At 68.4% G+C, this 42,298-nt stretch carries 30 protein-coding genes and 3 tRNA genes; 19 read left to right on the top strand and 14 right to left on the bottom strand.

Annotated elements, in window-relative coordinates:
- Window positions 1–21 precede the first annotated feature (21 nt).
- The 5 genes from TSH20_RS20520 (at window position 22) to TSH20_RS20500 (ending at window position 1,745) form a co-directional block, all read left to right on the top strand.
- Window positions 22–97: transfer RNA gene (locus TSH20_RS20520), tRNA-Glu, on the top strand.
- Window positions 98–166: 69 nt separating this feature from the next.
- Window positions 167–242, top strand: a tRNA-Glu gene (locus TSH20_RS20515).
- Between the two features lie 45 nt (window positions 243–287).
- A tRNA-Glu gene (locus TSH20_RS20510) sits at window positions 288–363 on the top strand.
- Between the two features lie 138 nt (window positions 364–501).
- Window positions 502–945 (top strand): hypothetical protein, encoded by a 444-nt coding sequence (locus tag TSH20_RS20505; protein WP_109076441.1) that lies wholly within the window; start codon window positions 502–504, stop codon window positions 943–945.
- Between the two features lie 14 nt (window positions 946–959).
- A complete protein-coding gene (locus tag TSH20_RS20500) occupies window positions 960–1,745 on the top strand; it encodes a DUF1828 domain-containing protein (protein WP_109076440.1) in 786 nt (261 codons plus the stop codon).
- A 36-nt stretch (window positions 1,746–1,781) separates the two neighbouring features.
- On the opposite strand, the gene TSH20_RS20495 is transcribed toward TSH20_RS20500, so the two are convergent.
- Entirely contained in the window at window positions 1,782–2,999 is a 1,218-nt protein-coding gene (locus TSH20_RS20495; protein WP_109076439.1) for an RNA methyltransferase, read from the bottom strand.
- A 184-nt stretch (window positions 3,000–3,183) separates the two neighbouring features.
- On the opposite strand from TSH20_RS20495, the gene TSH20_RS20490 reads away from it, so the two are divergent.
- Together TSH20_RS20490 and TSH20_RS20485 are read left to right on the top strand one after the other, a co-directional pair.
- The gene (locus TSH20_RS20490; RefSeq protein WP_109076438.1) at window positions 3,184–4,008 is read left to right on the top strand and encodes an SDR family oxidoreductase; all 825 of its coding nucleotides are present in this window, start codon (window positions 3,184–3,186) and stop codon (window positions 4,006–4,008) included.
- A 245-nt stretch (window positions 4,009–4,253) separates the two neighbouring features.
- Entirely contained in the window at window positions 4,254–6,317 is a 2,064-nt protein-coding gene (locus TSH20_RS20485; RefSeq protein WP_109076437.1) for a methyl-accepting chemotaxis protein, read from the top strand.
- Between the two features lie 183 nt (window positions 6,318–6,500).
- On the opposite strand, the gene trxC is transcribed toward TSH20_RS20485, so the two are convergent.
- The 8 genes from trxC to TSH20_RS20440 all read right to left on the bottom strand — a co-directional run bounded on the left by trxC (window position 6,501) and on the right by TSH20_RS20440 (window position 16,892).
- Window positions 6,501–7,016: a thioredoxin TrxC gene (gene trxC / locus TSH20_RS20480; RefSeq protein WP_109076436.1), complete on the bottom strand. Its 516-nt coding sequence runs from the start codon at window positions 7,014–7,016 to the stop codon at window positions 6,501–6,503.
- 87 nt (window positions 7,017–7,103) lie between these two features.
- The gene (locus TSH20_RS20475) at window positions 7,104–7,358 is read right to left on the bottom strand and encodes a hypothetical protein (RefSeq protein WP_246457282.1); all 255 of its coding nucleotides are present in this window, start codon (window positions 7,356–7,358) and stop codon (window positions 7,104–7,106) included.
- Between the two features lie 244 nt (window positions 7,359–7,602).
- On the bottom strand, window positions 7,603–8,100 hold the full coding sequence (locus tag TSH20_RS20470) for a periplasmic heavy metal sensor (RefSeq protein ID WP_109076434.1): 498 nt from the start codon (window positions 8,098–8,100) through the stop codon (window positions 7,603–7,605).
- A complete protein-coding gene (locus tag TSH20_RS20465; RefSeq protein WP_247871194.1) occupies window positions 8,097–8,525 on the bottom strand; it encodes a hypothetical protein in 429 nt (142 codons plus the stop codon). The genes TSH20_RS20470 and TSH20_RS20465 overlap by 4 nt, the downstream gene beginning before the upstream one ends.
- A gap of 14 nt (window positions 8,526–8,539) precedes the next feature.
- Window positions 8,540–9,091, bottom strand: a complete 552-nt coding sequence (locus TSH20_RS20460) for an RNA polymerase sigma factor (protein ID WP_109076432.1) — start codon at window positions 9,089–9,091, stop codon at window positions 8,540–8,542.
- A gap of 305 nt (window positions 9,092–9,396) precedes the next feature.
- The gene (locus tag TSH20_RS20450) at window positions 9,397–12,522 is read right to left on the bottom strand and encodes an efflux RND transporter permease subunit (protein ID WP_109076430.1); all 3,126 of its coding nucleotides are present in this window, start codon (window positions 12,520–12,522) and stop codon (window positions 9,397–9,399) included.
- 6 nt (window positions 12,523–12,528) lie between these two features.
- The gene (locus tag TSH20_RS20445; RefSeq protein WP_109076429.1) at window positions 12,529–15,672 is read right to left on the bottom strand and encodes a multidrug efflux RND transporter permease subunit; all 3,144 of its coding nucleotides are present in this window, start codon (window positions 15,670–15,672) and stop codon (window positions 12,529–12,531) included.
- Window positions 15,669–16,892, bottom strand: coding sequence for an efflux RND transporter periplasmic adaptor subunit (locus TSH20_RS20440; protein WP_109076428.1), 1,224 nt, complete (start codon window positions 16,890–16,892; stop codon window positions 15,669–15,671). The genes TSH20_RS20445 and TSH20_RS20440 overlap by 4 nt, the downstream gene beginning before the upstream one ends.
- Window positions 16,893–17,744: 852 nt before the next feature.
- On the opposite strand from TSH20_RS20440, the gene TSH20_RS20435 reads away from it, so the two are divergent.
- The 4 genes from TSH20_RS20435 to TSH20_RS35330 all read left to right on the top strand — a co-directional run bounded on the left by TSH20_RS20435 (window position 17,745) and on the right by TSH20_RS35330 (window position 22,081).
- A complete protein-coding gene (locus tag TSH20_RS20435) occupies window positions 17,745–18,209 on the top strand; it encodes a hypothetical protein (RefSeq protein ID WP_146205339.1) in 465 nt (154 codons plus the stop codon).
- 355 nt (window positions 18,210–18,564) lie between these two features.
- Window positions 18,565–20,739, top strand: coding sequence for a TonB-dependent siderophore receptor (locus TSH20_RS20430; protein WP_247871195.1), 2,175 nt, complete (start codon window positions 18,565–18,567; stop codon window positions 20,737–20,739).
- A gap of 47 nt (window positions 20,740–20,786) precedes the next feature.
- On the top strand, window positions 20,787–21,920 hold the full coding sequence (locus tag TSH20_RS20425) for a PepSY-associated TM helix domain-containing protein (protein WP_109076425.1): 1,134 nt from the start codon (window positions 20,787–20,789) through the stop codon (window positions 21,918–21,920).
- Window positions 21,917–22,081 carry a hypothetical protein gene (locus TSH20_RS35330; protein ID WP_199231901.1) on the top strand — a complete coding sequence of 55 codons (165 nt, stop codon included), beginning with the start codon at window positions 21,917–21,919 and terminating at the stop codon, window positions 22,079–22,081. The genes TSH20_RS20425 and TSH20_RS35330 overlap by 4 nt, the downstream gene beginning before the upstream one ends.
- 19 nt (window positions 22,082–22,100) lie before the next feature.
- Here TSH20_RS35330 and TSH20_RS20420 read toward each other — a convergent pair whose 3' ends face one another.
- Window positions 22,101–23,642: an FAD-binding oxidoreductase gene (locus TSH20_RS20420; RefSeq protein WP_158282033.1), complete on the bottom strand. Its 1,542-nt coding sequence runs from the start codon at window positions 23,640–23,642 to the stop codon at window positions 22,101–22,103.
- 169 nt (window positions 23,643–23,811) lie between these two features.
- Here TSH20_RS20420 and TSH20_RS20415 point away from each other — a divergent pair, with 169 nt between their 5' ends.
- The 6 genes from TSH20_RS20415 to TSH20_RS20390 all read left to right on the top strand — a co-directional run bounded on the left by TSH20_RS20415 (window position 23,812) and on the right by TSH20_RS20390 (window position 34,250).
- Window positions 23,812–24,498, top strand: coding sequence for a response regulator transcription factor (locus TSH20_RS20415; protein WP_109076423.1), 687 nt, complete (start codon window positions 23,812–23,814; stop codon window positions 24,496–24,498).
- A gap of 5 nt (window positions 24,499–24,503) precedes the next feature.
- The gene (locus tag TSH20_RS20410) at window positions 24,504–26,510 is read left to right on the top strand and encodes an ATP-binding protein (protein WP_109076422.1); all 2,007 of its coding nucleotides are present in this window, start codon (window positions 24,504–24,506) and stop codon (window positions 26,508–26,510) included.
- A gap of 202 nt (window positions 26,511–26,712) precedes the next feature.
- Complete coding sequence (locus TSH20_RS20405) at window positions 26,713–27,810, top strand: hypothetical protein (RefSeq protein WP_109076421.1); 1,098 nt, start codon at window positions 26,713–26,715, stop codon at window positions 27,808–27,810.
- 19 nt (window positions 27,811–27,829) lie between these two features.
- Window positions 27,830–29,239 (top strand): NHLP bacteriocin system secretion protein, encoded by a 1,410-nt coding sequence (locus TSH20_RS20400; RefSeq protein ID WP_109076420.1) that lies wholly within the window; start codon window positions 27,830–27,832, stop codon window positions 29,237–29,239.
- A gap of 1 nt (window position 29,240) precedes the next feature.
- Window positions 29,241–31,382, top strand: coding sequence for an NHLP family bacteriocin export ABC transporter peptidase/permease/ATPase subunit (locus tag TSH20_RS20395; protein WP_109076419.1), 2,142 nt, complete (start codon window positions 29,241–29,243; stop codon window positions 31,380–31,382).
- A gap of 15 nt (window positions 31,383–31,397) precedes the next feature.
- Window positions 31,398–34,250: an ATP-binding cassette domain-containing protein gene (locus tag TSH20_RS20390; RefSeq protein WP_109076418.1), complete on the top strand. Its 2,853-nt coding sequence runs from the start codon at window positions 31,398–31,400 to the stop codon at window positions 34,248–34,250.
- Window positions 34,251–34,274: 24 nt separating this feature from the next.
- Here TSH20_RS20390 and TSH20_RS20385 read toward each other — a convergent pair whose 3' ends face one another.
- Complete coding sequence (locus tag TSH20_RS20385; protein ID WP_109076417.1) at window positions 34,275–35,228, bottom strand: exonuclease domain-containing protein; 954 nt, start codon at window positions 35,226–35,228, stop codon at window positions 34,275–34,277.
- Window positions 35,229–35,582: 354 nt separating this feature from the next.
- Between TSH20_RS20385 and TSH20_RS20380 the strand changes: the two genes are divergently transcribed.
- Window positions 35,583–36,482, top strand: coding sequence for a DMT family transporter (locus TSH20_RS20380; RefSeq protein ID WP_109076416.1), 900 nt, complete (start codon window positions 35,583–35,585; stop codon window positions 36,480–36,482).
- A gap of 36 nt (window positions 36,483–36,518) precedes the next feature.
- On the opposite strand, the gene TSH20_RS20375 is transcribed toward TSH20_RS20380, so the two are convergent.
- Window positions 36,519–38,162 (bottom strand): VTT domain-containing protein, encoded by a 1,644-nt coding sequence (locus TSH20_RS20375; protein ID WP_247874494.1) that lies wholly within the window; start codon window positions 38,160–38,162, stop codon window positions 36,519–36,521.
- Between the two features lie 351 nt (window positions 38,163–38,513).
- Here TSH20_RS20375 and TSH20_RS20365 point away from each other — a divergent pair, with 351 nt between their 5' ends.
- Complete coding sequence (locus TSH20_RS20365; protein WP_109076414.1) at window positions 38,514–39,692, top strand: acyl-CoA dehydrogenase; 1,179 nt, start codon at window positions 38,514–38,516, stop codon at window positions 39,690–39,692.
- Between the two features lie 185 nt (window positions 39,693–39,877).
- Here TSH20_RS20365 and TSH20_RS20360 read toward each other — a convergent pair whose 3' ends face one another.
- Window positions 39,878–41,563 carry a HAMP domain-containing methyl-accepting chemotaxis protein gene (locus tag TSH20_RS20360; protein ID WP_109076413.1) on the bottom strand — a complete coding sequence of 562 codons (1,686 nt, stop codon included), beginning with the start codon at window positions 41,561–41,563 and terminating at the stop codon, window positions 39,878–39,880.
- A 394-nt stretch (window positions 41,564–41,957) separates the two neighbouring features.
- A partial coding sequence (locus TSH20_RS20355) for a DUF6867 family protein (RefSeq protein ID WP_109076412.1) occupies window positions 41,958–42,298 on the bottom strand: 341 nt, incomplete at its 5' end.

The raw sequence follows: 42,298 nt of genomic DNA, 5'->3' as shown, positions 1-42,298 counted from the left end.
AACCCCGCCCACGCCGATGACGTCCCCATCGTCTAGAGGCCTAGGACACCGCCCTCTCACGGCGGTAACAGGGGTTCGACTCCCCTTGGGGACGCCAACCTTCCAAGGTTGGGTCGCGCGGCCGGTGGCAGCCTCCACCGCCGCGAGTTGCGCATCGGGACCAGACGTCCCCTTCGTCTAGAGGCCTAGGACACCGCCCTCTCACGGCGGTAACAGGGGTTCGACTCCCCTAGGGGACGCCATCCACGCGCTGGATGCGTTATTGAGCGCGGGCTTGAAGGTACAACGTCCCCGTCGTCTAGAGGCCTAGGACACCGCCCTTTCACGGCGGCGACACGGGTTCGACTCCCGTCGGGGACGCCACTTCCATTAAATCCCTGCAGGCTCTCAGACGGTATTTTGCGCATAAATGCGCGATAAAACCGTCGCCCAAACATCATTTCTGATGTACCCCTTTCGGCATGCTCCGCTTCTGAACCGGTCTGCCGAAGCAGGTTTCCTATGGATCGCAGCGAATTCGAACGTCTTCGGGATATGCCTGGAAAGCGGATCATTGGGGATATTCACCTTGAACAACGGAGTGAGATTTCCGTTGCGTGGGAGGCGCGGGACATTCCGATTACCAATGCAGAAGGTGTGGAAGCGTTATTGAACGTGCAGCTGGTCGCTGAAACGGGGGCCAAAACGTTGAACGTGAAAATTCCCGGCATCGGCCCGATTTGCAGGTTGGAGGTCGATAGCCGCCCCCACAAACCGGCCGGCAGAAGCCACAAGCACTCTCTGCATCACCCGGACTGCCCGCGTCATAATTTGAAAAAGGACGTTGTGGACCGCAGCGACCTCGATGGTCGGTCTCTCAAAGAGGTGTTTGACGCCTTTTGCCGGATGGCCCACATAGTTCATGATGGCTCGTTGATCCTGCCACCCGACTTGGCTGGAATGTGAGGAGGGTCGGGACTATGCTGGAGTTGATCGAAGTAAAAGACCGCTTTAAATCCTGCCCGCTTGTCGAAGAAGTCGACCTGATTCCAAAGGGTCATGTCCGGATTTCGACAGCCTTCCGCTATCCGGACGGGTCGTCGGTGGATGTTTTCATCGCGAATCGGCAGGACATGCTGTCCAAAGAAATGCCGATGACACTGACTGACTTCGGCAACACTTTCCTATGGCTCGATCAGGTGGATATTCGGCCACTGCGTTCAGCTCGGCGTAGGCGCTTGACGTTTGATATTCTGGAAACCTACGGAATAGAGCATTCGAAGGGAGTGCTTTCCTGCAACGTCACACCGCAGGAGTTGGCGATGGGTGTGATCCGGTTGGGTCAAGCCTGCATTCGCGTGGCTGATCTGATCTTTACCCATAGAGTTGCGGTTCAGGGAAGCTTCCAGGAGGAAGTGGAGAGCATAATTGAAGATATTTCTTTGGATTATGAGCAGAATGCAAAAATAATTGGTCGCGGAAACACGCTTGTTCCTGTCGACTTTCTTGTTCGTTCCTCCGGATTGGAGACGGCGATCTTTACTCTTCCGGCGGAAAGCAGTCATGCAAGCGTCGCCAAGGCGCGTGCCGAGAATGTGTTTGCCCGCTGTTATGATCTGAGAGATTGGCAGGGGCAACGTGTTGCGGCGCTCGATGACCGGCGCCTGCTTTACCGTGACGAAGATATCGGGCGCATTCGCGAAGTCGCCACGATCGTTCCGATTTCCCAACCGGAAGCGATGCGTGATTTGCTGCTGGCTGCTTGAACGATCGACAAGGCGGGTTGCGCCACCGAGGCGCGTTTAGGACAAACCTATTCCCCCCAACACACCCGTCCGATACAGCGTCACCCTGATCCCCCCGTTCGACACCGACACGCCCCCCTCCTCGAACGGCAGTTCCGTCGCCTTCGCCAGGGCGGCTTCGTTGGTGATGATGCCCACGCGCCAGCCTGCAAAGCGCGCTTTCAGGGTCTGGCCCATGGCGTGGTAGAGCGGGATCAGGGACTTGCCCTCGCCGATGCGGGCGCCGTAGGGCGGGTTGACGATCACGAGGCCGGGCGGACCCTCGGGCGGGGTCAGGTCGCTGATGGCGTGGTGGGTGAACTCGGTCCAGGCGGAGACGCCGGCACGCTCGGCGTTGGCGCGGCTCATGGCGATGGCGCCGGCGTCGCGGTCGCTGCCGTGGAAACGGACGGTGGGCGTCGTGGGCGTGCCGCCGGTGCGCAGGCTCTGCCAGAGGGCGGGGTCGAAGTTGGCGAGCTGTTCGAAGGCGAAATGACGGGAGCGGCCGGGCTTTAGGCCGGCGGCGATCTCGGCGGCCTCGATGACGAAGGTGCCGGAGCCGCACATCGGGTCCACCACCGGCTCGCGGCCGTCATAGCCGCACTGGCGCAGGAACAGCGCGGCCAGGGTCTCGCGCATCGGCGCCTTGTTGACCGCTTCCTTGTGGCCGCGCTTGTGCAGCGACTCGCCGGAGCTGTCGACGCTGATGGTGCAGAGGTCGTCGTCGATGCGCGCCTTGATCTGGACGGCGCGGGTGTCCTCCGCCTCCGTATCCCCGGCGGCGTCCTTGCGGGCGGTCTTGCCGGTCGGTTTGGGGGCGGCCTTGACGATGGGGGCGCCGAGTTCCTCGGCGATGGCGCGCTCGATGCGCTGGGCGGCGGCGCCGGCATGGTAGATGCGCGAGGCCTTGCAGGACGCCTCGACCCGCACCGGAACGTCGGCGCGCAGGATCTCGGCCCAGGGAACCCGGCGGGCGCGCTTGTCCAGCTGCGCCAGATGCAGGGCGCGGAAGCTGGCGATGCGCGCCAGCACGCGGGTGGCGCCGCGCAGCTCCAGATTGGCCCGCCAGACCTCCGGCCATCCGCCGGTGACCGTCACCCCGCCCTTCACGGCTGTGGGGTTGGCGAAGCCGCGCTCGCGCGCCTCGGCACACAGCACGGATTCCAGGCCTGGGGCGGCCACCAGGAAAATCTCGAAGGGCTGCGCGGTGCCGGTCTTGTCTTGGTCGGTGTTCATCCCGCCTACATAGCCCGAAGGCCGGCCGTCTACGACAGGATTCTCGCAAATCCGGGAGGGGCGCGGCCGACCCGGCAATTGACGGCGGGCCGTCGCCCCTTATGATCGGATTGGAACACGAACAATCAAGCCGGCTTTCGATTCCGAACACAGGATTGGCCGGCCAGCAGGGAGAGCGCACGTCATGACCGCAACCGACACCGCAACCAACACCGCTACCGACATCGGCAACTGGCCCGCCGACCTGCTTGCCCGGGAGTTCCGGGACAAGCGGGTGCTGGTCACCGGCAGCAGCCGCGGCATCGGCGCCGCGGTGGCGGCGGCCTTCGCCCAGCTCGGCGCCCGCGTCGCCATCCATGGCCGCGACCGGGCGGCGGTGGACGCCGTGGCGGCCTCAATGGGGGCGGGCATGGGCAACGGCGTGGTCGGGCTGGCCGGCGACTTCGCCGACAAGGGGCAGACCCGTGCGGTGGTGGAGCAGGCGGTGGATCGGCTGGGCGGGCTGGACGTGCTGATCAACAATGCCGGCACCATGCTGGGCCGGGTGGCGTTGGCCGACATCGACGATGATTTCCTGCAGCAGCAGTTCGACCTGAACGCCGCCTCGGCGGTCGTCGCCAGCCGCGCCGCCCTGCCGGCGCTGATCGAGTCGAGGGGGGCCATCGTCAACACCGGCTCCATCTCCGGCCGCACCGGCGGCAGCGCCGGCTCGTCGCTCTACAGCGCCGCGAAGGCGTTCCAAGCCAGCCTCGCCCGCTCGCTGGCGACCGAGCTGGCGCCGCACGGCATCCGCGTCAACGCGGTGTCGCCCGGCACCATCGACACCGATTTCCACCAGCGCTACTCGACCGCGGACAAACTGTCGCAGACCGCGGCGCGCATCCCGCTGAAACGGCTGGGGACGGCGGAGGATTGCGTCGGCGCGTACCTGTTCCTCTCTTCCAACCGGCTGGCAGGCTATATCACCGGCCAGACGATCGAGGTGAATGGCGGTCAGTTCTATAACTAAAGGCCAGGCTTTCGCGAATGCGAAGGTCAAGCTTTGGCAAAATGCAAAGCGATCTCAATGATCTTGGCAGAATGCGAAGGGTAGGTGGCGCAGTCTATTGGAAAGGGGTCATTTCACAGGGCAGAAAAACACCGCGGCGTTAATGGTCCTTTGGCATTGTTCTTGTAGGCTACCTCGTTGATAACCGATCGCACGAAAGATCGGAGAGTTGCCAGCAGCCGGGTCAGAAGACGAGGTCCCCAATCATGAACGCCGCCCACCCAAGCCGGCAGACCGCCGCCCAACCGACCAAAGCCGGTCCCTTCGCCAATCTGCGCACGGCGACCAAGATCTACACCGGCTTCGGCGTGACGCTCGCGCTGCTGGTCGGCTTGGGGGCGGTGTCCTGGACGGGCTTGCGATCGAGCGACGACGCGCTCCGCCGCTATGCCGGGCAGTCGCATGTCGCCATGGCGGTGGCGGAGGCGGACACCAACATGGCCGACGCCCTGGGGGCGGCGGAGGAGTTCGTGTCCAGCGGCTCCGCCGCGGTGGCCGACCGCTTCCGCGTCGACGTGGACAAGTTCGCCAGGAAGCTGGACGCCGCCACCACGCGCATGACCAGCGCGACCGACCGCCAGGCGGCGCAGGAGATCGCCAGCCTGCAGAAGACGCTGACCGGCGGCTTCGACCAGCTGGTCGCCGCGCGGACGGAGCGCGACTCGATCGTCGCGTCGGTGGTGAACAAGCTGGGCGCCGACATCCGCCGCACGCTGAGCGAGACCGTCAAGGCGGAGAAGGATCTGGGCGATCTCGACCGCACGGTGCAGGCCGCCGATGTCAGCGAGCAGTACCTGCTGGTCCGCGTGCTGGTCGCCCGCTTCGTGGCGGAGACGCAGGCCGAGGATCTGGCGCGCATCCGCAAGGATCTGGCCGACGTGACCGCCAAGGCCACGGCGCTGCGCGACGGCATGGCGGACGGGCCGGTGAAGGCCAAGCTGTCCGATGCGGTCGCCAAGCTTCCGGCCTATGGCACCGGCATCGACCGCATCGCCAGCTTGAGCGACCAGCTGAAGTCGCTGAACAATGAGACGCTGGGCAAGGCCGGCAAGGAGATCGGCGACAAGATCGGCCTGATCCGCGACCATTCCGCCGATTTCCTGTCGCAGCTGGAGACCACCGCCGCCGCCGAGGTGAAGGCGGCCGAAGGGCGCGGCACAATGGTGACGGTCGCCGCCCTGCTGATCGGCCTGCTGCTGGCCTGGGCGATTTCGCGGGCGATCACCAAGCCGCTCGGCAACATCACGCGGGCGATGGGCCGTCTGGCCGAAGGCGACCTGAGCGTCGCCGTCACCGACGACGCGCGCCGGGACGAGATCGGCGCGCTGGCCCGTGCGCTCCAGGTCTTCAAGACCAACGCCTATGAGATGGAGCGGATGCGCAAGGCGCAGGAGGAGAGCGAGCGGCAGGCCGCCGCCCAGCGCCGCCAGACCATGATGCAGATGGCCGACACCTTCGAGAACGCGGTGAAGGGCATCGTCGACACGGTCGCCAACGCCGCCACCGGCATGCGCGACGCCGCGACCGAGCTGACCGCCACCGCGCAGGAGGCGACCGAGCGGTCGCTGCTGGTCGCCTCGGCCTCCGAACAGGCCTCGGCCAATGTGCAGACCGTCGCCACCGCGACGGAGGAACTGTCGGCTTCCATCTCCGAGATCGGCCAGCAGGTGGAGAACTCCACCCGCATCGCCACCCAGGCGGTGGCCGATGCCGACGGCGCCGACCGCACCATGCGCGATCTGGTCTCCGCCGCCGAGCAGATCGGCGCGGTGGTCGAACTGATCAGCGGCATCGCCGCCCAGACCAACCTGCTGGCGCTGAACGCCACCATCGAGGCGGCGCGGGCCGGTGAGGCCGGCAAGGGCTTCGCCGTGGTGGCGAGCGAGGTGAAGGCGCTGGCCAGCCAGACCGCGCGCGCGACCGACGAGATCCAGGCCAAGGTGCAGGAGATTCAGCAGACCACCGGCGGCGCCCAGAAGGCCATCGGCAGCATCGGCAAGACCATCGGCCACATGAGCGAGATCACCACCGCCATCGCCGCCGCCATTGAGGAACAGGCCGCCGCCACCCGCGAGATCGCCTCCAGCGTCACCCAGGCGGCGCAGGGCACCGAGGAGGTGTCGAGCAACATCGCCGGCGTCAGCACCGCCGTGCATGAGACCGGCGACGCCGCCGGCCGCGTCCGCGGCACCTCGCAGGAACTGGCGGTCGAGGCCGAACGCCTGCGCCGGGAGGTGGGGACCTTCATCGCGACGGTGCGGGCGGCGTAGGGGTGTTGCTATCCCCCTCTCCCCCCCGGGGAGAGGGTCGGGGTGAGGGGGATGCACCGCGTGGATTTGATAAAGGAGCCGGGGGTGCGCGATGCTTGAAGATCCTCGCCGCGCGCCCCCCTCACCCTAACCCTCTCCCCGCTTTCGGCGGACCAGAGGTCCGCCTGTCGCGTCAGCGCAAACTTAGTTTGCGCGTGAGCGGGGGGGAGAGGGGATTGTCTGCCGCACCCACGTCACCAGGGCCGGAAGCGGCATTGCGCCGGCGGTGCGGGCGATTTCGCGGCCGTGATGGACCAGGACCAGCGACGGGATGCTGCGGATGGCGAAGCGGGCGGCGAGGTCAGGTGAGGCCTCGGTGTCGATCTTGGCGAGGCGGACGTGGGGTTCCAGCTGGGCCGCGGCCTGGGCGAAGACGGGGGCCATCATGCGGCAGGGGCCGCACCACTCGGCCCAGAAGTCGATCAGCAGCGGCAGGTCGCTCTTCTCGGCATGCGCGGCGAAGCGGCGGGCGTCGAGCGCCACCGGCTTTCCTTCGAACAGGGCGTTGCCGCAGCGACCGCACTTGCCGCCGCCCAGACGGGCCGGAGGCACGCGGTTCAGCGTGTCGCAATGCGGACAGGCGATGTGCAGGCTGTCGGCGGCTGTGGAAGAACCGGGGCCTGTGGAAGACTGACCGGAAGCTTGGGCGGTGGGCGGCATGGCGGGGCTCCTTCCCCTGGCAGCTTGTCCACCGTCGATGTATGGGGCCGGAGCCGCCCGCTCAAGATCCCCTCAAGGCAGGCGGGCCTACTCCTGACGGCCCATTAGGCCTTCCAGCTTTGCGAAATCCACATATTGCGCCGGCCGGTCCTTCAACAGGTCCGGGGTCGCCTGGGCATTCTCCCGCGCGCATTCGGCGACGTAGCGGGCCAAGAGGTCGCGCATGACCTCGGCCAGAGGCGTCTGCCGCTGACGTGCGTAATTCTTGGCGACATCTTTGATTCGGCGGTCAACGCGCAAAGAGATCGTCGCCTTCTTTGGATGAAACGGATCTCCGATCATGACGATCCCCCACCAATCTTGCTGATCCACGTTATTTGGATATGCCGGATCGGTGGTGGATACAAGGATCCATGGGAAGGCGGGCGATAAAACTTGGGGATGATAACTTGTGAATTTGTGTGGATAAAATTTCCGCTGGTTTTCTTCTCCACAGAATCTGTGGATAGATGTGTGCGCAATCTCCGAACAGAATCATCCACACCCTTCCGGCTGGCCCATCCGGCCTGTGGATGAGTGGGTTTGCCTATTTTTTAGGCGAATGGGACAGCTTCTCCGGCCCTGGCCCGCCGACCAGCCGCAGCCTGCCGGCCGGCGACAGGTCGGGCAGGATGGACAGCACGGTTTCCTCGGTCAGTTCGCCGATCTGGCGGCGCTTGGCGCGGGCGGCGGAGGTCGCGGCGCGCAGGGAGTCGAAATCCACAGGCTCGGCCTGGAGCAGGGCGCGCACCCGCTGCCCGGCCTCGCGGTACTCCTGGGACAGCGCGTCGTAGCGCGGGCGCAACGGCTCGAAGGCGGCGCGCAGGACAACGGCGTCGGCGTCGGACAGGTCGGCCGCCACATGCTCGACGAAGCGGTCGGGCATCGGCCGGTAGGGCGGGGGCGGCGGGTTGCGGATCGTCGCCACCAGCATGGCGCCGAGAAACAGGTTCAGCGCCAGCGACGCCAGGGCCAGCGTGCGCAGGCTGATCCGCTGGCGCAGTCGGGTCAGGACGGACGGCTGGGGGGCGGCGAAACCGCTCATCGGGAGTCTCCGTCGAACAGGGTGACGACCTCGTCGCTCAGCAGGGCCAGTTCCTGGCTGCGCGGCGCGGTGGGGGCGGGGCTGGCAAGCTGTCCGGTCAGCCAGCCGAGCGCGAGCAGGGCGACGCAGAAGCCGGCCACCGTCCGCCGCGGCATCCGGCCGAGCAGAAGCATCACGATGCTGTCCTGCGGCATGCCGCGCGCCGCCTTGCCGACGGCGGCCAGCAGCCGGTCGACGCGGTCGTCCTCCACCGGCGGGGCGGGGGTGGCGAGCAGGCGGTCGAAGGACTGCGCGTCCTCCAGCGCCGTGCGCAGGGCGGGGAAGCGGGCGAGCGCGGCGTCGGCCGCGGCACGCAGCTCCGGCGGCCAGCGCTCCGGCGAGGCGCCGTAGTCGTCCAGGTGGCGGAGGAAGTCTTCGTCGGTCATGGCATCCTCCCTCCTCATGGGGCGTCGGCGGCGGTGAGCGCGGTCTTCAGCGCGGCGCGGGCGCGGGCCAGCAGCGAGGCGAAGGCGCTTTCGCTCATGGTCAGGACCTCGGCGGCCTGCCGCAGGCTGAGCCCCTCCTGGTGGAACAGCACGACGGCGGCGCGCTGGCGGTCGGGCAAGGCGGCCAGCGCCCGGTTGACCCGCTCGGCGGTCTGGCGCTCGGCGATGCGGGTCAGCGCGTCGGGGGACTCGTCGGGCGGATCGCCGGCGTCCTCCAGCGGCGACCAACCGGGACGGCGGCCGCGGTCGATGGCGAGGTTCATGACGATGCGGTAGAGCCATGTGGTGAAAGCGGCGCGCGCCCCATCCCAGCGGCCGGCATGCTGCCAGACCCGCAGGAAGGCCTCCTGCGCGATCTCGTCGGCGTCGGACGGGTTGCCGGTCATCCGCTGGGCCAGCGCCACGGCGCGGCGCATGTGGCGGGCGGCCAGCCGGTCGAAGGCGGCGGCGTCGCCACCGGCCACGCGCCCCATCAACCCGTCGTCGCTGTCGGTGTCGTCGGCCACCGGGGCTCCGCTCATGCCGTGGGCGAGAACTATGCCCAACAGTGCAAGTGGGTTCCAGCGTGGCGATTTCTCCCTCTCCCCCCCGGGGAGAGGGTCGGGGTGAGGGGGATGCACATGCCGGATTTTCGGGAAAGGGCCGCCGTGCGCCCCCCTCACCCTAACCCTCTCCCCGCTTTCGGCGGATCTTCGATCCGCCTGTCGCGTCAGCGCAAACGAAGTTTGCGCGTGAGCGGGGGGGAGAGGGGATCTCGCGGGGGTGATGGAAATCCTGAGGATTACGGAAAGCCTGCCCATCCGCCGCCCTCCTATTCCGCCGGAGCGGCGATGGCGTGCCGGCTGCTGCGCCGCAGGGCCAGACGCTCCAGGGTCAGATAGACCACCGGCGTGGTGTAGAGCGTCAGCATCTGGCTGACCAGCAGGCCGCCGATGATGGCGATGCCGAGCGGGCGGCGGATCTCGCCGCCGGTGCCGAAGTCGAAGGCGAGCGGAACCGCGCCGAGCAGCGCCGCCATCGTCGTCATCATGATCGGGCGGAAGCGGACCAGCCCGGCCTCGCGGATCGCCTCCAAGGGCGACAGGCCGCGTTCCCGCTCCGCCTCCAGGGCGAAGTCGATCATCATGATGGCGTTCTTCTTGACGATGCCGATCAGCAGGATGATGCCGATCAAGGCCACGATCGACAGGTCGTAACCGGTCAGGATCAGCGCGATCAGCGCCCCCAGCCCGGCCGACGGCAGGGTCGACAGGATGGTCAGCGGGTGGATCAGGCTTTCGTAGAGCACCCCCAGCACGATGTAGATGGTGATCAGCGCCGCCAGGATCAGCAGCGGCTGGCTGGAGGAGGATTGCTGGAAGGCGCGCGCGTCGCCCTGGAAGCCGGCGCGGATGCTGGCGGGCATGCCGATGTCCTCCGCCGCGCGCTGGATCAGCTCGGTCGCCTGGGACAGCGAGACGCCGGGGGCGAGGTCGAAGGTCAGGTTGGCGACCGGGAATCCGCTCTGGTGCTGGATGCTGGCGGCCTGGTTGCCGATGACGACGCGCGACACCGCCGACAGGGGCACCATGCCGCTGCGGCCCGTCACAAAGATGCGCTTCAGGTCGTCGGGGCCGAGCGCTTCGGCGGGATCGACCTCCAGCACCACCTTGTGCTGGTTCTGCGCCAGATACATGGTCGAGACCTGCCGCTGGCCGAAGGCGTCGTAGAGCGTCGCCTCCAGGCTGCTGAGCGACACGCCGAGGCGGGTGGCGGCGTCGCGGTCGACGATGACGTTGGCCTGGATGCCGCCGTTCTGGCGGTCGTTGGCGACGTCGACCAGCTCCGGCAGGGTGCGCATCTTCTCCACCAGCTTGGGCGCCCATTCGTTGAGCGCGCCGATGTCGGCGTCCTGCAGGCTGTAGCGGTACTGGCTGCGGCCCTGGAAGCCGCCGACGCGGATGTCCTGCACCGGCATCAGGTAGAGCTGCACCCCCGGCACCCGGCCGGCGCGCTGGCGCAGCCGCTGGGTGACGGTGGGCAGGTCGTCGCGCTCCGCCTTCGGTTTCAGGGCGATGTAGATCTGGCCGGAATAGGTGCCGCCGGGACCGCCGCCGCCGATGGTGCCGCCGACGCTGGCAACTGCCGGGTCGCCGGAAACGGCCTCCTGCAACGCGCGCTGGCGCGTCACCATGGCGCGGAAGGAGATGTCGGGCGGCGGGTCGCTGAAGCCGATCAGCAGCCCGGTGTCCTGCTGCGGCACGAAGCCCTTCGGCACCTGCCCGTAGAGCCAGACGCTGACGCCGATGATGGCGGCGGTGGCCACCAGCATGGTGCGGCGGTGGGCCAGCACCCAGTCGAGGCCGCCGGCATAGAGGCCGAACAGTCGGTCGCCGATCCAGCCGAGCGCGCGGGCGAGGCGTCCGGGGGGCCTGCGCTCCGCCTCCGGGGCCAGCAGATGGGCGCACATCATCGGGGTCAGGGTCAGCGACACCACCGCCGAGACGGCGATGGCGACCGACAGCACCACGGCGAACTCGCGGAACAGCCGGCCCTGGATGCCGCCCATGAACAGGATGGGGATGAAGACGGCGACCAGCGACAGGCTGATGGAGATCACGGTGAAGGCGACCTGACGCGCGCCCTTCACCGCCGCTTCGAACGGCTTGGCGCCCTTTTCGATGTGGCGGACGATGTTCTCGATAACGACGATGGCGTCGTCCACCACGAAGCCGACCGAGATGGTCAGCGCCATCAGCGAGAAATTGTCCAGGCTGTAGCCGACGATCCACATCACGCCGAAGGTGCCGGCCAGCGACAGCGGCACCGAGGCCGCCGGGATCACCGTCGCCCACAGCCGGCGCAGGAACAACGCCATCACCATCACCACCAGCGCCACCGTGACCGCCAGCGTCTTCTGCACGTCGTCGATGGAGGCGCGGATGGTCGGCGTGCGGTCGGTGCGCACCGACAGGCTGACCCCCGGCGGCATCCAGCTGCGCAGCGTCGACAGCTCCGCCCGGATGCGGTCCACCGTCTCCACGACGTTGGAACCGGGCTGCTTCTGGATGTTGATGAGCACGGCGCGCTGGCCGTCCTGCCAGGCGGCGGTGCGGCTGTTCTCCGGCGCCTCGATCACCTCGGCGACGTCGCCGAGCCGGATGGTGGCGCCGTTCTTCTCGGTCACGATCAGCCGGCGGTAGGCGTCGGCGCCGAACAGCTGGTCGCTGGCGCCGATCGACCAGGTTTCATGGGTGCCGTCGAAGCTCCCCTTCGGGCCGTTGGCGTTGGCCTGGGAGATGACGCTGCGGATCGATTCCAGGCTGACGCCCATGTTGGCGGCTGCGGCGGCGTTGACGCGCACGCGCACCGCCGTCTTCTCCGCCCCGTTGATGGAGACCTGGGCCACCCCCTCGATCTGGCTCAGGCGCTGGCCGATGATGCTGTCGGCGAGATTGTAGAGCTCCGCCGGGGCCAGCGTGGTGGAGGTCATGGCCAGCGTCATCACCGGCGCGTCGGCCGGGTTGATGCGCCGCATCTTGGGCGGGCTGGGCAGGTCGGCCGGCAGGTCGCCGCCGGCGGCGTTGATGGCGGCCTGCACGTCGCGCGAGGCCGATTCCACGTCGCGGTTCAGCTCGAACTGCACGACGACGGTGGTGCTGCCGAGCTTGCTGTTGGAGGTCATCTCCGACACCCCGGCGATGCGGGCGAGCCGGCGTTCCAGCGGCGTGGCGACGGAGGCGGCCATGGTCTCCGGGCTGGCGCCGGGCAGGGCGGCGGTGACGATGATGGTGGGGAATTCCACCTGCGGCAGCGGCGCCACCGGCAGGAAGCGGTAGGCCACCATGCCGAGGATCATCAGCCCGACCATCAGCAGCGACGTGCCGACCGGCCGCCGGATGAACAGGGCGGAAAGCGAGGCGGCGGACGCCAGCGGGTTGATGTTGAGGGAGGCCATGGTCGGCTACTCCGCCGCCGCCCGGCCGGGAGCCTGATCGTTGCCGGGCTCGGCCGCCGGCTTGCGCCGCCATGGCCGCAGCCAGCGGCCCAGCCGGTTGCCCAGCCGGTCCATGTAGAGATAGACCACCGGCGTGGTGTAGAGCGTCAACACCTGACTGAGCAGCAGGCCGCCGACGATGGCGATGCCCATCGGCTTGCGCAGTTCCGACCCGGTGCCGTTCTCCAGCGCCAGGGGCAGGGCGCCGAGCAGCGCCGCCATGGTCGTCATCATGATCGGGCGGAAGCGCAGGAGCGACGCCTCGTAGATCGAGCGTTCCGGCGCCATGCCCTGGTGACGTTCGGCCTCCAGCGCGAAGTCGATCATCATGATCGCGTTCTTCTTGACGATGCCGATCAGCAGCACGATGCCGACCAGCGCGATCAGCGACAGGTCATGGCCGGTCGCCATCAGGGCCAGCAGCGCGCCGATGCCGGCCGACGGCAGGGTCGACAGGATGGTGATGGGGTGGATCGTGCTCTCGTACAGCACGCCCAGCACGATGTAGACCGCGACCACCGCCGCCAGGATCAGCCAGGGCTGGGTGTCGAGCGAGGAACGGAATTCGGCGGCGGTGCCGGCGAAGCGGGCGGTCGCGGTGTCGGGCATGCCGATGCTGTCGCGCGCCTGCTGGATCGCCGCCACCGCCGCGCCCAGCGAGACGCCGTGCGCCACGTTGAAGGACAGGGTGACGGAGGGGAACTGGCCCTGGTGGGTGATGACCAGGGGAGCGGTCTTGCGCTCCACCGACACCACGGCATTCAGCGGAACGACGGTGCCGCCGCTGGCCTTCACATAGATCTTGGACAAGGACGCCGGGTCCATCTGGAAGGACGGTTCGACCTCCAGGATGACGCGGTACTGGTTGGTCTGGGTGTAGATGGTCGAGACCTGACGCTGGCCGAAGGCGTCGTACAGCGTGTCGTCGATGGCCTGGGGCAGCACATGCAGCCGGCTGGCGGCGTCGCGGTCGATGGTGAGATAGACCTGCAGGCCGTCCGGCTGCTGGTCGCTCGCCACGTCGGTCAGCTCGGGCCGGGCGCGCAAGGCCTCCAGCAGGCGCGGGGTCCAGCTTTCCAGTTCGCGCGGGTCGGCGTCCTGAAGGACATACTGGTACTGGGTGCGGCTGACGCGGCTGTCGATCTGCACGTCCTGCACCGCCTGCATGAACAGCGACACGCCTTTCAGGTCGCCGGTGGCGGCGCGCAGGCGGGCGATGATCTCCTCCGCCGAGGCGCTGCGCTGGTCGCGCGGTTTCAGGGCGATGGTCAGGTTGCCGGTGTTGGTGGTGGCGTTCACCGTGCCGGTGCCGACGAAGCTCGCCACCCCGGCCACATCGGGATCGCGCCGCACGATGTCGGCGACCTCGCGCTGGCGCTCCGCCATCGCCTTGACCGAGATGGACGGGGCGGCGTCGGTCACGCCGATGATGACGCCGGTGTCCTGCTGCGGCAGGAAGCCCTTGGGCACCACGTCGTAGAGGTAGAGGGTGGCGGCCAGAGTCGCGATGGTGACCAGCAGCGTCGCCGGCTGGTGGCGCAGCACGAAGCGGAGCGAGGCGGCATAGCCGTTCAGCAGCGCGTCGAAGCCGCGCTCGGTCCAGCGGAACAGGCCGTTGGGCTTGGTTTCCGTTTCCGCTTTCAGCAGGCGGGCGCACATCATCGGCGTCAGCGTCAGCGAGATCACCGCCGACACCAGCACGGCGATGGACAGCGTGATGGCGAACTCGCGGAACAGCCGGCCGACGACGCCCCCCATGAACAGCAGCGGGATGAACACGGCGATCAGCGACAGGGTCAGCGAGACGACGGTGAAGCCGATCTGGCGGGCACCCTTGAGGGCCGCCGGCAACGGCTTCTCGCCCTGCTCGATGTAGCGGACGATGTTCTCGATCATCACGATGGCGTCGTCGACGACGAAGCCGGACGCGATGGTCAGCGCCATCAGCGACAGGTTGTCCAGGCTGAAGCCGCACAGCGCCATGATGCCGAAGGTGCCGATCAGCGACAGCGGCAATGCTGCGGCCGGGATCACCGTCGCCCACGCCTTGCGCAGGAACAGGAAGATCACCAGCACCACCAGCCCGGCGGTTAGCACCAGCGTCTTCTGCACGTCCACCACCGAGGCGCGGATGGTCTCCGTCCGGTCGGTCAGCACCGCCATGTGGATCTGCGGCGGCAGGCTGGACTGCAGCGACGGCAGCAGCTTGTGGATGCGGTCCACCGTGTCGATGATGTTGGCGCCGGGCTGGCGCAGCACGTTCAGCAGAACCGCCGGCTTGCCGTCATGCCACGCCGCGAGCCGGGTGTTCTCCACCGAATCGACCACGGTGCCGATGTCGGTCAGCCGCACCGGGCCGCCGTTCTTGTAGGTGACGATGATCGGGCGGTAGGCGGCGGCATTCTCGATCTGGTCGTTGACGCCGATCGACCAGGACTGGCGCGGGCCGTCGAAGCTGCCCTTCGGCGCGTTGACGTTGGCCTGGGTGATGGTGGTCCGCACATCCTCCAGCGTCAGGCCGAGACCGGCGACGGCGGCAGGGTTGACCTGAACGCGCACGGCAGGACGCAGGCCGCCCTCAATCCCGACATAGCCGACGCCGTCGACCTGGGACAGCTTCTGCGCCAGCAGCGTGTCGGCGGCGTCGCTGACGGTCTCCAGGCGGAGGCTGTCCGAACTCAGCGCCAGCACCATGACCGGCGTGTCGGCGGGATTGACCTTGTCGTAGACCGGCGGGTTGGGCAGGCCCTTGGGCAGCGTGCCCGACGCGGCGCTGATCGCCGACTGCACGTCCTGCGAGGCGGCGTCGATGTCGCGGGTCAGGTCGAATTGCAGGGTGATGACCGACAGCCCGAAGGAACTGGTCGACACCATGGAGGAAATGCCGGCGATCTGGCCGAGCTGGCGTTCCAGCGGGGCGGTGACGGACGACGCCATCACCTCGGGTGCTGCGCCCGGCAGCTGGGTGGTGACGCGCACCGTCGGGAAATCGACCGTCGGCAGCGAGGAGATCGGCAGCGCGCTGTAGCCCAGCAGGCCCAGCAGCACCACCGCCAGCATCAGCAGCCCGGTGGCGACCGGCCGCAGGATGAAGGGGGCGGAGATGTTCATGAGGGCTGCCGTCCCTCACGCTGCTGCCGGTCGTGCCGCCGTTCCTCCTGCGGCGCCGGGGTGGTGCCCGGGGCCGAGGCGATGGGTTCGACGATGCGGATCTTGGAGCCGGGCTGCAGACGGTACTGGCCGTCGACCACCACGCGCTCGCCGGGGGTCAGGCCTTCGTCGATGATGGCCTTGGTTTCCTCCTGGCGGGCGACCTTGATCGGGCGCTGTTCCACCGTCTGGTCGTCCTTGATGACGTAGGCGTAGGTGCCCTGGGGGCCGCGCTGCACCACGGTCGCCGGCACGGTGGTGGCGCCGCGGCGGATGGTGGAGAGCAGGCGGACATTGACGAACTGGCCGGGCCACAGCTTTTGCGGATCATTCGGCATCTGCGCCTTCAGGCGGATGGTGCCGGTGCCGCTGTCGATCAGGTTGTCCACCACCGCCAGCGCACCGGTGTCGAGAACGCGGCGGCCTTCCCGGTCCTGCGCCTCGACCGTCACCGCCCCTTGCGCCTGGGCGGCGAGCACGGCCTGCAGCTGCTTCTCCGGCAGGGTGAAGAGGACGGCGATGGGCTGGATTTGCGTGATGGTGGCGATGCCGCTCTGGTCGCTGGCCCGCACCACGTTGCCCTGGTCGACATTGCGCAGACCGATGCGGCCGCTGATCGGGGCGGTGATGGTGGTGTAGTTCAACTGGACCCGCACCGCCTCGATCGCCGCCTCGTCGGCGCGGATCTGCGCCTCGTACTGGGCGACCAGGGCGCGCTGGGTGTCGACGGTCTGGCGGGAGGCGAATTCCTTCAGGTTCATGTTGCGCTCGAGGTCGCGGCGGGCATTGGCCAACTGCGCCTCGTCCTGCGCCTTCTTCGCCTCGGCCTGGGCGAGCTGGGCCTGGAGCGGGCGGGAATCGATGGTCGCCAGCAGGTCGCCGGCCTTGACCAACTGCCCTTCCTGCAGGGAGACGCGCTGAAGCTCGCCATCGACGCGGGCGCGCACGGTGACGCTGTTGAAGGCCTGGACCGTGCCGATGCCGTCGAACCAGATCGGCACATCCTCCCGCGCCACGGTACCGGCCTGCACTGCCACCACGTTGCTGCGCGCGCCGGCCGGGGGGCGGCCCGGCTGTGTCGCTGCCTGGGGGGCCAGCTTTTGCTGAACCGCGTAGCCGACGCCACCGACCAGACCGGCGAGAATCACACCGGTGACCACCGGCTTCCAACGAATCGTCATGACCTGTTCCGACGCTTGCCCCGGCGCTTGACCGGACGGCGTTTTCGGCCGCCCCGGTCTTGCTGTTCCTCCCTGATACGCAGCGGCGGGAGGGATTCGTCGGAGGGCGGCGAAGATTTTTTCGGCGGAACGGAATTGACCCAAGTCGGAGGGAACCCATAATCGGGATGTGTCGAGGTAAGCGCCGAAAGGCTGCGCTCGCTGCCCGTCCAGGAGGGGCCGTTTGGCACCGCCAGTCACTTAGACGGGGATGTAGGCGAAGCGCCGACACACCAACCAAAGCCGCCTCCGGGCGGCTTTCGGCTTTTTAGGGTTGACGGTAGGCCGTATCCAGCCAAGCCGGACGGCACTTGGCCATGTCCACCACCGAGATTTTGAACTGGCCAGCGGCCTCGGCTGCGGCAAGAAGCCGTCGGCAAGCCTCGCTATTCAGACATCCGTTGATGCACACAAATCACGGAGATTTCCGAGCATTGGCCCAAGTGGTACAACCGTATTCTCGAAAACTTCTTGAGATAACCAAAGCGATTTCTTTTATAGTTTTTTTTGAGTTGCTTGAATACAAACGGCATTGGGCGATTGTATCATGAGAGGAGAGCGAATTGGGCCTAGGCTTGGAGAGTTTTGTGGCTGAACCCCGCCGGTCCCGACCAAATGGCGCGTACGGATGAGGAATTGGCCCAGAGCCACAGAGTGGAAACGTAATACTCGCATAAGGGGAGAAACAGATGATTTGTCATTTAAATTCGGTTGTTATCGGGGTCATGATCCTCTGATGGTGGTGCGTCGTCCATTCCGATCGGCGGTTCGATCGGCGGTTTGTCGCTCCGCCGCACTCCGATGGAGGACATCATGGACAAGGATTGTATCCCGACGCTCATCAAACATGGCAATTCACCTACCGAGTTGGCAAAGGCACAAGCCGAGGCAAGAAAGCATCTTCCCGGTTTTCCGACGAACGGTTGTGCCGCCAACCTGAGCGCGCTGCTGCAAGGCGCTGGCATTGCCGTTCCGATGACGCTGGGAGCAGGGCATCTTGCAACAATTATCAAGGAACGCGGTTGGGAGCGTATCGCCGTCGGGCAGCAGCAGGCGGGCGACATTGGCGTAACCTACGACCTGGATCCAACCCCTCCGGGGGCGGACCACATTTATCTTGTCGTCGGCGTCTCTAAAATCGGCGCTGACGAGATGAGGATCGCCGACAATCAGGCGAAGACCGTGCACACGCGCCACGCCAGCGGTCAAGAGAAGACGCCGACCGAGTATTTCCTGCGCGCACCCGGCTACACACCGCCGCCCATTCTGATCAGCTGACGGGGTTTTGACAGGGCTTCCTCCGGACCTTTGCACACCCGGCTTGCCCTTGCCAGGTGGCGCAAAGGTCCGAGCGCAACTCGATCAATGAAAAGTCTTCAGTCGCTGGGCAGCTGCTCGGCGGACACCTTAGCCTCCCCGCGCATGTAGGACTGTTGGCGTGAACGCCGGATAGCACGCCTGTTTTCCGATTGGTGGGAGAATCCGCAAGCGATACGACAACAGCCCCGGCCGGGGAAAGGAGTTGAATGCGATTGTCGCGCCACATACGCGAATAGGCGTTGAATTTGAGAATGAGTTGCATTATGAGGGCTCTCAACTGCGAATGATTCTTATTCGTGCTGGGGGCAAGCAAGTGAAGAAACGGGTTGAGGGCGGCCGGGTGTCGCGTGGGGCGGCGTTCGGCGCCATGGTGCTGGGCGGTCTGATGGTGCCGGCGGTGGCGGGGGCGCAAAGCGCGGGCGGACAGAGCGCCGACAATGGCGCCGCGCTGCAGATGCCGGCGGTGACGGTGACCGGGCAGGGGGAAACGGCGCTGTCGCCGGTGACCGGCTATGTCGCCAACCAGCAGGCGACCGGCACCAAGACCGACACGCCGCTGATCGAGACGCCGCAGTCGATCTCGGTCATTCCGGCCGACCAGATCCGCGACCAGAACGCCCAGACGCTGAATCAGGTGGTGCGCTACACCGCCGGCGTGACGGCGGAGACGCGCGGCGCGGTGGCGACCCGCTATGACCAGCTCAAGGTCCGCGGCTTCGACGCCGACACCTATCTGAACGGGCTGAAGCTGCAGTCGCTCTACTACGCGGCGTCGCAGGTCGACCCCTATCTGCTGGAGCGGGCGGAGGTGCTGAAGGGCCCGACCTCCGTGCTGTACGGGCAGTCGCCGGCCGGCGGCCTGATCAATCAGGTTTCCAAGCGTCCGACCGCCACCGCGCTGAACGAGGTCGGGATCGAATACGGCACCGACAATCATTGGCGCGGCACCGCCGACTTCTCCGGCCCGATCGACAAGGACGGCAAGTTCCTCTACCGCCTGACCGCCGTCGGCCTCAGCGAGGACGGCCAGATCCGGATGACGGAGAACGAGCGCATCGCCGTCGCCCCGTCCTTCACCTGGAAGCCGGATGCCGAGACCAGCCTGACCCTGCTGGGCTTCTATCAGCACGATCCGAAGGGCAATTCCTATGGCGGCATCCCGCCGCAGGGCACGGTGCTGTCGAATCCGCTGGGCAGGATCCCGGTCGATTTCTATGACGGCGATCCGAATTTCGAGAAGTTCGACCGCCGTCAGGCCTCGGTCGGCTATGCCTTCGACAAGAAGCTGAGCGACGTCTGGACCGTGCGGCTGAACGGGCGCTGGCTGAACGCCAAGGTCGCCTACGACAGCCTGTACGCCAACGGCCTCGCGCCCGACTACCGCACCCTCTATCGCGGCATCGCCACCTCGCGGGAGGAGATGAACAGCTACACCTTCGACAACCAGATCGAAGGGCGCTTCTCCACCGGTCCGATCGGCCACACACTGCTGGCCGGCGTCGATTACCAGCGGCTCGACGGCCATTACACCGCCGGCTTCGGGCTGGCGCCGTCGATCGACGTGTTCAACCCGGTCTATGGCGTCGCCGTCACCCCGCCGGCGGTCAACCGCACCGACATCGACGGGCGCCAGACCGGCATCTATCTGCAGGACCAGATGCGGCTCGGCGGCTTCATCCTGACGGTGGCCGGACGCCGCGACTGGGCAAAGACCACCTCCAACACGGCCTTCGGCAGCAGCACCCAGTCCGATCAGGCCTGGACCGGCCGCGCCGGCCTGACCTATGTCTTCGAGAACGGCATCGCGCCTTACATCAGCTACGCCGAGTCCTTCACGCCCAGCAGCGGCGTCGATTTCGCAGGCACGCCCTTCAAGCCGGAGGAGGGAACCCAGTACGAGGTCGGCGTGAAGTACCAGCCGCCGGGCATGAACAGCCTGTTCACCGCGGCCCTTTTCGACCTGACCCGCAGCAACCTGACGACCAGCGATCCCGCCCACCCCGGCTTCTCCGTCCAGAGCGGCGAGGCGCGGTCGCGCGGCATCGAGCTGGAGGCCAAGGTCGGCGTGACCAAGGACCTCGAGCTGATCGGCACCTACACCTACCTCGACACCAAATACACCAAGGACAATGACGGACTGGAGGGCAAGCGTCTGGCCGCGGTGCCGCGCCATCAGGCGTCGGCCTGGGCCATGTACCACATGCCGGAAGGCACCCCGCTGACCGGGCTCGGCGTCGGCGCCGGCGTGCGCTTCACCGGCAGCACCATGAACACGGCGAATACCTTCAAGGTGCCGTCCTTCACGCTGGTGGACGCCACCGTGTCCTACGACCTGGGCGCCCTGTCGCCGAAGCTGCAGGGGGCGGAGGTCACCGTCAACGGCAAGAACCTGTTCAACAAGGAATATGTCGCCTCCTGCTATTACGGCGAGTGGTGCGCCTATGGCTATCAGCGGACGGTGACCGCCGGTCTGCGCTACCGCTGGTAAGTGTCCGTGCCGATCCTTCCCCTTCCCCATTGGCAAAGGAAGCCGTCATGACGCCTGCGAGCCTGCGGGGCTGGCGCCTCGTCCACCGCTGGACCAGCCTGATCTGTTCGGCGAACCTGCTGATCCTCTGCGTGACCGGGCTGATCCTGGTGTTCCACCACGAGATCCAGCATCTGATGGGGGAGGAGCTGGACAGCAGCTACACGGAGGGGCAGGCCCGCCTGCCGCTCCAGTCGCTGGTTGACATCGCGCAGAAGGCCGATCCGGCGCTGGCGCCCAAGCTGCTGTCCTTCGATGCGGAGGACAAGGCGGTCAACTACATCTATCTGGGACCGCCGGAGGAGAGTGGGTTCGAGTTGGGGCGCTGGGTGGTGCTGAACGGCTTCACCGGCGCCAACCAGATGCTGAAGCAGCCGGAGGAGACGCTGGTCGGCTTCCTGTTGAAGCTGCATGTCGACCTGTTCACCGGCTTCGCCGGGCAGATGTTCGTCGGGGTGATGGGGCTGCTGTTCGTGGTCAGCACGGTCAGCGGACTGGTCGTCTACGGCCCCTTCATGAAGAAGCTGGCCTTCGGCATCCTGCGCTTCGGGCGGGGGACGCGCATCGGCAACATCGACCTGCACAATCTGTTCGGCGTGGCGACCCTGGTCTGGGCCTTCGTCGTCGGGCTGACCGGCGCCATCCTGTCCTTTTCGCCGCTGATCACCGGCTATTGGCAGAAGACCGAGCTGGCGGCGATGACCGCCCGCCATCCGGAGCCGATGACCGGAAGCATGGTGTCGATCGACCGGGTGGCCGAAGCCGGGCTGGCGGCCTTTCCCGGCAAGGATCTGGCCTTCATCGCCTATCCCGGCAACGAATATGCCGGCAGCCGCCATTTCAGCGTGCTGGTGCGCGGCCACACCGAACTGACGCAGCGGCTGCTCAGTGTCGCTCTCGTCGATGCCGAGACCGGCGTGGTGGCGGAAACGGCGGGCACGCCCTGGTACATGACGGTGCTGATGCTGTCGGGGCCGTTCCATTTCGGCGATTACGGCGGGCTGCCGCTGCAGATCGTCTGGGCGCTGTTCACCATCGTCACCGGCGTGGTGACGGTGACCGGCTTCATCGTCTGGCTGAAACGGCCGCGGGCGCGGGCGGTGCCGGCTGCACCCGGCGCCAAGCTGGGGAGCAAGGCATGACCGGCGTCTGGCGCATTCCGACCGCGCTGGCCGTGCTCTCCGTCATCGGGCTGGCCGCCGCCATCCTGGGCGACGGGGTGTGGGACTGGCTGTGCTGGGCGACCCTGTCGGTGCCGCTGGCCGTCTGCGCGGCCAAGCTGTGGCGGCAGTGGCCCTCCTGACCGGCCGGCTCTCCGCCTGCTAGCCGATGCCGTTGCGGCCCGGCGACAGAACGCCGGCCGGGTCGCCCACCGCGCGCAGCTCCGTCAGCAAGGTGGCGGCGGGTGATCGGCGCAGGACCTCGGGCACCGGCAGGCCGTTCGCCAGCCGGTAGGGCGCGAAGCCCCGTTCCAGCGCCGTTCCGATCAGATCCCGGTACGCGGCGAGGGCGGCCTCATCAGCCCCCGGCATCATCCGGTCGAATCCCAGCGTGAAATAGGTCAGCAGGCAGCGGAAGCCGTTGGACTCGATCCCGACATTGAGGTCGATCCCGGCCTGTTCCAGCCGGCCGCGCGCCCAGGTCAGGTAATCGGCCAGCGCCTGGAACTCGAAGGGGAAGGCGAGGCAGAGCCAGATCAGGCCGCAGCCGTCGCGGTCGGGATCGGCTGTTGCGAGGTCGGGGTGCCGATCCTTGCGCCAATAGACCGTTCGCAGGTTGCGGCCGCCCGGCACGCCCAGCCAATCCTCGTATCCCTCGATCCAGGCGCCGTCCCGCCGGGCGACGTCCAGTTCCACCGCTTGGGACACCGCGGCGAAGCGCCGGGACAGGCGGTCGGCGCGGGCCTCCAGCACCTCCGGCGCCTCCGCGCGGATCAGGGCGGAGGCGTGCCACTCGTTCAAGGCCGCCGGGGCGAGCCGGTCGGTCGGGACGGAAGCGCGGACATCGTCCAGCGCCAGCCATTTGATGCCGTTCCACAGGGTCAGCGACCGGTCGGGCAGGGATTGCTCGCGTTGGCAGTCGCGCCACAGTTCCAGGAAGGCGGGCAGGGCATCGAGGCCGCCGATGTCCACCGACAGGATGGCGAGGTCGCTGGGCATCGCCTCCAGCCGGATGACGGCGCTTGTCACCACCCCTAGGTTCGACTGGCTGAACAGCCCGTCGATCAGCGGCCCGGCCGGCGCCGGGTCCAGCCCGACCGTCCGCTCCGCCCCGAGCGGCCCGCAGCCGGTCCGCAGCCGCCGGCCGTCCGGCAGGGCGACCTCCAGTTCGCACAGCGAGGTCCAGCGCTCGCCCATGCTGCCGTCGCCGCGGTCAAGCGCGTTGGCAAGGGCGCTGGCCTCCGCCGGGCCGCCGATGACGGGGACGAAGAAGCGGTCGGTCCGCTCCGCCAGGAAGGCGGCCAGCGCCTGGAAGGTCACTCCGGCCTCGACCCGCACCAGCCCGCGCTCGCCATCGAAGCCGGAGATGCGGTCGAGCCGCCGGAGATCGAGCACCACCGCCCCGTCCCGCGTCGGCGCCCGCGACCCCAGCCCCCAGTTGGCGCCGCGGCTGACCGGATGGACCGGCAGGCGGTGCCGGGTGGCGACGGCGAGGCAGGCGGCGGTCTGGTCGGCATCGCCCGGACTGACGACGGCCGAGACCCGGACATCCGGCGCGAAGGTGCGCCGGCCCCAATCCAGGCGCTCGGCCTCCGCGGTTCGGACATGCTCCGGCCCGACGATGCGGCGCCAGTCCTCCAGCGCGTCTGCGGGCGGTTCGCTGTCGGAACGCGAAGCGGCAAGGGGGCAGGGCGGCGTGGGCATTTTGGGGCGGTCCCGATGCGGTCGTCGTGGCGGCGGTGCGGTGCATGGTGGCAGACTGCATACCGGGGAAGGCATCCCGTTTTCATGGTATGGCGATTTGCAGCCGTGGCCCGCTATGATGAATTCCGAATAGAAGATTCGATCCGACAGTCCGCATGGGGTCGTCACAGTGGATCAGGCACGATCGGCCGCCGGAACCGGCGGCGTCATCTCCGTGGTCCTCGTGGAGGACGACGCGCCGACCCGTGATTTCCTGGCCGCATCGCTGGCCGCGGGCGAGGGGATCCGTCTGCAGGCTTCGGTCGGAACGCTGGCGGACGCGCGCGCGGCGCTGGAGCGCAGCCGTCCGCGCGTGCTGGTGACCGACCTGAAGCTGCCCGACGGCCATGGCAGCGATCTGATCCGCGAGGTGCGGCAACGCATGCCGGAAACGGAGATCATGGTGATCTCCGTGCTGGGCGACGAGCCGTCGGTGATGCAGGCGGTGCGGGCCGGCGCCTCCGGCTACATCCTGAAGGACGCGCGGCCGATCGACCTGATCGCGGCGGTCCACGACCTGACCAACGGCCGGTCGCCGATTTCCGCCTCCATCGCCCGCCACATCATCCGGCAGACCCAGTCCGCGTCGCCCGCCCTGGCGGAGGAGGCGCCGCCCGCCCTGACCCCGCGCGAGATGGACATCCTGTGGGGCATCGCCAAGGGCTTCACCTACAACGACATCGCGGCCCGGCTGGGCATCAGCCGGCAGACGGTCCCCAGCCACATCAAGAACATCTACCGCAAGCTTGAGGTTAATTCCCGAAGCGAAGCGGTCTACACTGCGGTGGAGCGGAGAATCATCAAGCTGTCGGACTGACGCACTTGAGCCAACACATCGCCGGGTTGCCGGCGTCCGGTCCGTCCCTGCCGCGGCGCCTGCGGGCTTGGTTGAGAGGCCGCGGCCCGCTGCTGCTTCTGTATTACGGGTTGGCCGCGATTTTCGGTCTCGGGCTGGTGACGGCGACCCCGGAGATGCCGGACGGCGGATTGGCCGTCGCCGAGGCGACCTTCGCCCCGGTGGCCATGGACCAGGCCATGGAAACTCCGCCGCCCGAGACGATGCCGCCGGGGGCCGCCGCCGTTCCGCTGCCTTACCGCTGCAAGGCGGTTCCCGATCCGGTCGGCTGTTCCGGCCTGTTCCGCCTGACTTTCCATTACGATCCCGCCGGCGAGGGCCGCGACGAGGGCCGCTGGTCGATCTACGTGCCGATCCTGTCCGGGCACGCGACGCTGTGGCTGAACGGGGCGCTGCTGGTCGACAGCGTGACCATCCAGTCCGACGTGGTCGTCAACCAGTCGCTGCCGCTGATCCAGCCGATCCCCCGGCCGCTGTTGAGGGATGGCGAGAATCGGATCGACATCCGCATCGCGGCCTGGAGTCAGTCCGGTGGCTTTCTCGACACGGTGGTGGTCGGCCCGGATCGTCTGCTTCGCCCCGCCTACAGCCAGCGAGAATGGATGATGGTCACGCTGCCGCGCCTGCTGGTGGCGTGGCAGGCGGCCTTGTGCCTGTCGCTGCTGATCGTGTGGGCCGGCCATCGCGACGAGCCGATCCATCTGGTGATGAGCCTGATCCTGGGCTTGGGCGTGCTCCAGGGCCTGCCGATGTTCGGCACCGAGCCGAACGGCCTGGAGCGGCTGTATCGTGTCCTCAATTTCGCCGGCCAGTGGCAGGGGGCGCTGCTGCCCTTCGTGATGTCGCGTCTGGTCGGGCGCGAACTGGCGGTTCCGCTGCGCTGGCTGCTGGTGATCCCGGCGGTGGTCGCCGGCGCGTTCCTGCTCGCGGCAGTCGACCCGCCAACGCTGCAGCCGTGGTTCGCGTGGCTGTGGCTCGTCCTTGTGATCCCCTGGGCGGTGGCGATGCTGGGCTGGTCGGGCTGGATCGTGCTGTCGGCGGCGATCCGGCGGAACCATGCCGCCGCCCAGCTCGTGCTTGGCGGCCTGATCGTCATCGTGATGATGGCCGGCCACGACATCCTGGCGGTGACCGGCGTACTGGACCTGCGGGTGCCGTCGATGACCCGCTACATGGCGCCGCTGCTGATGACGGTGATCAGCGCGACGCTGATGTGGCGGTTCGCCAAGGCGCTGGGCGAGGTCAGCCGGTTCAACGACATCCTGCGGCGCGAGGTGGCGACGGCGGAGGCCGAGCTGCGGGCCAGTTTCGCCCGCGAACAGGCGCAGACCCGCGCCGTCGCGCTGGAAAGCGAACGGCTGCGCCTGACCCGCGATCTGCATGACGGGCTGGCCGGGCAGCTGGTGTCGATCGTCGCCCAGTGCGAGCTGCCGCAGCATGATTACCGCCGCATTTCTGCGGCGGCCCGGCAGGCGCTGGACGATCTGCGGCTGGTCGTGGCGTCGCTGGACGATGTCGGCAACGACCTGGGCATGATGCTGGCGCAGTTCCACGAGCGCATCGGTCCCCAGCTTCAGGCCCAGGGGATGGAACTCGACTGGCAGATGGCGCCGTTGCCCGACATCGAGGGACTCAGGTCGGAACATGCCCTGACGCTGTTCCGAATCCTGCAGGAGGCCGTGACCAACGCGGTGCGCCATTCCGGCTGCCGCCGGGTCAGCATCGTCATGGCGCCGGCGCCGGACGGTGCCGCCACGGGTGTGACGGACGACAAGGGACGGTTCGCGGTCCGCATCGTCGTCGGGGACGAAGGCCGCGGCATTCCGGACGGAATCGCCGCCGCAAGGCCCGGCAAGGGGCTGAACAACATGCGCCAGCGCGCGGCGTCGCTGGGCGCCGACCTGACCCTGGTCACCGGTCCGGAGGGAACCCGGATCGTCATCGATCTGCCATTCCGTCTGCCGGGCTTTTAAAGCATCCGATAGAGCAGGCAGCTGTCAGGCGCCACCATAACTTGCGAAAATCCCGGTTTCTCCAGCTCTCCCATAAACATGGGATTACCTAGAACGGTTAGTCCTCATACAAAAGATTTGGCGCAAACCTTGCGCAAATCCCGGCGGCGGTGAAAGCCGGGGCGAATGACTTCCGATCATCCAATAACCAGGGATTGCAGGCATGAGCAAGACGCAGGCGGCGATGGTCGACATTTCCGATGACGAGCTTCTGGTGGTGGTGGGCGGAACCGGCTCGACCAACGCCCAGTCCGGTCATGCGCAGGAGGATGAGAACGGGGTCAGCGTCAGCGTCGGGGTCGAGGTCGCCAGCGCTTCGGGCAGCGTCGGCGTTTCCACCTCCTCCAGCCACGACATCGGCGGCGCCACCGTGACCACCGAGGTCGGGGCCGGCGCCAGCGGGTCGGCCGGCGTCACCGTCGGGTCGGGCGGCGTCACCGCGACGGCGGACGGCTTTGCCGGCAGCCACGGCAGCGTGACGGTGACCAACGGGCCGGTCACCCAGACCATCAGCTATGAGGCCGGCGCCAGCGGCAGCGCCAGCGTCTCGGTGTCCTACACCGGGGTGGAAGCCTCGGCATCCGGCTCGGTCGGCGTTTCGGTGACCACGGAAACCACGGTCGGCGGCAATGTCGGCCATGGCGTGACGGTGGAGGGCTCGGTCACCCAGACCATCGCGGTCGGTGCCGGCGCCGAGGTCAGCGGCTCCATCGGGGCGAGCGGCGTCCATGGCGACGTCAGCACCTATGCCGGCAATTACGTCGAGGTGACGGCTTCGGTCACCGCCGGCAACAACGACGTCAGCAGCACCACCACGGTCGGCGTCATCGATTCGGGATCGGTCGGTGCCGGTACCGAGGTCACGGCGGGCTATTCCGACGGCCATGTCACGCTCGGGCTCGGCGCCACGGCGGCGATCGGCATCGGCGGCGTCACGGTGGGCCAGGAGGTCACGGTCAACACCGCCCCGCTCGAACATGCCGGCGCCCAGGCGGTGACCGCGGCCACGCCGGCCGTCACCGACGCCGCCCACACGGTCGCCAACACCGCGCAGTCGGTCGCGACCACCGCGGCCCCGGCGGTGACCGATGCGGCGCACATCGTCGCCAACACGGCGCAGAACACCGCCAGCACGGTCAGCAATACCGCGCAGTCGGCCGTTCACGACGTGTCCAGCACGGCGCAGAGCACCGTCAACAGCGTGTCGAACACCGCGAAGAGCGTCACCAACTCCATCAAGAAGAAGATGAAGAAGTGGTGATGCCGGGCGGATCGGCGGCATGAGCGACAGCGCGACGACTGAACGGCCGGCGGATCGGCCGGTGGCGGCATCTGCGCCGGCCGGCGGCGGCGGTCCGGCCGCTTCCGGCGGCAATACCGGCAAGGCCGGCTTCCGGGCCGAGGCCGCGGAGGCCGCCACCTCCGTGTCGCAGGTGGACGATGCCCTGGAGGTGGTGCGGCCGCCGGTGCTGGCCTTCTGCGTCACGCTGGCCCTGCTGGTCGTCGGCGTCGTCGTGTGGGCGTCCTTCACCGACGTGCCGATCAAGATCACCGGGCAGGGCATCCTGGTCAGTCCGGGCGGCGTCATCGACGTGGTGTCGGAATCGAGCGGCCGGATCAACGACATCCGCTTCAAGCCGGGCGACCTGATCCACCCCGGCGACGTCGTCGCGCTGGTCGACCAGAGCGAGCAGAAGCTGAAGCTGGCGGAGGCCGAGGGCGAATTGCAGGACGCCGTCGCCGCCCGCGACGACATGCAACGCTTCCAGGAGCGCGACCTGCATGCCGACGAGGTCTGGCGGCAGGCGCGCGAGCAGGCGGTCAACGGCAACATCGCGTCGCTGCAGGAACGCCAGCGCATGATGAGCGAGCGCGAGGAGCTGGTCCGCCAACTCGCCGAACGCGGACTGATCACCCGTGACCGCGCCATCTCCGCCAAGATCGAGCTGTTCACCATCCGCTCCGACCTGGAGGCTCAGCGCAACGAGCTGCAGACCATGACGCTCGACGCCGCCCGCCGCCAGACCCAGCGCGAGAAGGACATGCTGGCGGCCGAGCAGCGGGTGGCGACCGCCTCGCGCGCGGTGGAGTCCGCCCGCGACCGGCTGAAGCGCTATGCCGCGGTGCTGTCGCCCTATGGCGGCCGCGTGGTGGAGGCGAAGGCGAACATCGGGCAGGTGGTGTCGAGCGGGGCGCCGATCGTCAGCATCGAGCGAGACGGCGCGCTGGCCGGCCAGGGGGGCGATCTGGTGGCCCTGGTCTATGTCGGGGCGCAGGACGGCAAGAAGCTGCGCCATGGCATGGAGGCCGACGTGTCGCCGGCATCGGTCCGCAAGGAGGAGCATGGGCACCTGATCGGACGGGTCGACCGCGTGGCCGACACCCCCGCCAGCAGCGTCGGCATGCTGCGCACCCTGCAGAACGACGCGCTGGTCGGCGAATTCCAGAAGACGCTGCGCACCCCCTTCGAGATCATGATCCGGCTGGAGCGCGACCCGGCCGGGGCGCTGCGCTGGTCCACCGGCAATCCGCCGAAATTCTCGATGGATGGCGGCACGCTGGTGTCGGTGGAGATCACCGTGCAGAAGGTCCGGCTGATCGCGCTGGCCCTGCCGATCCTGCAGCAATGGCTCCGGCTGGATCTGACCGACGTGGCGCCCGCAGGGGCGCCGGCCGCGTCCGGGGCCTGAGATGCGCACCCCGTCGATCCTGCAGATCGAGGCGGCGGAATGCGGCGCCGCGGCGCTCGGCATCGTCGCCGCCCATTACGGCCGCTGGTTGACGCTGGAGGATCTGCGCGAGCGCTGCGGCATCTCGCGCGACGGCAGCCGCGCCGCCAATCTGGTCCAGGCCGCCCGCGAGCTGGGGCTGCAGGCCCGCGGCGTCCGCACCGAGCCGGAGGGGCTGCAGGGACAGGCCGGGCCGATGATCCTGCATTGGGGAATGGACCATTTCCTGGTGCTGGAGGGGCGGCGCGGGCGCTGGTGGCATCTGAACGACCCGGCGCGCGGCCGGCGCCGCGTCGACGATGCCGAATTCCGCCGCCAGTTCACCGGCATCGCCCTGCTGATGGCGCCGGGGCCGGAGTTCCGCAAGGGCGGGTCGGCGCCCAGCGCGCTGCGCGGCCTCGCCCGGCGGCTGCGCAAATCCTGGGGGGCGGTGTGGTTCGCCGCCGCGATCAGCCTCTTGCTGGCGATCCCCGGCATGCTGTTCCCCGCCTTCCGCCAGATCTTCATGGACAGCGTGCTGGTCGGCGGGCTGGCCGACTGGATGACCCCGCTGATCGGCGCGATGATGCTGGTTGGCGCGGTCACGCTGACCTTCACCTGGCTGCAGAAGAGCGTTCTGCACCGGCTGGAGACCCGGCTGGCGCTGCTGGGCGGCATCGGCTTCATGGAGCGGGTGCTGCGGCTGCCGATGGGCTTCTTCGGCCAGCGCGGCCCGGCGGCGGTCGCCGACCGCATCATGCAGAGCGACCGGCTGGCCGAGCTGCTGGCCGGCGAGATCGGCGGCTGCCTGTTCGCCATCCTGACCGCGCTGACCTATCTGGCGGCGATGGCCTTCTACCAGCCGGCGCTGGCGCTGGTCGCCGTGGCCGCCGCCGCCAGCCTCGCGCTGGCGTTGGCCCTGCTGTCGCGCCAGCTGGAGGAGGGGCAGCAGCGTCTGCTGAACGAATCGGCGCAGGAGGGCGCCGACGCCAAGCAGGGGCTGCGCATGATCGAGACCTACCGCGCCGCCGGGGCGGAGCGGCTGCTGTTCGAGCGGCTGGTCGCCCGCCATGCCCGCGTGCTGAACATCCGACAGTCGCTGATGCTGCGCCGCGCCGTTCTGCGGCTGCTGCCGGCCTTCGTCGGCGGGGTGGCGTCGGCCGCCGTGGTCACCGTCGGCGGCGGCATCGTCGCGGAAGGCGGCATGACCATCGGCGCCATGATGGGATTCATGGTGCTGATGTCGGCCTTCCTGGCGCCGGTGTCGCGCCTTGTCCAGCTCGGCGCCCGCATCCAGGAGGCGCGCTCCTATCTGCGCCTGCTCGACGACACCATGCAGCATCCCATCGCCGAGGAGTTCCGGCAGGCGCAGCCGCAGCAGGCCCCCGCCGTTCTGCGCCGGCTGACCGGGCGGATCGAGCTGCGCGAGGTGACCTTCGGCCATTCCCGCCGGGCGCCGCCGCTGATCCGCGGCCTGTCGCTGACCATCGAGCCGGGCGAGCGGGTCGGGGTGGTCGGCGGCTCAGGCTCCGGCAAATCGACGCTGGCGCTGCTGACCGCCGGGCTTTACGAACCCTGGTCGGGCGAGGTGCTGCTCGACGGCAAGCCGCTGCGCGAGATCCCGCGCCGGGTGCTGCGCCAGAGCGTGCAGGTCGTCGACCAGAACGTGACGCTGTTCGAAGGCAGCGTGCGCGACAACATCGCCCTATGGGACCCGACGGTGTCGGACGAACGGCTGTTCGCCGCCGCCCGCGACGCGGTGATCCACGACATCATCATCGACCGCCGCGACGGCTATGCCTCGCCGGTCAGCGAAGGCGGGGCCAACCTGTCCGGCGGCCAGCGCGCCCGCATCGAGATGGCGCGCGCCCTGGTGCAGAACCCGCGCATCCTGGTGATGGACGAGGCGACCGCCGCGCTCGACGATCACACCCAGGCGCAGCTGCTGTCCAACCTGCGCCGCCGGGGATCCACCATGCTGGTGATCGCCCACCGGCTGACGGCGATCCGCGACTGCGACCGGGTGCTGGTGATGCAGAGCGGCGAGATCGTCGAGTCCGGTCCGCCGGCCGAGTTGGCGCGCCGCGCGGGTGCCTTTTCCTCGCTGATGCTGAGCATGGCCTGACCGGATGAGCCGCAGATGACGACCGCAGCCGAAGCCGCCCTGCCGGAACCCGACATCCAAGAGGTGTCCGGCGCTCCCGTCATCGCCTTCCAGCAGCCGGCGGTGGCGCTGGAACCGGCAGGATCGGTCTGGTTCCTGGAAGAGGGCGAGGCCGACATCTTCGCCGTCGCCGCCATGGGCGCCAACGCTGGCTCCCGCCTGTTTCTCGGCCGGCTGCCGGCGGGCAGCCTGCTGGTCGGCATCGATGCCTTCATGCAGGAGTTGATCGCGGTTCCGGCGGCCGGGTCGCGGCTGGAGGCCGTCGCCGACCCGCTGGAGGAGATCGAGCCGGACGCCCTGCTGGCGGGGATGGAGGCGTGGTCGTCCACCCTGATCTCCGGCATCGCCGCCATCCTCTGGCATCCCGAGCGCATCGACCGGCAGGCCCGCTGCGGCGCGGCGGTCGAGCTGGCCGACGGGCAGCTTGCGATGGTGCAGGAAGCCGGATTGTGGTGCGCGGTGCCCGCCCCCGGCGCCCTGCTGCTGGAGCAGGAGATAATCCAGGGCATCATGCCGCTGCCGCCGCGCGCGTGGCTGAAGGCGGCGGGGCCGATGCGCATCGTCTTCGGCCGCCGCCCGCTGCCGCGCGACCTGCCCGCCGCGCTGGCCGGCATCCATGCGCTGACCGCCGCCTGCGGTGAAATGCTGATGGGCGCCCGCGGTTTGGCCGAGGCCGACGAGGCCGGGCGGCTGTCGCTGCGCGGCGCACGTGAGGCGGAGGAGGGCGAGCGCTTCGTCCATCTGGCTGGGCGCCTGCTCGACCATGCCCGCAAGCCGCCGGCGCCGGCGGACGGCGGTCATCACGATCCGCTGTTCACGGCGATGAGCGCGGTCGCCGCCCGCACCAACCCGCGCCTGCGGTTGCGCCGGCCGACGCTGCTGCGCGAGCGCGACCTCGACGTCCAGCCGACGATGGAGGAGATCGCCCGCGCCTCCGGCCAGCACATGCGGCCGGTGACGCTGACGGAGGGCTGGTGGCGCCGCCCGCTGGGTCCGCTGGTCGGTGCGACGCTGGACGGCCGGCCGGTGGCGCTGCTGCCGAAGGGGCGCGGCTATGACCTGCTGGCCGGCGAGGGCGCCAAGCCGGTCCGCATCACCGCGCCGGTCGCCGCCGGACTGTCGCCGTCGGCCTGGACCATGGTGGAGCCGCTGCCGGACCGGCCGCAGACCGTCGGGTCGTTGATGCGGTTCGTCCGTACCCCGCCGGCCTTCTGGCTGCTGACCCTGGCGGTGGCGGCGCTGGGCGCGCTGCTCGGCCTCGCCAGCCCGTTCGGGATGAAATTCGCCTTCTCGTCGCTGGTGCCGGCGCGCGACCATGGCGGCCTGCTGGAGCTTGGCATCCTGCTGGGCTGCGTCGCCGCGGTGACGCTGGTGATCCAACTGGTCGGCGAGGTGACGCGGCAAAGCATGCAGACCATGCGCGAGGCCGGGCTGCATGCCGGCCTGTGGGACCGGGTGCTGCGGCTGCCGATGCCGGTGCTGCGCCAGCATTCGGCCGGCGACATGGCGGCGCGGGTGGGGATGGCGATGGCCCTGCCGCTGGCCGCCCAGGGCTTCACGGTCGCCGGCATCGGGACCGGCGCGGTGCTGGTGGCCAGCATCTTCGCGATGGCGTCCTTCCATGGCGCCGGCGCGGTGGTGGCGGTGCTGGCGCTGGCGGTGCAGCTGGGATTGGCGGTCCTGTCGGCGGTGCTGCGGGCGCGGGTCTACAAGCTGGGCGAGGCGCTGAGCGGGCAGGCCGATTCCCTGGCGATGCAGTTCCTGACCGGGATCGCCAAGCTGCGTCTGGCCGCCGCCGAGCATTGGGCGCTGACCCATTGGTCGGAGCGCTTCATCGGCATGCGCGAGAAGCGCATGGAGGTGCAGGAGATCGAGGGCCGGATGGCGGCGGTCAACTCCGCCCTGCCGGTGCTGGCGATGGCGGCGCTGTTCCTGGTCTTCCATTCCGCCGGGACCGACAGCGCCAGCATCGTCGCGATGATGACCGCCTATATGATCGCCAACGGGGCGGCGGCGGCGCTGGGCGACGGGTTCGGCGCCTTTTATCAGGTCTATGCCGCCCGCGCCTTCGCCGATCCGGTGCTGCGCTGCGCGCCGGAGCCGGCGCTGGGACGGATCGACCCCGGCCGGCTGTCCGGGCAGATCGCGGTCAGCGGCCTGTACTTCAATTACGCCCAGGCCGAGACGCCGGTCTTCGCCAACCTGAACCTGTCCATCGCCGCCGGTGAGTATGTGGCGATCCTCGGCCGGTCGGGCTGCGGCAAGTCCACGCTTGTCAGGATTTTGCTGGGGCTGGAGCGGCCGCGGGTGGGCAGCGTCACCTATGACGGCAACGATCTGTCCTCGCTCGATCTGGGGCTGTTGCGGCGGCGTGTGGGAACCGTGCTGCAGGGGGCGCAGCTGCCGCCCGGCGCGCTGATCGACGTGGTGCGCGGCCTGAGCGACGCGACCGAGGCGGAAATCTGGGACGCGCTGGCGGCGTCGGCGATCGCCGACGAGATCCGGGCGATGCCGCTGGGCGTGCGCACGCCCATCGCCGATGCATCGCGCACGCTGTCGGGCGGGCAGGTGCAGCGGTTGCTGCTGGCCCGCGCGCTGGTGACCAAGCCCGATGTGCTGATCCTGGACGAGGCGACCAGCGCGCTGGACAACGCCACCCAGGCGGCGACCATCCGCACTTTGTCGTCGCTCGACTGCACCCGGATCGTCATCGCCCACCGGCTGGAGACCATCCGCGGCGCCGACCGCATCCTGATCCTGGACGGCGGCCGCGTCGCCCATGCCGGCCGTTTCGCCGACCTGCAGGCCCATGGACTGCTGGGCGCGTAGCGCATTTCCGCGTGTCGATCGGCGTCAGCCGCGCTTTCCGGCGCCGGACGCCGTCACCATGGCGAAGAACTGCGCCTCGTCGATGATGTCGGGCTTGCCATATTTGGCGCGCCGGGCGGCGGCGGTGTCCAGCTTGGTGGCGCCGGGGGCGTGGCCGACGACGAGATAGTCGGTGTCCTTGCGGACGCTGGGATGCCAGTGTCCGCCCAGCGCCAGGATGCGGGCCATCACCGCGTCGCGCGACAGGCCGGTCAGTTCGCCGGTGACGGCGAAGGCATGACCGCCGACGCCGTGCGTGATGGGAGCGGCCGATGGCCGGACCACCGGCGGCGGATCGATCTGGTTGGTCGGCGCCAGATGGGGAACCGCCAGCATCTCGGCGCTGCCGAGGATCATCTTCTGGAACAGGCGGCTGGTGATCTCGGCATCGACGAAGGCGCCGTGGAAACGCGCCCGGATGCCGACATCGATGCCGAACAGGGTCGCGACCGCATCGAGCGACGCGCGCCCCGCCACCTGCGCCCGCGCGTGTTGCCCCCTTGCATATTGCATCGTGCAGACCGACTGGGCCGGTGCCCAGGGAAGGCCGCAGAGCCGGAATTCATGCCGCAGGAAGTCGATGTCGAAGCCGACATTGTGGCCGACCAGCACCGCGCCGTCGAGGAAGTCGCGAACGTCCTGGGCGACGCTGTGGAAGGGATCCTGATGGCGCAGCAGGTGATCCGGCAGCCCGTGCACCCTCAGCGCATGCGGGTTCGACTTGCGGCCCGGATTGAAGATGAGGCTGAGACAGCGGCCGGTCGGCGTCGCCTCCGCCAGTTCGATCGCGGCGAAGCTGACCATGCGGTCGCCGCCGGCCGGCGACAGCCCGGTGGTCTCGCAGTCGATGACGACGAAACGGCGGGCGGAGGTCTGCGTCCGGGCGGCTTTCGCCGCTGCCGCCGGACGGGCACGCACTGCATCAACCAAACGGCTCATGACCTCTCGTTCCGGGGGCAGGACGGCCCTGCCACGTCAAACACGCGCCGACTATAGGCGGGTCCGCCACCGCAGGTCGAGAGTCCGTGCCGTCGCAGGGCCGGCGGCCGTACGGTCGCCGATCTGCGGCCGATCCCGCCTCTTTCGACTCCGGCGCGCCCTGCGGCTTGGGGGGACGCATAGCCGATATGACGTGACGATCTGCTGAACCGGCTCAGTGATTCCGCAGGCCGCCTGTCATGGTGGCTTCTATCCGCCGGCGACGTCCGGTGGAGTCATGGTCGAATCAAACGAGGAAGGTGTCGTGTGGCACGGAGCCGGTGGCGTTCGCATCATACCGGAAAGGTCCTCCCATTGGCCTCCGGAACCGAATCCGGAACCGGACCGGGCCTGACGGTCTATGCGCAGCTTGCCGGGATCGTCTTGTTCTGGGGCGCCAACTGGCCGCTGATGAAGCTGGCGCTGGTCGACATCGGGCCGCTCGCCTTCTGCGCCGTGCGGCTGTTCGGAACCGCGCTGAGCGTCGCGGCGCTGGCGCCGATCCTGCGCTTTCCCCTGCTGCCCCAACGCGGCGAGCGGCTGATGCTGGCGGTCGTCGGCCTGCTGCAGGTCGCCGGCATGATGGGGCTGAGCAACATCGGGCTGCAGTTCGTCTCGCCGGGGCGGGCGTCGGTGCTCGCCTACACCATGCAGATGTGGGCCTTGCCGCTCGGCCTGCTGCTGCTGGGCGAGCGGATCACCGGGCGGCGCGCCGCGTCGGCGGGGCTGACCTTCGCCGGGGTGGTCGTCTTCTTCAACCCGGTGCTGGTGGATTGGAACGACGCCAACGCGCTGATCGGCAACGGCCTGCTCATCGGCTGCGCGCTCAGCTGGGCGCTGGGGGCGACCCTGTACCGCCGGCGGGTCTGGCGCACGCCCTTCTGGACCCAGACCTTCTGGCAGATCGCCGCCAGCGCGCTGGTGATGGTGCCGCTGGCGCTGTCCACCGAATCCGGGCACCCGATCCACTGGTCGGGCTCCCTGCTGGCGGTCGTCGCCTACAACTGCCTGATCGCCACCGGGCTTTGCTATTGGTGGTGGGGCAAGGCGCTGTCGGTGATGCCGGCCAGCCAGGCCGGGCAGATCGTCTGTCTGGTGCCGATCACGGCCCTGCTGTTGAGCGCGATCTTCTACCACGAGCCGCTGAGCGCGGGCGTGCTGGCCAGCGTGGCGATGATCGCCGGCGGCATCGTCCTGTCGGCGCGGGCGCGTTGAGCGGACCCGGCGGCGCCGGAATAGGAATTGTGGTCGTCAGTTGGAGGCGGGATAGAGCGGCAGCAAATTCTGCTGGCGGCGCTGGTAGCGGACCAGCTCCAGCGCGCTCAGCGGCCGGGCCCCCTGCGCCCGGCAGGCGGCGGCGACCTCGAACATCAGCGCCTGCTGGTGGAACAGGGTGGCGTAGGCGTCGCCGAGCCGGAATTCCGGATCCCACATGTGGATGGCCTCCGCCCCGGCGCCGTTGACCTCGATGATGCGGAAATCCTCGCCCACCGCCAGCCGCTCCACCGAGGCGAAGCGCACGTCGAAGCGGCCGAAATGGAAGCCCGGCATCTCGTCGGCGATCTCGTCGAAGCGGGCGGTCAGCGTCGCCGTGACATGGCCGCAGGCATCCTTGTAGAGCCCGCCGACCCGGCTGCTGCCGACCAGCGACAGCCGAACCGTGCGGCCCGCCTCCGGCACCTCGTCCAGCCGGTCGGCCAGCGCCTCGTGATGCAGCTCCGCCTTCCAGGAGGCGCGCGGGTCCGCGGCGATCAGCTGGCGCAGGGTGGAGCGGCCGTCGCCCACCACATGCGGGTAATAGCGGAAGGTCATGGAGAAGATGCGCCCGTGCCGCTCCCCCGGCTTGCGGACGTAGAAGATGCCGGCCTCGCCGGCGTAAGGCACATGCTCCTGCAGGATCAGGCGGGCGTCGGCCGGGAAGCCGCGGAGATAGGCGTGGAGGTCGGCGCTGTCGTGCACCAGCCGCACGCCGATGCCGCGCCAGCCGATGTCCGGCTTGGCGACCAGCGGGAAGGACAGGCCGGCGCCCGAGGCCAGCGAGTCCAGCTGGGCCGGGGTCAGCGACGGGCGGTTGACCAGGGCGACGGATTGCGCGGCCCATCGCCGCGCCGCCGGCCCGATCAGGTCCATGCAGGCGATCTTCGATTCGCCCAGCAGGCCGCCGGCCTCGATCGACGGGTTGGCGGCGGTCGGCAGGGTCAGGCTGCGGTGGCGGATGCCGAGCGCGAACCACTGCGCCACCAGCGGGATGTAGAACAGCAGCGGCGGAATGCGCTCCGCCCAGCCGATGGTGGGGGCGCCGGCCGGCACCACCGGCAGGCCGGGCAGGGCGATGGCGCGCGGGGTCGGGCTGCCGTGCAGCGCATCGCGCAGGGCGGCGGGCAGATGCGGCTCCAACTTCGCCCGGACGCGGGCGAACAGGGCGCCGGCGATGGCCTGGGCGCGCCGCGTGCGCAGGAGCATCAGCGCCGCCGCGCAGCCGATGCCGATCACCTGCACCTGCACCGCCGCCGATTCCAGCGAGGAGGTCATCAGCGTCAGCAGCAGCCCGACATGGACGCCGGCGGTCGCCAGGGTGATGGCGACGAACCGCAGGAACGGCACCCGCATCACGCCGCAGGCGAAATAGGTGGGGAACAAGACGCCGGGCACCAGCCGGCAAGTCACCAGCGTCGGCAGCAGGTTCTTCTGCAATGCGTTGCGGCAGCGCTCAAGCATCGGCCCTTCGGTCCGCCGCCGGATCCAGGTGACCCGCAGCGACAATAGTCCGAGGACATAAATGAACAGGTCGCCGGCAACGATCCCACACAGTAGCGTGAAGGCGGTCACGCCAATGCTGACGGTGCCGACGCTGACAAGGCTCGCACCCGCTGCAATCGCAACGTCTTCGTGCAAAAGCGTCAGCAAAGCAAGGCCCAGCAACAGGGGGAAACCAGCGAGGGCGGTTATTGGTTGCAATGCAGCAAACACGGGCGGGCTGTCCGTTGAAGTCGGGGCGGCAAGGATGCCACCGGCAAAATTGCATAGGAAAAGGTAAGCTTCACGTTAAAACTTTTGTAGAACCGTGCGGCATAGAGACTGTTTCCTTTAGGTCATATCGAAACGGTATGGCCATGATAGAAAATATGTGTTTGCAGCTATGGCGCTGGCGCGGCACAGTGCGTCCCAATGAAGACCGGCCAATCGGTGACCGGCGGGCGAAGCGCCAGACGACACGACCCAGACGATACGACCAGGAGACGCACCGTGCAGAGCATCCAGTGGGACGACGCCTTTCTCCTTGAAGCCCAGCTGACCGAGGATGAGAAGCTGGTGCGCGACAGCGCCCGCGCCTACTGCCAGGACCGGCTGCAGCCGCGCGTCATCTCCGCCTTCCGCGAGGAGCGGTTCGACCGCGAGATCATGACCGAGATGGGCGAGCTGGGCCTGCTGGGCCCGACCATCCCGGAGGAGTACGGCGGGCCGGGCGTCAGCCATGTCGCCTACGGTCTGGTTGCCCGCGAGGTGGAGCGGGTGGACAGCGGCTATCGCTCGGCGATGTCGGTGCAGTCCTCGCTGGTCATGCACCCGATCTACGCCTATGGCAGCGAGGAGCAGAAGAAGAAGTGGCTGCCGCGGCTGGCCACCGGCGAGCTGATCGGCTGCTTCGGCCTGACCGAGCCGGACCACGGCTCCGACCCCAACGGCATGAAGACCCGCGCCACCAAGGTCGACGGCGGCTATCTGCTGTCGGGCTCTAAGATGTGGATCACCAACTCGCCCATCGCCGACCTCGCCGTCGTCTGGGCGAAGTCGGAGGCCCATGACAACAAGATCAAGGGCTTCGTGGTGGAGCGCGGGACCAAGGGCTTCTCCACGCCGAAGATCGAGGGCAAGCTGTCGCTGCGCTCGTCGGTCACCGGCGAGATCGTGCTGGACGAGGCCTTCGTCCCCGAAGAGAACCTGCTGCCCAACGCGTCCGGTCTCGGCGGCCCGTTCGGCTGCCTGAACAAGGCGCGCTACGGCATCGCCTGGGGCGTGATGGGTGCGGCGGAGTTCTGCTGGCACGCCGCCCGCCAGTACACGATGGACCGCAAGCAGTTCGGCCGCCCGCTGGCCCAGACCCAGCTGGTGCAGAAGAAGCTGGCCGACATGATGACGGAGATCACGCTTGGCCTGCAGGCCTGCCTGCGCGTCGGCCGCATGATGGACGACGGCAGCTGGTCGCCGGAAGCGGTGTCGCTGATCAAGCGCAACAACTGCGGCAAGGCCCTGGACATCGCCCGCGTCGCCCGCGACATGCATGGCGGCAACGGCATCTCCGAGGAGTTCCAGGTCATCCGCCACATGGTGAACCTGGAGACGGTGAACACCTACGAAGGCACCCACGACGTCCACGCCCTGATCCTGGGCCGGGCGCAGACGGGCCTGCAGGCGTTCTCGTAACGGACGTTGCGTTTGCAAGGTAGTTTTCCCCCTCTCCCGTCCCGGGAGAGGGAGGGGCCCACCGTGAAGCGGTGGGAGGGTGAGGGGTGAACCGAGAATCGGTGTGGTTGCGGATTCCCGGACTACCCCTCACCCTCCCCACTCCGTGGGTCCCCTCCCTCTCCCGGGGCGGGAGAGGGCGTTTTTTACGCTGCCTTCACATCCCCGGTCGCCTGCTGGCGGACCTCCGTCAGGAAGCGCTCCACCTCCGCGGCCAGCGCACGGGTCTGGCCGGACAGGCCGCGGGCGGCGTCCTGCACTCCCAGTGCCGTGCTGCCGGCGCTTTCCGCCGTGTGGGCCAGGGCGGCGATAGTCGCCGACACGTCCTGGGTGCCCAGCGCCGCCATCTCCACCGCCCGCGCGATCTCCTGGGTGGCGGAGTTCTGTTCCTGTACCGACTGGGTGATGGTGCCGGAAATGCCGTCGATCTCGGTGATGGTGCTGCCGATGGCGCCGATGGCGTCGGCGGCCTCGCGGGTCACCGACTGCATGGCGTTGACCTGGGCGGCGATCTCGTCGGTGGCCTTGGCGGTCTGGTCGGCCAGCCCCTTCACCTCGGTCGCCACCACGGCGAAGCCCTTGCCGGCTTCTCCGGCGCGGGCGGCCTCGATGGTCGCGTTCAGCGCCAAGAGGTTGGTCTGCTTGGCGATGGCGTGGATCAGCCCGACCACCTGACCGATGCGCTCGGCATTGGCGATCAGGCCCTGGACGGTGGCGTTGGTGCGGTCGGCATGGGACACCGCCTCGCCGGCGATGCGGGCGGAATGGCCGACCTGTTCGGTGATGCCGCCGATGGAGCTGGCGAGTTCGGTCGCCGCCGCCGCGGCGGAGCGGACGTTGGACTGGATGTCGTCGGATTCGCGGGCGACGTTGCGGGTCTGGCTGGACGCCTCGCCCACCACCATCGCCATGCGGTCGGCGCTGTCGGCCATGCCGGACGCCGACTCGGCGATGCCCTCCACCAGACGCTTCACCGTGCCCTGGAAGCGGTCGGCGAGGTCGAGCAATGCTGCGCGCTTGGCTTCCTCCGCCCTGGCGTCGGCTTCGGCCTGGGCCGCGTGCATGCGGGCGATGGCGCGGGCGTTGTCGCGGAAGACGGTAACCGAGCCGGCCATGGCGCCGATTTCGTCGGAGCGGCCATTGCCGGGCACCTCGACCGCGGTGTCGCCGTCGGCCAGCTTCGCCATCGCCGCCGACATGGCGCGCAAGGGGCGGATGACGATGCGGCCGAGCATGACGTTCAACAGGACGATCTGCACCACCAGCGCGATCAGGCAGATGGCGATCTGGTTGCGCATCTGGGTGGCGATGGCGTCGATCTGCTGGTCCAGGCTCCAGGCGATCTGCAGGGCGCCGACCAGCCGGTTGCTCTTGCCGGTCACCACCGGCACGGTCACGACGATGTGGCCGCTGGCCGAGCGGGTCTGCGCCCCCTTGCCGGCCAGAACCGCGTCGATCAGATCCTTGTCGGCCTTCAGGTCGTACTTGGCGAAGCGCGGGTTGGAGAAGTCGGCCAGCGTGTCCGACGCGGTCGCGGCGCGGAGCGAGGCGAGCTGCACCTCGTGGCTGTCGGCCAGCGGCATGAACTCCGTCTCGATGGAGGCGCCGTCGCTGGCGATGAAGCTGGTCTTGGTGGCGTTCGCCAGCATGTCCGTCTTGACGCGGGCGTCGTGCGTGGCCAGCCGCACCGCGTCGTCATACTGCATCTTGGCCTGCAGCCCCATGATGACGATGAAGCCGCCGACGATGGCCGCCACGAAGGCCGCCGTCACTTTCCGCCCGACGCTCCAGAACCGACGCGGCCGGGATGCGGCCGCCTTGTCCACTGCCATGCTCTTGCCCTTCCCATGCCGCCTTCGCGTCGCATCGACCGTCAAGGCATGACGGATCAGCCGCCGGAATGACCGGCGTTCGCTGTCGAAGCGTCAACGAATTGCAAAATTTAAATGGTATTGTAACGGAACGTCATGGTCTGCGCCATGATCTTCTTCTCTGACTTTCGGATGGTTGCCAATTGACACAGCAATCCCAAAGTCGTGGGCCGGCGCGGCCAAAGTGAAGACGACGCCGTTTCGTTGACGGAACGGCGCCTTTCCATGCCGGATATATCGTTAATCCGGCTTCTGTTCTTTTGGTTGTGCGTTATGCTGGGGTGTCCGGGTCCTCCATGGGAACCAGGACACCCCAGGATCATGGCCCAGGATCATGGCCCAGGATCATGGCGTCTCAGCCGCGGGCCGGCTTGCGCTCCCGCCAGCCGAACGGGCCGGCAGTCTCATAGAGCCACGGATACTGGTTGACCATGCGCCTTGCGATGGCGATGCGATGCGCCGTCAGCGTGATGAGGCCGAGCACGACCGTGTGAACGATGAAGCCCCACGGCGACAGCAGCTCCTCGCCGAACAGGCCCCAGGCCAGGAAGCGGTCGCCAACCCCCAGCAGCAGCGAATAGGCCAGCACGCTCGACACCGGCTTCCAGCCCTCCGCCAGCGTCTGGCCGGTCAGAACGCCGCAGCCGCCGAACACTAGAAGCGTCAGGAACACGAAGACCGGAACCGACGAACCCA

Origin of the sequence: Azospirillum sp. TSH20 (assembly GCF_003115935.1) — a bacterium.
GTDB lineage: Bacteria > Pseudomonadota > Alphaproteobacteria > Azospirillales > Azospirillaceae > Azospirillum.
Note: the sequence above shows the minus strand (reverse complement) of the source record. Positions and strands in the feature narration are given on the sequence as shown.

What these genes read in the sequence shown, in the direction of transcription:
- TSH20_RS20505 (WP_109076441.1), top strand. Translation starts at nt 502, where the DNA reads ATGGATCGCAGCGAATTCGAACGTCTTCGGGATATGCCTGGAAAGCGG.
- TSH20_RS20500 (WP_109076440.1), top strand. Translation starts at nt 960, where the DNA reads ATGCTGGAGTTGATCGAAGTAAAAGACCGCTTTAAATCCTGCCCGCTT.
- TSH20_RS20495 (WP_109076439.1), bottom strand. Translation starts at nt 2,999, where the DNA reads ATGAACACCGACCAAGACAAGACCGGCACCGCGCAGCCCTTCGAGATT.
- TSH20_RS20490 (WP_109076438.1), top strand. Translation starts at nt 3,184, where the DNA reads ATGACCGCAACCGACACCGCAACCAACACCGCTACCGACATCGGCAAC.
- TSH20_RS20485 (WP_109076437.1), top strand. Translation starts at nt 4,254, where the DNA reads ATGAACGCCGCCCACCCAAGCCGGCAGACCGCCGCCCAACCGACCAAA.
- trxC (WP_109076436.1), bottom strand. Translation starts at nt 7,016, where the DNA reads ATGCCGCCCACCGCCCAAGCTTCCGGTCAGTCTTCCACAGGCCCCGGT.
- TSH20_RS20475 (WP_246457282.1), bottom strand. Translation starts at nt 7,358, where the DNA reads ATGATCGGAGATCCGTTTCATCCAAAGAAGGCGACGATCTCTTTGCGC.
- TSH20_RS20470 (WP_109076434.1), bottom strand. Translation starts at nt 8,100, where the DNA reads ATGAGCGGTTTCGCCGCCCCCCAGCCGTCCGTCCTGACCCGACTGCGC.
- TSH20_RS20465 (WP_247871194.1), bottom strand. Translation starts at nt 8,525, where the DNA reads ATGACCGACGAAGACTTCCTCCGCCACCTGGACGACTACGGCGCCTCG.
- TSH20_RS20450 (WP_109076430.1), bottom strand. Translation starts at nt 12,522, where the DNA reads ATGGCCTCCCTCAACATCAACCCGCTGGCGTCCGCCGCCTCGCTTTCC.
- TSH20_RS20445 (WP_109076429.1), bottom strand. Translation starts at nt 15,672, where the DNA reads ATGAACATCTCCGCCCCCTTCATCCTGCGGCCGGTCGCCACCGGGCTG.
- TSH20_RS20440 (WP_109076428.1), bottom strand. Translation starts at nt 16,892, where the DNA reads ATGACGATTCGTTGGAAGCCGGTGGTCACCGGTGTGATTCTCGCCGGT.
- TSH20_RS20435 (WP_146205339.1), top strand. Translation starts at nt 17,745, where the DNA reads ATGGACAAGGATTGTATCCCGACGCTCATCAAACATGGCAATTCACCT.
- TSH20_RS20425 (WP_109076425.1), top strand. Translation starts at nt 20,787, where the DNA reads ATGACGCCTGCGAGCCTGCGGGGCTGGCGCCTCGTCCACCGCTGGACC.
- TSH20_RS35330 (WP_199231901.1), top strand. Translation starts at nt 21,917, where the DNA reads ATGACCGGCGTCTGGCGCATTCCGACCGCGCTGGCCGTGCTCTCCGTC.
- TSH20_RS20420 (WP_158282033.1), bottom strand. Translation starts at nt 23,642, where the DNA reads ATGCCCACGCCGCCCTGCCCCCTTGCCGCTTCGCGTTCCGACAGCGAA.
- TSH20_RS20405 (WP_109076421.1), top strand. Translation starts at nt 26,713, where the DNA reads ATGAGCAAGACGCAGGCGGCGATGGTCGACATTTCCGATGACGAGCTT.
- TSH20_RS20400 (WP_109076420.1), top strand. Translation starts at nt 27,830, where the DNA reads ATGAGCGACAGCGCGACGACTGAACGGCCGGCGGATCGGCCGGTGGCG.
- TSH20_RS20395 (WP_109076419.1), top strand. Translation starts at nt 29,241, where the DNA reads ATGCGCACCCCGTCGATCCTGCAGATCGAGGCGGCGGAATGCGGCGCC.
- TSH20_RS20390 (WP_109076418.1), top strand. Translation starts at nt 31,398, where the DNA reads ATGACGACCGCAGCCGAAGCCGCCCTGCCGGAACCCGACATCCAAGAG.
- TSH20_RS20385 (WP_109076417.1), bottom strand. Translation starts at nt 35,228, where the DNA reads ATGAGCCGTTTGGTTGATGCAGTGCGTGCCCGTCCGGCGGCAGCGGCG.
- TSH20_RS20360 (WP_109076413.1), bottom strand. Translation starts at nt 41,563, where the DNA reads ATGGCAGTGGACAAGGCGGCCGCATCCCGGCCGCGTCGGTTCTGGAGC.